We start from the raw sequence: 57,671 nt of genomic DNA, 5'->3' as shown, positions 1-57,671 counted from the left end.
TCTACGGCCCGCAGCCGGGCAACGGCGTCGGCGACCCGGTGCAGGTGGCCAAGGACTCGATCGAGTACGCCAAGCAGAAGCAGTACGACGTCGTCGTCGTCGACACCGCCGGACGCCTGGGCATCGACGCCGAGCTGATGCAGCAGGCCGCGGACATCCGCGCCGCGGTCAACCCGGACGAGGTCCTGTTCGTCGTCGACGCGATGATCGGCCAGGACGCGGTCACCACCGCGCAGGCCTTCCTCGACGGCGTCGACTTCACCGGTGTCGTGCTCTCCAAGCTCGACGGCGACGCCCGCGGCGGTGCCGCCCTGTCGGTCGCGCACGTCACCGGCCGGCAGATCATGTTCGCCTCCAACGGCGAGAAGGTCGACGACTTCGACGCCTTCCACCCCGACCGGATGGCCTCGCGCATCCTCGGCATGGGTGACGTCCTCTCGCTGATCGAGAAGGCCGAGCAGACCTTCTCGCAGGAGGAGGCCGAGAAGATCGCCGCCAAGCTGCGCGGCGGTCCGAAGGCGTTCACCCTGGACGACTTCCTGTCGCAGCTGGAGCAGGTCCAGAAGATGGGCTCGATCTCCAAGCTGCTGGGGATGCTGCCCGGGATGGGCCAGATCCGCGACCAGATCAACAACATCGACGACAAGGACGTCAACCGGGTCGGCGCGATCATCAAGTCGATGACCCCGGCCGAGCGCGCCGAGCCGGAGCTGATCAACGGCTCCCGCCGGGCCCGCATCGCCAAGGGCTCGGGTGTCCAGGTCGGCGAGGTGAAGAACCTGGTCGAGCGGTTCTTCGACGCCCGCAAGATGATGTCCGCGATGGCCTCCGGCAAGGGCGTGCCCGGCATGCCGGGGATCCCGGGCATGGGCGGCGGCGCCAAGAAGTCCGGCAAGAAGGCCCCGCAGGCCAAGGGCAAGCGCAAGAGCGGCAACCCGCTCAAGCGGGCGCAGGAGGAGGCCGCGGCCGCCCAGCGCCGCGCGCTCGGCCCGGGCGGCGACCAGGACCCGGCCGGCGGCGGCGCGTTCGGCCTCGGCGCGGGCAAGGGCCCGGCCGACTTCGAGCTGCCCAAGGAGTTCAAGGACCTGCTGTAGACCGGTCCGTCGTTCGAGCGGCCCGCCGTCCGGGATCTTCCGGGCGGCGGGCCGCTCGCATGCCCGATGATGGTGGTGTGCGAGTGACGATCAGGGCCCCGCGGGCCGAGGACAAGGACGTGTACGCCGAGGCGGTCCGACGGTCCGCCGACCACATCGGGCGGTGGAACCCGGTCGAGCCGGACGGCCTGGCCGAACTGCTGGACCGCCAGGGGCCGGGCCTGCGCACCTTCCTGATCGTCGACCGGGACACCGGCGGGCTGGTCGGCAAGGTGAACGTCGCCAACATCGTGATGGGCCGGTTCTGCAACGGCGCGCTGGGCTACGACGCGTACCTGCCGTTCGCCGGCACCGGGCGGATGACGGAGGGGCTGCGGCTGGTCCTGGACCGCTGCTTCGCCCCGCAGTCGGCCGGCGGGCTGGGCCTGCACCGGCTGGAGATCAACGTGCAGCCGGACAACGAGCGGTCGGTCGCGATGGCCAAGCGGCTGGGCTTCCGGCACGAGGGCTTCACCCCCCGGATGCTGTTCCTCCAGGGCGACTGGCGGGACCACGAGCGGTTCGCGCTGACCGCCGAGGAGTGGCCGGGCGCCGAGGCGTAGCCACGGGCGGGGCGCCGAGGCCCCTGAGTCACGGGTGGGGGTCCGGGCGCAGGCACTGACGGGGCGGCGGGGATCAGGCACTGGCGGGGCCCCGTCGCGGCTGGTCAGGGGCGTGCTCGGCGCGGCGTTTCGGGTGGCTCGCCCGAGCCCGCGTCCGTATCGTCCGATGGGTGACCGAACCCGTGCCGCCGCGCCAGACCCCCGACCAGCCCTGGCGGTCCGAGGGCGCCCCGCCCCCGCCGCCGCCCCGCCGCCGGATGCCCGGCGGCTGGATGGGACTCGCCCTCACCGCGCTCGTGGTGTTCCTGATCTCCGACCTGCTGCTGTCCTTCTTCGGCAACGCCGGTGCCACCACGATCTCCTACACCGAGTTCAACAACCAGCTGAACAAGGGCAACATCACCAAGATCTACTCCAAGGGCGACGCGATCGAGGGCACCCTCAAGAGCGCCCAGCCCAAGCCGGACGGCGGCAAGGGCGACTACACCGACTTCGCCACCCAGCGGCCGTCCTTCGCCAACGACAACCTGTGGACCACGCTGCAGCAGCAGGGCGTCGAGGTCACCGCCACCTCCCCGGTGGTCCAGCAGCGCAGCTTCCTCGCCAACCTGCTGATCTCGCTGGCCCCCATGGTGCTGCTGATCCTGATCTGGGTGCTGCTCGCCCGCCGGATGGCCGGCGGGCTGGGCGCCGGCGCGCTCGGCCGCAAGGCCCCGCCCAAGCCGGTCACCGCCGACCAGGGCAAGCGCACCACCTTCGCCGACGTGGCCGGCATCGACGAGGTCGAGGCCGAACTCACCGAGGTGGTCGACTTCCTGAAGAACCCGCAGCAGTACCGCAGGCTCGGCGCCAAGATGCCGCGCGGCGTGCTGCTGAGCGGCCCGCCCGGGACGGGCAAGACCCTGCTCGCCCGGGCCGTCGCCGGCGAGGCGGACGTGCCGTTCTTCTCCGCCTCCGCCTCCGAGTTCATCGAGATGATCGTCGGCGTCGGCGCCAGCCGGGTCCGTGAACTGTTCGCCGAGGCCCGCAAGGTCGCCCCGGCGATCATCTTCATCGACGAGATCGACACCATCGGCCGCCAGCGCGGCGCGGGCGGCGGCATGGGCGGGCACGACGAGCGCGAGCAGACGCTCAACCAGATCCTCACCGAGATGGACGGCTTCACCGGCTCCGAGGGCGTCATCGTGATCGCCGCGACCAACCGCGCGGACGTGCTCGACCCGGCGCTGCTGCGCCCCGGCCGGTTCGACCGGCGGATCACCGTCAGCCCGCCGGACCGGGACGGCCGCGCCGCCATCCTGCGCATCCACACCCGGACCGTCCCGCTGGCCGGCGACGCCGACCTCACCCGGCTGGCCAAGGTCACCCCCGGGATGACCGGCGCCGAACTCGCCAACCTGGTCAACGAGGCCGCCCTGCTGGCCGTCAAGCGCAAGCAGGACGCGGTGAACGAGCGGGACCTCTCGGACGCCCTGGAGAAGGTCCAGCTCGGCGCCGTCCGGCCGCTGGTGATGCCGCAGGAGGAGCGCGAGCGCACGGCCTACCACGAGAGCGGGCACGCGCTGCTGGGCATGCTGCAGCCCGGCGCCGACCCCGTCCGCAAGATCACCATCGTGCCGCGCGGCCGGGCGCTCGGCGTCACCCTGTCCACCCCGGAGAACGACCGCTACTCGTACACCGAGCCCTACCTGCGCGGCCGGATCATCGGCGCGCTCGGCGGGATGGCGGCCGAGCAGGTGGTCTACGGGGTGATCACCACCGGAGCGGAGAGCGACCTGGAGCAGGTCACCAACATCGCCCGCGGGATGGCCGGCCGGTGGGGGATGAGCGAGCGGGTCGGCCGGTTGACCGCGGTGCCCGCCGACCCGCAGGGCGCCTACGGGCTCTCCGCCGCGCCGACCACCCTCGACGCGGTGGACGAGGAGGCCCGGCGGATCGTCGCCGAGTGCTACGAGCACGCGGTACGGCTGCTGACCGAGGAGCGGGCCCGGCTGGACGCGCTGGCGGCGGCGCTGCTGGAGGCGGAGACGCTGGACGAGGAGCAGGCGTACCGGGCGGCCGGGGTGCCGCGGAAGGGCTCCGGCTCCGACGGGAAGTCGCTCGACCAGGCGTGAACCGGCGGGCTGGGGGCGCTTGCCGTGCGGGCGGGCGCCCCCGGTTTCGTCGCTGTCGGATCTGTTGTCGCCCGGGGCCGTCCGATTGCTGCCGGGGGGTCTCGTTCCCGGTGCCGCCGGGGGCTCGTCCGGGCGTCGCCGTGGGCCTCGTTCCCCGCGCCGTCGGGGCCGGTCGGCCGCCGCTACCGGGGCCGTTCGGCGACCAGGTAGCGGAAGACGTTCTCCATCCGGACCGAGCCGTCCGCGCGCAGGTACGGCTGCAGCGCCTCCTCCAGCTCCTTGGCGACCAGCGACGCGCCGGAGAACTCCTCGGCCGCCTCGAACAGGCCGGTGGAGAGCAGGCCGCGCACCGCGCTGTCCAGGTCCGCGTAGGCGAACGGGCAGCTCACCCGCCCGCTGCCGGCCGGGCGCAGGCCGGCCGGGGCGAGCAGGTCCTCCAGCGTGCCGGGCGTGCTCAGCTCGAACGGGTCGCGCGCGGTGGTCCGGCCCGCCCGCCGCCGCGCCACGTCCAGCACCGGGGCGCTCTGGCAGCGCTCCGGAGGGCCCCAGGCGGCCAGCACCACGTGCCCGCCCGGGAGGGTCAGCCGGGCGGCCTCGACGACCACCGGACCCGGCTCGGCGCAACCGGGCAACTGCTCGAAGACCGTCACCAGCGAATGGGCCGAGCGGGGGACGGCCGCGGTCGGCCGGGCCCCCGCGCACACCCGCAGCCGGCGGCCGCGGGCCAGCTCGCGCAGCTCGTCCCGCGGCTCCTGGCCGGTGACCTGGGCACCGCGCCCGGCGGCGAGCAGCAGCGCCAGCCCGGACCGGCAGCCCAGGCCCAGCACGCTGGTCGCCGGGCCGACCTCCAGCCGGTCGTGGACCGCCTCGTAGAGCGGCACCAGCATGCGCTCCTGGATCTCCGCCCAGTCGCGCGCCCGCGCGGGCCGCGCCGCCCCGGGCTGCGGGTGGTGCGGTCGTGCGCCTGTCGGTCGTGCGGTCGTGCCGGTCGTCCGAGCTGAAGCCATCGCGGCCTCCCATCCGGTCCTTCGGTGTGCTGCTACGGCTCCCCCAAAGTCCCGCCCCACTCCAGCGAACAGCGGGTCGGGCCCGGCGTCCAGAGGGGTGCAGGGTGGTGCGCGCGTGTCGCGGTCGTGCGCCCCCTGCGGTCGGCGGGTGCCGCCGTCTGCTGCCGGCGGGTGCGCGGTCGTCCGTCCGGCGGGTGCGGTGGTCGTCCGTCCGGCGGCCGCCGGCGTGTTATCGATTCGAAGTCAGGGGGCCGCGCCCCGTACCATTCGGGCCATGGCTAAGGCACCCGTTCTCACCCCTCAGGCGGAAGACTTCCCGCGCTGGTACCAGGACCTCATCAACAAGGCCGAGCTGGCCGACAACGGTCCGGTGCGCGGCACCATGGTCATCCGACCGTACGGCTACGGCCTGTGGGAGCGGATGCAGCAGGAGATGGACGCGCGGATCAAGAAGGCCGGCGCGCAGAACGCCTACTTCCCGATGTTCATCCCGCAGTCCTACCTGACCAGGGAGGCCGAGCACGTCGAGGGCTTCGCCCCCGAGCTCGCGGTGGTCACCCACGGCGGCGGCAAGCAGCTCGACGAGCCGGTCGTCGTCCGGCCCACCTCCGAGACGATCATCAACGAGTACTTCTCGAAGTGGGTGCAGAGCCACCGCGACCTGCCCCTGCTGATCAACCAGTGGGCCAACGTGGTCCGTTGGGAGCTGCGCCCGCGCGTCTTCCTGCGCACCACCGAGTTCCTCTGGCAGGAGGGCCACACCGCCCACGCCACCTACGAGGACGCCCGCGCGTACGCGTCGATGATCCACACCCAGGTCTACGGCGACTTCATGACGAACGTGCTCGGCATCGACGTCGTGCTCGGCCGCAAGACCGCCAAGGAGCGGTTCGCCGGCGCCATCAACACCCTCACCCTGGAGGGCATGATGGGCGACGGCAAGGCGCTGCAGATGGGCACCAGCCACGAGCTGGGCCAGAACTTCGCCAAGGCGTTCAACACGACCTACCAGCTCCAGGGCGCCGAGCGCGAGTACGTCTGGCAGACCTCCTGGGGCGTCTCGACCCGCATGGTCGGCGGCCTGATCATGTCCCACGGCGACGACAACGGCCTGCGGGTGCCCCCGCGACTGGCCGCCGTCCAGGCCGTCGTGCTCGCCATCAAGGGCGACGACGCGGTCATCGCCAAGGTGCGCGAGATCGGCGCCACGCTGGAGGCCGCCGGTGTCCGGGTGGTCGTCGACGACCGCACCGACACCCCGTTCGGCCGCCGCGCGGTGGACTGGGAGCTCAAGGGCGTGCCGCTGCGCATCGAGGTCGGCCCGCGCGACCTCGAGAACGGCACCGCGATGCTGGCCCGCCGGATCCCCGGCGGCAAGGAGCCCGTCTCCATCGACTCCCTGGCCGCGCTGGTCCCGGGCATCCTGGAGGAGGACCAGGCGCTGCTGCTGCGCCAGTCCCGCGAGCGCCGCGAGGCCCGTACCGTCGACGTCAGGACCATCGAGGAGGCCGCCGAGGCCGCCGCGACCGGCTGGGGCCGGATCTCCTGGGCCGACCTCGGTCCGGAGGGCGAGGCCAAGCTCGCCGAGCAGGGCGTTTCGGTGCGCTGCATTGTCGCGGCCGACGGCTCGGTGCCGCTGGCGGACGACCAGGACGGCAATATCGCGATCGTCGCCCGCGCGTACTGATGCCTGTTACCAGCAGGTAATGACCGTTGGCGGCGACATTTGCCCGGAATGCGGATGAGTAAGAATCCGGTAACTGTCCGAGAGGCGTCCCGACCGCGGACATCCCTACTGGCCGGTCAACTGCCGGTATTAACGCAATAGCGGTACGGTGTACGGCCCGTGGCCCTGTCAACTCGACGGGCCCACGGGCCGTACGTCCAGGGGGCGACAGCCCGCCCCCGGGCGGAATTCACGAGGCCCGCCGAGCTGCGGCGGGCCGAAACCGGCAGGGGGTCGGTCTTGCATCAGATCCGGAACGCGCAATTCGCGCGCGACCATGCATTCCTGGGAGTTCCCTGGGAATTCCCGAAGAACGAGAACATGCGGAACATCGGCTCGCACTCCATCGTTGGTCTAGCGTGAGCACGACACAGCCCCTCGTCCTCGCGGCCGAACTGGCCGCCGCCTGGAGTGACATCCAGGCCCACCACCAGGACCTCCCCGACCTGGCCTCGCCCGAGGCCCTGATCGGCGAATCCTCCTCGGCCTGTGGCACCCGGCTCGGTTTCGAGCGGCTCCTCCACGAGGCTGCCCACGGTCTGGCCGCGGCCCGGGACATCCGGGACACCTCGCGAGCCGGCCGCTACCACAACCGGCGCTTCCTGCTGCTCGCCTCCGAGCTCGGCCTGGCGCACCCGGTCGAACCGCACGCGAGCAGCGGCTTCTCCCAGGTGACCATGCTCAAGGAGACCCAGGAGCGCTACGCGGAGACCATCGAGCGACTGGACCGCGCCCTCGGCGCGCACCAGGAGGCGGTGGCCGGCGACGGTACGACGCGGGCCTTCCGCGGCCCGGCCGCCCGGCACGGTTCCTCCGGGGGTGGCGTCCGGGTCAAGGCGGTGTGCGGCTGCGGACGGAACGTCCGGGTCGTGCCGTCGGTGCTCGCCCAGGCGTCCATCGTCTGCGGCGCGTGCCAGCAGCCGTTCAAGATCTCGTGACCGATCGGTCCACCGGGACACCGGAGGGCCGGGCGGTCGTCGGATCGGACGACCGGCGCGTCGGATGACCGGGGTGGCGGAAGACCGTCCTGCCGGGCGACCGGTGCGGCGGAGGACTGCTGGACCGGGAGATCGCTGAACCGGAAGACCGTTGGACCGGGAGATCGGTTGGGCCCGGAGATCGGTCAGGCCGGGAGATCGGTTGGACCGGGAGATCGGTCAGGCCGGAACACCAGAAGACGGGGAAGGCCGGCGGACGGCTGTGCGGGCAGCGGATCCGGCCGGAACGAGCGGTACATCGGTGAGTTCGTGGGCGGACCGGGAGCGAGGGCTCCCGGTCGCGCCTTGTGAACGGGCCTGCGGAGGCAGTCGGGGGGCGGCCTCCGGAGGGTCTCGCGCGGCCCGCGGACAGCCGGGCGCGCGGCGCCGGGGTACGGCTGAGAAGCGGCCGGGATGCGTCCCGCGGATGGCCGAGCGAAGGCGGTTCGCGCCGGTATGGCAGAATGGACAGCTGAGTACTCGGCAGCCGAGCAGGACCCCTCTCTCCTACGGCTGGCGTGTCCCTTGAACGGCCCACGGCGCAACCCCACGCGACGGCGCGGCCGCTCACCCACGTCAACACCAGGAGAATCCACTCCCGTGGCAGTCAAGATCAAGCTCAAGCGTCTCGGCAAGATTCGCTCCCCGCACTACCGCATCGTCGTCGCCGACTCGCGCACCAAGCGTGACGGCCGCGCGATCGAGGAGATCGGCATCTACCAGCCGACCTACAACCCCTCGAAGATCGAGGTCGACACCGACCGCGCCCAGTACTGGCTGTCCGTCGGCGCCCAGCCGACCGAGCCGGTGCTCGCCATCCTCAAGCTGACCGGCGACTGGCAGAAGTTCAAGGGCCTCCCGGCCCCGGCGCCGCTGCTGGTCGCCGAGCCCAAGGTCGAGGACTTCTCGCACCTGTTCGCGAAGGCCGTCGCCGGCTTCGAGGACGCCACCACCGGTGTTGCCATCACCCCGAAGGCCAAGAAGTCGGACAAGGTCGAGGCTGAGGCCGACGCCGCCGCCGAGGCCTGAGCGTGATCGAGGACGCCCTCGACCACTTGGTGAAGGGCATCGTCGAGCACCCCGACGACGTGCAGGTGCGCTCGCGCAACCTGCGTCGGGGCAACACCATCGAGGTGCGAGTGCACCCCGATGACCTCGGCAAGGTGATCGGCCGGGGTGGCCGTACGGCGCGCGCACTGCGCACCGTCGTCGGCGCCCTCGGCGGTCACAACGTCCGGGTCGACCTGGTCGACGTGGACAACATTCGCTGACACAGCTGCTCGTTCAGCCGTCAGGGCTTGTGAGGCCGACCGGGACGCATGTCGTCCCGGTCGGCCTTTTCGCGTTTCTCGCGCTTTCCGCATTCCGTCCCGCTCTAGGAACTCCAGGAGAACGATCACCGTGCAGCTCGTCGTCGGCAAGATCGGCCGCGCCCACGGCATCAGGGGGGACGTCAGCGTCGAGGTCCGCACCGACGAGCCGGAGCTCCGGCTCGGCCCCGGTGCCGTCCTGTTCACCGACCCCGCGTCGGTGGGACCGCTGACCATCGAGTCCGGCAAGGTGCACAGCGGCCGGTTGCTGCTGCGCTTCGCCGGCGTCAAGGACCGCAACGCGGCGGAGGCGCTGCGGGGCACGCTGCTCATCTCCGAGGTCGACCCGGAGGAGAGCCCCGAGGACCCGGAGGAGTACTACGACCACCAGCTGATCGGCCTGGACGTGGTGCTGCTCGACGGCACCCTCGTCGGTGAGCTGACCGAGGTCGTCCACCTGCCGTACCAGGACCTGCTCACGGTGGAGAAGGCCGACGGGACGGAGGTGCTGGTGCCCTTCGTCCGCCAGATCGTGCCGACCATCGACCTGGAGAACCAGCGCGCCGTGATCACCCCGCCGGTCGGCCTGATCGAACCCGAACAGGCCGAGGTCGCCCGTGGCGCTTCCGCCGAGGGCGAGGAGGCTGAGGACACCGAGAGCGCTGAGGGTGTCGAGGTTGTCGACGGCGCCGAGGGCGCGGCCGGTGCCAAGGGCGCGGAGGGGTCGAAGTGACGGTGGAGGAGGGCGTCGCGCAGGTCCAGAACGGGATGCGGATCGACGTCGTCTCGATCTTCCCCGAGTACCTGGAACCGCTGAACATCTCGCTGGTCGGCAAGGCCCGCTCCCGCGGCCAGCTGGACGTGCACGTCCACGACCTGCGCGAGTGGACCCACGACGTTCACCGGACGGTGGACGACAGCCCGTACGGCGGCGGCCCCGGCATGGTGATGAAGCCCGAGCCGTGGGGCGAGGCGCTGGACGCGGTGGTCGCCGGCGGGCCCGAGGGCCAGCTGCCGACGCTCGTCGTGCCCACCCCCAGCGGGCGGCCGTTCACGCAGGAACTCGCCCAGGAGCTGGCGAGCCGCCCCTGGCTGGCGTTCACCCCCGCCCGGTACGAGGGCATCGACCGGCGGGTCATCGAGGAGGCGGCCACCCGGATGCCGGTGGTCGAGGCCTCGATCGGCGACTACGTGCTGGCCGGCGGCGAGGTTGCCGTGCTGGTGATGGTCGAGGCGATCGCCCGGCTGCTGCCCGGGGTGCTCGGCAACGCCGAGTCCCACCGGGACGACTCCTTCGCGCCCGGCGCGATGGCCGACCTGCTGGAGGGCCCGGTCTACACCAAGCCCGCCGAGTGGCGCGGCCGGACCGTGCCGGACGTGCTGCTCAGCGGAAACCACGGCCGGATCGCCCGCTGGCGGCGGGAACAGGCCTTCGCCCGGACCCTGGCGAACCGCACCGACCTGGTCGAGCGCTGGCGCTACGGCGCCTTCGACAAGAAGGATCGGGAGGCGCTCAGCATCCTCGGCCTGGCCTGGGACGAGGAGCTCGGCCGATTTCGGTCCGTGGCCGTTGGTGTGGAAGAATAGGCCGCTGTTGTCTGTCGCTGGGCCCCCTTCGTAGGGGCCACGTGGACCGGCGCCCTCGCCACGGGGGGATCGTCGTCAGCCGATGCGGCCCGCAGCAAACCCCATTGTGACGAACTTCCGTGGGCGGCCCGTGGCGCCTGCGATGGAGAGCAACATGAGCAACAAGCTCGCTGCTGTCGACGCGGCCTCGCTGCGTAGCGACATTCCGGCCTTCCGTGCCGGTGACACCCTGAAGGTCCACGTCCGGGTCATCGAGGGCAACCGCTCCCGTGTCCAGGTCTTCCAGGGCGTCGTCATCCGCCGCCACGGCGCCGGCGTCGGTGAGACCTTCACCGTTCGCAAGGTCAGCTTCAACGTCGGCGTGGAGCGCACCTTCCCGGTGCACACCCCGGTCGTCGAGAAGATCGAGGTCGTGACCCGCGGTGCGGTTCGCCGCGCCAAGCTGTACTACCTGCGTGACCTCCGCGGCAAGGCCGCGAAGATCAAGGAGAAGCGCGACCGCTGATCCACCGTCCCCCGGCCTCGCCGGGGGATCGGATCGCTCCGAGGGGCCGGGCCACCGCACGGTAAGCTCAGCCCCCGATGAGCACGCACGAACCACCCGCGGACCGCGACGGCAGTCCCGCACCCACCGGTGCGGACTCGCTGTCGCGGTCCGCGGTCGTTTCCGGGGTCGTCCCGGGGCCCGGCGGGGAGGGATCCGGCCCCGGTGGGGATCCGCGGGCGGACGCCGGGGGTGCGCCGGAGGGCGAGGTCGCGTCCGAGGACGAGAACGCGCCAGAGGACGAGAGCGCGCCAGAGAGTGAGAACGCACGGGGGGATGAGAGCGCACCGGGGGATGAGGAGCCGGGCCACTCGCGCTCGCGGGACCTGTTGCTGCTGGTGGGGATCTGCCTGCTGGCCCTGCTGCTGGTGAACGCCTTCGTCGCGCGCCCGTTCTCGGTGCCGTCCGGGTCGATGGAGGAGACCCTGCGTCCGGGCGACCGGCTGATCGCGAACCAGCTCGCCTACGCCTTCGGCGGCCACCCCCAGCGGGGCGACGTCGTGGTCTTCGACGGGACGGGCTCCTTCCTGCCGGAGTCGGGCGGGCCGACCGGCTTCCGGGACGGGCTGAGCTCGCTCGGCCGGGACCTCGGGCTGGCCCCGGCCGGGAACACGGTCTACGTCAAACGGGTGATCGGCGTCGGCGGGGACCGGGTGACCAGCACCGGCCCGGGCGGGCCGATCACCGTCAACGGGGTGCCGATCGACGAGTCCTCCTACCTGGCCCCGGGGGACCAGCCGTCGAGTGTGGCTTTCGACGTGGTGGTGCCGACCGGCAAGCTCTGGGTGATGGGGGACCACCGCAGCGCCTCCCGCGACTCGCGCGACCACCTCGGCGAGCCCGGCGGCGGCTTCGTGCCCGAGAGCAGGGTGATCGGCCGGGCGGACTGGGTGGTCTACCCGTTCTCGCGCTTGACCGGCCTGGACCGGCCCGCGGCCTTCGCCGCGACTGCGGGAACGGGCGGTCATGGGGAGCAGGGGTAGCAGAGGCAGGGACCGGCTGGCGGACCGCCCGGGCCCGGAGCCGGACGCCGGCGGACCGGTCGGCGCCGGATCGGCAGGTGCCGGATCCGCGGATGCCGGATCGGCGAGTGCCGGATCCGTGAGTGCCGGATCTGACGGTGCCGGGCCAGGAGGCGCCTCCCCCGGGGGTGCGGGCCCGGCCGCGGTGCTGCCCGTCCGGGGCCGGGCCGATCGCCGCCGCAGCGCCCGACGCGCGGCCCGGCGGCGCAAGCGGTCGCTGCTGCGGGAGTTCCCGCTGATCATCGTGGTGGCGCTGCTGGTCGCGCTGGTGATGAAGACCTTCCTGCTCCAGGTGTTCGTGATCCCCTCCGGCTCGATGGAGCAGACCATCCAGGTGGGGGACCGGGTGCTGGTGGACAAGCTGACCCCCTGGTTCGGCAGCGAGCCGCAGCGCGGCGACGTGGTGGTGTTCAAGGATCCGGGCGGCTGGCTGGAGAACGACCACAAGCCGTCCGACGACGGTCCGGTGCTGGGGGCGGCCAAGCAGGTCCTCACCTTCGTCGGGCTGCTGCCGTCGGACAGCGAGCAGGACTTGATCAAACGGGTCATCGGCGTCGGCGGGGACACCGTGGAGTGCTGCGACGCGCAGGGTCGGTTGAGCGTCAACGGCACGCCGGTGGACGAGCCGTACCTCGCGCCCGCCAACCCGCCGTCCCGGCAGCCCTTCAAGGTGCAGGTGCCGCAGGGTCGGCTCTGGGTCATGGGCGACCACCGGGACGTGTCCGCCGACTCCCGCTTCCACATGGGGAACCCGGGGCAGGGGACCATCCCGCTGAGCGGTGTGGTCGGCCGGGCCTTCATGAACGCCTGGCCGCTGGACCGCCTCCATCAACTTGACGTGCCGAGTTCACTCTCCTCGTTGGCGCGGGCTCCGCAGGCGCGCGGAACTGCGCCGGAATCCGTGGGCGTTGGGCCGGTTCCGATGGAACCTCCGCTCGTTATGGGTGTGTTGGGCATCTTTCCGGCCGTCGTTCGCCGGTCAGGGCGGCCGCCCGAGTGAGCCGGGCCGGGCGTCTCGCGGCCGGTCCGCGCGCGTGGGACCGCGAGCCGGATGCCTTGGAGTGATAGAGAAGTGCAGGTGCGGCCGGGAGGTCCCGGTCGTGCGTCGAGGCTGTGCTGGTGTCAGGGGAGCCCGTGATGGGCAGTCCCGAAGCGTCCATGGTCGTGGTGAGCGTGGTGCCCGCTGTGCGGCACTGTGAGCGCGGGCGCTCGGGCGTCCGCACAGCAGGGAGGAGACGTTGTGGGGGATGTGGTGATCGGCGCCCGCTCAGGTGCCGGCGAGCCCGAAGGCTCTGGCGGTCGAGCGGCCCGGTCCGCTGAGTCCGGTGCGTCCTCGGCCTCGGTCGAGGACGCGGCGGCCCAGACCGCCGACGAGCATGGCGACGGGACGGAGGGCCCCACCGGGGGCTCTTCGGAGTCCCACCGGCCCGACGCCGAGTCGGCGGACCAGTCGGAGTCGCAGGCCCCCGGCAAGCAGCGCAAGCAGCGTTCCTTCTGGAAGGAACTGCCGATCCTGGTCGGCATCGCGCTGGTCCTGGCGCTAGTGATCAAGACCTTCTTCGTCCAGGCCTTCTCCATTCCGTCGGAGTCGATGCAGAACACGTTGCAGGTCGGTGACCGTGTCCTGGTGGACAAGCTGACCCCCTGGTTCGGCGCGGAGCCCGAGCGTGGTGAGGTCGTGGTGTTCCATGACCCGGGCGGCTGGCTGAACGACGAGCCGACCCCGCAGAGCAGCAACTCCTTCGTCCGGGGCGTCCAGGACGTGCTCAGCTTCGTCGGTCTGATGCCGTCGGCCAACGAGAAGGACCTGATCAAGCGGGTCATCGCGGTCGGCGGGGACACCGTCGAGTGCCAGGGCACCGGGCCGGTGAAGGTCAACGGCGTCGCGCTCAACGAGCCGTACGTCTACCAGGGCAACACCCCCTGCGGTGACCACCCGTTCGACCCGGTGAAGGTGCCTAACGGCCGGATCTGGGTGATGGGCGACCACCGTGCCGACTCGCTGGACTCCCGCTTCCACATGGACCAGCCGGGTGGCGGCACCGTTCCGGTGGGCAACGTGATCGGGCGGGCCTTCGTCGTGGCCTGGCCGGTCGGTCACTGGTCGACGCTCTCGGTGCCGAACACCTTCGACCAGAAGGGCCTGGCGGCGGCCGCGCCTCTGGCGCCTCCCGTGGCCGGCGCGGTGGGCGCGGTCGCGCTGCTCCCGCTGGTGCGTCGGGTGCGGGAGCGGAGGGACGGCCGGAAGGACTCCTGAGCTCCACCGGGTTCTCCTCAGCCCTTGCGCGGGCCGTGGTACCGACGAGTAATCTGCTCGGACGTGCCACGGCCCGTCGGCTTTTCTGCCGGTGCCCCCGGCGTGCCAGTGGTGTTCTCCGGTCGGCCAGAGGTGGACGGTTTCGATGAGCGGTGTCGTTGAGCAGACGGCCGACCACCCGGCTTCGCCCGCCCGTCCGGGCCGCCGGCCCGCGGCGGTGCTGCAGGGCGTCGCGCTCGCGCTCGGGCTGGTGCTGATGATCGGCGGCTTCGCCTTGATCGCGATCGACTACCGGCCGTACAGCATCCCGACCGCCTCGATGTCCCCCACGCTTCGGATCGGGGACACCGTGCTCGCCCGGAAGATCGGCGGCGGGGCCGTCGGCCGGGGGGACGTGGTGGTCTTCCGGGACCAGGACTGGGGTGGCGAGCTCATGGTCAAGCGCGTGGTCGCGGTCGGCGGGGACACCGTCGCGGCCACCGGCAACGACCACCGGCTGACGGTCGACGGACAAGTGGTGGAGGAGCCGTACCTCGCGGCGCAGGGCCCGCAAGGCTCTTCGTTCAGCGTCACGGTGCCGCCGGGGCGGCTGTTCCTGCTCGGCGACAACCGGCTGGGCTCGCTCGACTCCCGCGCCCACCTGGAGGTCGACGGCGGGACCGTCCCGGCCGGTGCGGTGGAGGCCAGGGTCGAGGCCACCCTGATGCCGTTCGGCAGGACGGGCGACCTCGGCCGGACCGCGGCCTTCGACGGGCTTCCCGGACCGAAGGCCGGTGCGCCCGGGCCGCTGCAACCGGCGGCCTTCGCGACCGTTGCGGGCGCGGCGCTGATCCTCGTGACTTCGGCGGTGGGCGGGGTGGCGGGCCTGGCCCGCCGGCTCAGCCGGGGGCGCAGCTCCTGATCGCGGTCGTCGCGGCCCGGGCCGCTCTGCCGAACATCGCCCCGGACGGCGGCGCCGGGTGGCAGGATCGGTAGCGCCACCGACGCGAACGGAAGGAGCGTGGAGCGCTGCCATGACGGCACAACGGCGCAGGGCGGCGCGGATCCTGCTGCTGGACGGGCAGGACCGCATCCTTCTCTTCCTGGGCTCCGACCCGGCGACGCCGGGGGAGGCTTGGTGGTTCACGCCCGGCGGCGGCTTGGAGCCCGGGGAGGACGTGCGGGGGGCCGCCGCGCGGGAACTCGCGGAGGAGACCGGCCTGCGGGGTGTGGACCTGGGGCCCTTGGTGGCGTACGGCACGGTGTCGTTTTCCTTTCAGGGACGGCGTTACGAGCAGGATCAGTGGTTCCATCTGGCCCGGACCACGGAGACGGGTCTCGACCACTCGGGGATGGGCGAGGAGGAACACGCCCAACTGCTCGCGGCGCGCTGGTGGACGGTCGAGGAGCTGAGGGGGACCGCCGAGACGGTCTACCCGGTCGGATTGGCGGACTTCTTGGAGCGACTGCTGGCCGAGGGCCCGCCGGTCGCCCCGGTACGGCTCTGAGCGTGGGTGCGGTGGTCCACAATGGGTGGACGTGACAAGTTGAGGGGACGCCTGGATGAGTGCCGAAGATCTCGAGAAGTACGAGACCGAGATGGAGCTCAAGCTCTACCGGGAGTACCGGGACGTCGTCGGCCTGTTCAAGTACGTGATCGAGACCGAGCGACGGTTCTACCTCACCAATGACTACGAGTTGCAGGTGCACTCGGTGCAGGGCGAGGTCTTCTTCGAGGTGTCGATGGCGGATGCGTGGGTCTGGGACATGTACCGGCCGGCCCGGTTCGTCCGTAAGGTCCGGGTGCTGACCTTCAAGGACGTGAACATCGAGGAACTCGCGAAGAGCGATCTGGAGCTGCCCTCGGACGAGTCCGGCTTCGGGAACTGACGTTGGACCGCTCGGACCCGCGTTGTCCAGCGGAATTTCGCGCGATCGGGGCGTCTCACTCCTGCGGGTGACAAAAGTTATCCACAGGCCCGAGTTATCCACAGGGAAACGGAAATTCCCGGCCTCGCCGTGCGCGACGGTGCAACCTCCACGGCGGAGGTGGTCACCGTGCAGAACACGATCACGCAGGACCAGGCCGTACCGGGTGCGGCCGTACTGGACCAGGCCTCAGCGGCCACAGCGGCCGGAGCCGTGCGGGACGGCACGAAGGACGGCACCGGGCCGGGCCCGGGTCGCAGTACCGGCGGTCGCAGTACCAACAACGGGCTCGGCCGCTACGGCGAGCGGGTCGCCGCCCGCCGTCTCACGGAGGCCGGGCTCCGCATCCTGGACCGGAACTGGCGCTGTGTCGAGGGTGAGCTGGACATCGTCGCCCTCGACGGCGACACCGTGGCGGTCTGCGAGGTGAAGACCCGCTCCGAGCGGGGCTTCCAACAACCCAGCGAGGCCATCGGCCAGGCCAAGGCCGCCCGGTTGCAACGCCTGGCGGAGCGCTGGATGGCCGAGCGCTGGCCCGGCCACTTCGCACGGCTGGCCGGTCCCGGGTACGACCCCGGGCCCACGGACCCGCACTGGCCGCCCGCTCCGCCCGGGGGCGTGCGGATCGACCTGGTGGCCGTGGTCAACCGGGCCCGGGGTGCGGCCCTGGTCGACCACCTGCGGGGGGTGGTCTGAGATGGCCTTCGCCCGTACCTGTTCCGTCGCGCTGGTCGGCGTCGACGGAGTGATCGTCGAGGTCCAGGCCGATCTGGAGCCCGGGGTGGCCGCGTTCGCCCTGGTCGGCCTGCCCGACAAGGCGCTGTCCGAGGCCCGCGACCGGGTGCGCGCGGCCGTGGTCAACAGCGGTGAGGCCTGGCCGCAGCGCAAGCTGACCGTCGGGCTCAGCCCGGCCTCGGTGCCCAAGAGCGGCAGTGGCTTCGACCTCGCGGTGGCCTGCGCCGTCCTGGCCGCGGCCGAACGGCTCGACCCCTCCTCCATCGCCGAGCTGCTGATCATCGGCGAACTGGGGCTGGACGGCCGGGTGCGGCCGGTCCGCGGGGTGCTGCCGTCGGTGCTGGCCGCGGCCGACGCGGGATACCAGCGGGTCGTGGTCGCGGAGCAGACCGCGCCCGAGGCCTCGCTCGTCCCGGGCGTGACCGTGATCGGCGTCCGTAGCCTGCGGCAGCTGGTCGCCGTCCTGACCGGCGCGCCCGCGCCGGAGGAGCCGCCCGACCCGATCGGCGGCCGGCCGGATCCGCTGATGGCCGGCCTGATGCTGCCCAGCGCCGGCGTCCGAGGGCTGGTCGACGACAAGGCGGCGCGCCTCGATCTGGCTGATGTGGCCGGACAGTACGAGGCCCGGCGCGCCCTGGAGATCGCCGCTGCCGGCGGTCACCACCTGTACCTCAAGGGCCCACCGGGCGCGGGCAAGACGATGCTGGCGGAGCGGCTGCCCTCGCTGCTCCCGCCACTGACCCAGAAGGAGGCTCTGGAGGTCACCGCCGTGCACTCGGTGGCCGGGCTGCTCCCGGTCGGGCGCCCGCTCATCGACACGGCGCCGTACTGCGCCCCGCACCACTCCACGACTTCTGCGCATGGTTCAGGACTGTCTCAGGGTGGGCGGCTGGCGAGAGGGGCTGTGTCGAACTGGGGTGCTATTCCTTATGGGATGAACTGTCTCAGGGGGACTGAATGGAACTGCACTACATCAAGCCGGGTCTGCTCGACCGATGGCACCCCGGTGTCGGCCCCAGTGCAGTCGAGGTCCGCGCCATGCTCGACGAAGGCGTGGTCAAGGACGGTACGCCGTTGTTCCTCGATGCCCAGATGGTTCCGATCGAGTACCTGTCGGGCTGGTTCCGGCAGCTGTCGATGAGAAACCGCGACGCCAAGACCATGCGGCAGTACGCCTACCTGGTTCGCAGTCTCGTCCACTTTCTCGAAGATCGCGGGACCGACGTCCGACGGGCAACCGAGGCCGACCTGACTGCGTTCCGGCGCTCGCGCAGTGAGCTGCAGGAGGTACCGGTCGAGGACAGGACCTGGGATCGGGACGCCGGTGTGATCGACCGGTTGTACGGGTGGCTGCGCGACAACGGCCACATCGAGCGTCGGCCCATTCGTCTGGACGGCAACGGCCGCAACCCGCTGGCCTCGGGGATCACCCGAGGGATGGACATCCGGCACTTCGGCCCTGACCAGTACCTGTACTTCCGGGACGTGGGGCTGGGCGGCCAGCTGCCGGACGCGAGCATGGACCCGCTGTTCCGGGGGTGGTACCCGCACCGCAGCAAGGCGGGTCTCGAATCGGCCTTGCTGACCGGTATGCGCAAGCAGGAGTGGTCCACCACCATGCTGCCCGAGCTCGGGTTCTTCGACGGTTACCGTCCGGTGGGGTCCGTCGAATTCGATCTGCAGGCGTGCGCGAAGTACGGGATGCACCGGGTGGTCTACGTCCCGGTCGCGGCTGGGGCGATGGTGGAGATCTTCTTCATGCTGGAGCGCGAGGAGATCGCGGACGCGTCGGCCCGGTCCCTGGCCCGCAGGGCCCGGGACCTGTTCGTGGTCACCGATTTCGACCGTTCGACCAGCAAGCTGACCGGCACCTACCAGGGGCGGCGGCGCGTGTTCACGATGTCGGCGATGGGGCCGGAGATGCGCCGTGTCGCGGTCTTCGAGCGTGACGGCGGCGGCTTGGAGGCGATGGCGATCTTCATCGGGCACGGCGGGCTGATGATCGGCCCCTCGTCCTGGGACGCGATCCGCAAGGACGCGTGGACCCGCATGATCGCGCACGCCGGCCACCCGTCCGCGCCGCAGCTGCCGCGCAAGATGTGGCGCTTCCACGACGCTCGCCACACTTTCGCCCTCCAACTGCTGCGGCACTTGAAGTTCCGCCAGTTCGAGCAACGGCGCGCTCTCGGGGAGGGTGCTGCGGTCTCACCGATCGACATCCTCGACCTCGCCGCGATCACCCTGGTCCAGGCACGGCTCGGGCATAAGCAACTTTCCAGTACCTATCACTACGTGCGCTACATGGATGATCCGATGAAGTACGTAGACGACGCCTTCCGGCAGTGGACCCAGCACGACGGGGCCACCTACGCCGATATCGCCGCCAGGGCCATGGCCCTGGGGCCGGAGGTCTCCGATGCCTCTGCGCGGTGACTACACCCCTGCTGTGGCCGTTCCGGCCCCGGCTCCGCGACTGGACCGCATCGGGCCCAGGGCCATCACGGCCCGGGTCCAGGGCGCGACCCGGATGGCCGTGAAGAGGTTCAACCCTGGTGACTTCCAGTGCTCCAAGATGGTGGCCGAGCTGACCGACGAGCTGGTGCTTCAGGCCGAACTGCACCGCTGGACCATCGGCAACGTGAACAACTACACCAGGGCCGTGTCGCTGTTCGCGGAGTTCGTGGCCGAGAACACCGTGCGACCGCAGGACGCGTCGCTGGGTGCGGCGGAGCCGGACCTCGCCGCTCTCCTGCGCGACTTCGGCAGGCGCTTGCCGTCTCAGTACGCGGTCGGGTCCCAGCAGCCGGCCCACACCATGTACTTGCTGTACCGGTTGATTCGTGGCCGCAGCGGGCGCGAAGGCGCCTCGGTTCAGCCGACCCTGCTGGTGCAGGTCAGCTCCGGCCACACCGTCCCGTTGGGGAAGTCGTCCGAACTGGACGAGTTCAAGCGGGCGGAGACGCGGGTGCTGGCGCGGGCGGCGTGGGGACATCTGCACGCCCTGGAGAAGCGTTTGGCGCACGCGCAGGCCCTGATCGACCAGGCTCGGGGACATCCCGACGTGCACGGCTGGCTCGACCTGGGCAATGTCCTGTGGGCCCTGGACCGCGGTGAGATCACTCTGCCGCAGTTCCGGGACCAGTTCCCCAGCGCCCACTACCGCTGGTCCGAGGAACAGCGTGCCCTGTACGCCGAGGTGCTCGCGGTGACCGGATTTCCGCACCACGCCCGCAGCCCTGCCCGGCTGACCATGGCCAAGGCCCTGGCCACGCTGCTGTACCCCTCCACGTTCGACTTGCAGGCATTCCGGGTGCTGCTGGCCTGCGCCACCGGTCATGCCCCCGAGGAGATCAGCATGCTGTGCCTTTCCGGGATCGAGTTCACGCCCCACGGGGTGCGGCTGCGGCTGTCCAAGCCGCGTGGCAAGGCAGTGCGGTTCCGCGAGTTCTCGGCGGCTGCGGACGAGATCCATCCAGAGGGGCGCTCTCTCAACGTGGCCTACATCATCCGGAGGCTGATCGCGGCCACGCAGAAGGCGCGGGTGGTGGCCGCGGGGGACGACAGTGACCGGCTGTTCCTGCGCGCCGCGGTGTTCACCGATTTCGGCATCCGCGTGGTCAGCTACGACTCCGACTCCGCGAAGGTGAACTTCGCGGACTGGACCGTGCGGCACGGGCTGGACATCTCCCAGCCTCGCGACATCCGACGCATCCGTAAGAGCACCAAGGTGCAGAAGGTCATCGCGCGCCGGGGCTCGGTCGCCGAAGCCGCCGACGACCACAGCGTGAGCACGTTCCTGGGCCACTACGCCCACGGGACGACCCTGCGGACCATGTCGGGGCAGGTGATCAGCCGCGCGCAGAGCAAATGGCTGGACCGCGCCCTGAAAGGGCCCGTCGTGCTCGACGCGCAGTCCCTGGACGCGCTCGCCACCCCGCAGAGCCGGGAGGCGTTGGACCTGACCGAGGAACAGGCCGTCCAGTTGCGCGACGGCTACCTGGACATGGGTCTGACCGGGTGCCGCGACCCACGCCGGTCCCCGTACGCGAAGAAGGAGGGCGACCTGTGCCCGGTCGCCCCGCTCAGTTGCCTGGAGTGCGGAAACGCCTTCATCCTGCCCTCCAACCTCCCTCAGCTGCTGCTGTTCAGCGACTTCCTGGACGGAGTGCGCAACCGGCTCACCCCGGAGCACTTCGCCCTGAACTGGGGCCAGCGCCACACCAACCTGGCTGCGGTCCTGGCCGAGCGCACGCCCGCCGAGGTCGAGGCAGCCCGCCGGCAGATCGCCGAGGACGGCACGACCCTGCAGATCCCGCTGGCCGCCTTTACGGAGTTCGACCGATGAGCACACCCCTTCCGCAGTTTCCGGCGCCCCTGGCCAGCTCGGCCTTCGCCGCCGACGAGCCGGTCCTGCAGTCCCATCCGCTGATCGCCGGAGTGCCGGTGCCCGTGTTCGGTGACGTTGCGCGCTGGACGATGGTCGCCACCCCCAGGCCCAAGAACGTCGGGGCGTACGCCTGGGGCATCACGATGCCCGACGTGGACGGGGTCTGGAATCTGAGGGGGCGGGAGGTGGCGATGGCCATGCTCAACCCGCAGCATCCCGCGCTGCAGGAACGCGGCATCGGCCTGGCCCGCAGGCCCTACGACCCCCGGGGCGTCGACACCAGTACCGGCACGATGCGGGGGCTGGCGACGTGGGCGCACGAGCAGGGGATATCCAGCGACCTCGCCGACTGGGAGCCCGGCAACCTGCGCGCCTTCCTCTCGTTCCGCAAGGCGACGGTCGGCGCGAGCAGTCTGGTGCACGACGTCTACCGGATCCGACGGCTGGTTATCCTCCACGGCCTGTTGACCGGAGGGGGGCTTGCCCGCGACCCGTGGCCCGGGCAGACCGCGGCCGAGGTCGCCGCGTTTACCCCAGGCGGCATCAAGACGAAGAACGTCCACCCGACGGTCTGGTTCACGCTGGTCCGTGCCGCCTGGAGCTACATCCACGACTTCGCGCCCGACATCCTGGCCGCCCGTGAGAACTACCGGCGCCTGACCGAGGCGGCCAGCAGCGACAGCCGCAGCATGGCAGGGCGAGTGCGGCGCTACCTGGCCGACCCGGACAACCGCATACCCCTGCACGTGACCGCCGGCCCCCGGCACAGCGGCCGGGCCAACAGGTCCCAGCTCGCCCTGGTCCTCGGTACGACGGCACCCTCCGCACTCATCCCGTACCAGAAGGAGATCGACCGGGCCGTGGCCGAGGGGCGGGGCCTGGTCGGCGGGCTCCAGGACACCTTGTGCGAGGTCACCCGGGCCGACGGCAGCCGAGGACCGTGGGTGGAGGGCTTCGACGCCACGTCCCTGGGCCTGGAGGTGAGGGCGCTACGGTCTGCGTGCTTCATCTTCATCGCCGCGCTCAGCATGATGCGGGACTCGGAGATCAGGGCCATCACGCGCAATTCGCTGGTCGAGTACTACGGGACGCCGGCGGTCGTCTCCCGTCTGCACAAGCTCAACCCGGACGTCACCAAGGAGCGCTGGTGGATCATCGAACCGGTGGCCGAGGCGATTCGCGTGGCCGAGCTGCTGTCCCTGCACCCTGAGCTGATCTTCACCACCCGGGTGGGCCGCGGGGTGCTGTCCACAGAGGAAGGCGACTCCTTCCGCAGCGGCGCGGGGATCTACGACTTCAGGACGCACGTCAACAAGGGCACGGCCCTCAGCGGGCTGCACATCCCGGCCGGTGCCGTCGCCCCGCACAAGCTCCGCAAGACCATGTCGATGCTCACCCGCACCGAACCGGGCTGGGAGATCGCGCTGGGCACCCAACTGCACCACGCGGCCAAGCGGACGCTCTCCAACCGCGTCACCTTGGGATACGCCGCCCCGGACGCCGACTGGGCCAAGCTCTTGGACACGACCCTGGAGGACATCCACTTCGAGCGCCTGAGTGCCTTCTACGACGAGTACAAGCAGGGGCGGCCCATCGGCTTCGGCCCCGGTGCAGAGCGAGTCACAGCGGCCTTCCGCGCCGTCGAGGAGGCCGCCGAGCAGATGCGGTCCACCGGCCGGGCCCGCCAGGGCGACATCCGCGTCGAGCACGACCTCCTGCGCAAGACCCGGATCCCGCTCCGCTTCGGCAAGCTCAACCACTGCACCGTCGACGACCGCGACCCGGTCGGCGCGGTCTGCCGGGAGAACGCCGAGATCCCCATCGGCCACACGGGGCCGCTGCACGACATGTGCCGGCCCGGCCGGTGCGGCAACGCGGTCGTCACCGTCCACCACATCGGCATCTGGTCGACGGAAAAGGGCAGTGTGGAACGGCAGATGGCCTCACCCAAGATCCACCCCGACCGGAGGGCGTCCCTGCAACTGCAGCTGGATGACATCAACGAGGTCATCGCGAAGGCGGACCGGTGACCGCCCCGGTGACGGCGGCCACCGAGAAGGCCCTGCGCGAGGCCATGGCCCGCCTGGTCGAGGGACGCCCCCGGGTGACCGACGGGAAGATGACCAAGGAGAACCTCTACCGCGAGGCCGGGGTGAGCCGCGCGACCATGAACCGGGCGACCGCGGTCATGGACGAGTGGAACGCCTACACCGCCCAGCAGGGCCGCCGCACCGTCGGCGAGGCCCGGCGCGACACCGAGATCGGCCAACTGCAGGACGACCTGCGCAAGAAGACCCAGAAGATCACCGAGCTGCAGCGCCGACTGGACGCCGCAGCCACCGTCATCGGGGCCCTGCACCACGAGAACAAGGCCCTGCGCGACCACATCGCGTCCCGGGCCGGGACGGTCACGCCGATCGACCGCAACCGCGGATAAGGTCGAGGTGGATGCGGTGCCAGCGGTGGGTAGGGAGGAGCTGCCGCACTCCCCTCGATAAGCGCATGCCTCCTCCAGGCGGCCGGCCTTCAGCTGTTTCTCCGCGAGCATCGCGTTGTAGCGCACCCGTGTGCGCCGGAAGCCCGGCTCGCGGAGCCGGTCGGATTCCTCGAACGAGTCGATGGCCCCGGTCAGGTCGCCCAGCTCGTAGCGGACCTGGCCGAGGTGGTAGTGCATGGAGGAAGGGTCGTAGGCTCTATATGGGTCGACGCAGCGCCGCCACTCCCTCCGGGAGAACGGCACCCTGAGCGAGGTCAGAGTCAATGCAGTGACGTGATCTACGTCACTCGCTCGTGGTGCGCCGGATGTCTCACCTGCATGCTCACTAGGCTCCGGCCGCGTCCACCTCAGAGTGATCATCTGCCTGGTCTCGATGTCTCGTGAGACATAGGGGCTGTGGAGAACAGCGGGATGCCGGCGATCGTCGGCGGCGGCAGCGGCCTGCCGAGACCGGGGGCGGTCTCGTTGGCCCACCGGGGCGTGCTGTTCCTGGACGAGGCGCCGGAGTTTCCGGTCCGGGTGCTCGACTCGCTGCGCCAGCCGCTGGAGTCGGGCGAGGTGGTGATCGCCCGCTCGGCCGGCTCACTCCGACTCCCGGCCAGGTTCCTGCTCTGCCTGGCCGCCAACCCCTGCCCGTGCGGCCGCCATTCACGGCGGGGTGAGGGGTGCGAGTGCACCCCTGCGATGGTCAGCCGCTACCAGGGGCGGCTCTCCGGGCCGCTGCTGGACCGGGTCGACCTCCAGGTCCAGGTCGCCCCGGTGACGAGGATCGAACTCATGGAGCGGGACATCACGGCGGAGAACACCGAGACCGTCGCGGCCCGGGTACTGGCCGCGCGGGAACGGGCAGCGGCCCGGCTGGCGACCACCCCGTGGCGGACCAACGCGGAAGTCCCGGGCCACGAGCTGCGGACCCGCTGGCAGCTCGCCCCCGGCGCACTGAACGATGTCGCCCGCCAGTTGGAGCGCGGGCTGCTGACCGCCCGGGGCCTGGACCGGGTGCTCCGGGTCGCCTGGACGGTTGCCGACCTCGCCGGTCGTGACCGGCCGGACCAGCGGGACGTCCGCACCGCACTGGTCCTGCGCACCGGCGTCGAGCAGGGGCTGCCGCTGGCCGAGCGGGTCTACGGCCGACTCGGTGGCATCCCGGCCCAGCGCGTCGGCCCGGTCGACGAGCCGCCCGAAGGGCAGAGCCGGTCGGGCCGGTGCGAGAAGCCCGATCGTCCCGATCGTCCCGATCGTCCCGACCCGGAGAGCCCTGACCCGGAGAGTCCTGGTCCGGAGAGTCCTGGTCCGCCGGACCGCCCCGATGCCCTTGGCCGATCCACCCGGTCCGGCTCCGCCAAGCGGTTCGGGAAGCGCGACCAGCATCCGGCGGACGAGGGCGGTGAGGTATGAACCCGATGATGACGTACCTTCGGCCGCCCGGCCGGGCAGAGTCCGAGTCCGGTCCCGATCCGGAGCGCCTCGCCCGCGCGGTGCTCAGCCGGCTGAGCGAGCCCGGGGACGCGGTGGTCGGCCGGTGGCTCGGTCAGCTCTCCGCAGTCGACGCCGTCCGGGCGATCCGTGACGGGACGGTGCCCGCACACCCCGGGCTGGACGGGCCCCGGCTGGCCGGCTACCAGGCGAGACTCCCCGGTCTGGACCCGGCCGAGGACCTTGAACGGGTACGAGCCGTCGGTGGACGCTTCATCATTCCGGGGGACACGGAATGGCCCAGCCAACTGGACGATCTGGGCGACGGGCGCCCGATCGGGCTCTGGACGACCGGCACGGGTTCGCTGCGGCTGCTCGCGCTCCGCTCGGTGGCGATGGTCGGCTCCCGAGCCTGCACGGCCTACGGCGCCCACGTCGCGGGGGAGCTGTCGGCCCAACTGGCCGAGCGAGGTTGGGTCGTGGTGTCCGGAGCCGCCTACGGGATCGACGCGGCCGCCCACCGAGGGGCGCTCTCCGTCGGCGGGATGACGATCGCGGTGCTCGCCTGTGGGGTCGACGTGGCCTACCCGAAAGGGAACGCCGAACTGATCCGGCGGATCGGCGCCCAGGGGCTGCTGGTCAGTGAACTCCCGCCCGGGGAACACCCGAACCGCTTCCGCTTCGTGCTCCGCAACCGGGTCATCGCGGCGCTCACCCGGGGCACGGTGGTGGTCGAGGCGGCGATGCGCAGCGGCGCGCTGAGCACGGCCAGACGGGCGCGGGACCTCAACCGCCACACCATGGGCGTCGCCGGCCCGGTGACCTCGGAACTCTCGGCCGGGGTGCACGCCCTGATCCGCAGCGGCGGCGCCACGCTGGTCACCGACTCCGCCGAGATCGCCGAACTGATCGGGGCGATCGGGGACGACCTGGCGCCGCAGCGCAGCGGCCCGGTCCTGCCCCGGGATCTGCTGGAGCCGGCGGTGGCCCGGGTGCTGGAGGCCGTCCCGGCGACGGCGGAGGGCGCGCCGATCGAGCGGTTGGCCCGGCAGTCCGGACTCCCGCCGGACGAAGTGCTGCAGCGGCTCTACGAGTTGGGCTCGCTCGGTTACGTCGAGCGGCACGGCGCGCACTGGCGCCTGGTGCGGAGGAGGTGACGGTCGGGACGAAGCGCACATCCGTGTCGTGGGGAGGGGTCGTGGGGAGGGAGTGTCGGAATCGCCCGGTTGACCTGCTGATCCGGTTCGTCCGTCCGCGTGCCCGGATCCGGTGACGTGAACGCCACCGGATCGGGGGACGACCGAGTGGCGGTAGCGCATTGCAGCGAGTCGGTCACGCTACGCTCCACATGCCTTCCCTATCAGCACATGACTCGGCAGAACGGCGCAGACCAACGCATGCCCACACACATTCCCGGACACAGAGTGACCGGTGGCGCCCGGTCCTCGGGAGGGCCGCGGACCGAGCGGCGCCCCGTGACTGAGTTCCCGCCCAAGGCGACGGGGACAATGGGGGGCCTGTCGCGCCAGGGCGGCCGGCCGACGGCGGTGCCGGGCCAGCCCGCCGACGCGGTCGGCGCCGCCACCGGCGACGGCGCAGCCCGCCCGATCGCTGCCGGTGCCCTGCCGCCGGACGGCACCCCCCCGCCCGGCCCGGAGCAGGGACCGGGGCCGGGCGGTCCAGGCCCCGGAGCCCAGGGGCGCACCGCGCTCGAAGAGCTCTGGCGCTCCTACAAGGAGACCGGTGACCAGCGGCTGCGCGAGCAGCTGATCCTGCACTACTCGCCGCTCGTCAAATACGTGGCGGGGCGGGTCGGGGTCGGCCTGCCCTCCAACGTCGAGCAGGCCGACTTCGTCTCCTCGGGGGTCTTCGGGCTGATCGATGCGATCGAGAAGTTCGACATCGACCGCGCCATCAAGTTCGAGACCTACGCGATCAGCCGGATCCGCGGCGCGATCATCGACGAACTGCGTGCCCTGGACTGGATCCCGCGCTCGGTGCGGCAGAAGGCGAAGGCCGTCGAGCGGACGTACGCGACGCTGGAGGCCCGGCTGCGCCGTACGCCGCACGAGCCCGAGGTCGCGGCCGAGATGGGCATCGCGATCGAGGATCTGCACGCGATCTTCAGCCAGCTGTCCCTGGCCAACGTGGTGGCCCTGGACGAACTGCTGCACCCGGTGGGGGAGGGCGGCGACCGGCTGAGCCTGATGGACACCCTGGTGGACCACGGTGCCGACAACCCGGTCGAGGTGGCCGAGGACCGCGAGCTGCGCAGGCTGCTGGCCCAGGCGGTCAACACCCTCCCCGAGCGGGAGAAGACCGTGGTGACGCTCTATTACTACGAGGGCCTCACCCTCGCCGAGATCGGCCAGGTGCTGGGGGTGACGGAGAGCCGGGTGAGCCAGATCCACACCAAGTCCGTCCTCCAGCTGCGCGCCAAGCTGTCGGACATCCGGTAGCGCGGGCCGGGACCGTCCCGGCCCGGCCGACCTCCGGGTCGCGACCCCGGCCACGTTGCCGGTCCGCGCCTGCCCGGCCGCATCCTCGGGCCGCGCCTGCCCGGCCGTAACCCTGGGCCGTTACTCCGGGCCGGATCCCCGGGTTGCGCGCCCGCTCGCACGCCTCGCCGCGCGCCTGCGCGCTCTCGCTCCCCGCTCAAATGCGCGGCGCCGTACCGGCCGCAGGTAGGGCTCCGTACAGTGGGAGCGTGCCGAAGATCCGAGCGGCCACGGTGGCCGAGCATCGCCAGCTGCAGCGTGCAGCCCTCCTTGACGCTGCCCGCACCCTGCTCACGGAGGGCGGCATGGAGGCGCTGACCTTCCCCGCGCTCGCTGCGCGCACCTCCCTGGCGCGCTCCTCGGTCTACGAGTACTTCCGCTCCCGGGCCGCCGTGGTCGAGGCGCTCTGCGAGGTGGACTTCCCGCTCTGGGCGGCCGAGATCGAGGCCGGGATGGAGAGCTGCGACAGCGCGGCCGACCGGATCGAGGCGTATGTCCGTGGCCAGCTGGCGTTGGCCACAGACCCGCGCCACCGGGCGGTGGTGGCGATCTCCGCGCTCGAACTCGACGAGGCCGCGCGCGAGCGCATCCGGGCGGCGCACGGCAAGCTGGTCGGCCTGGTCGTCCGGGCCCTGGAGGATCTCGGTCACGCGCAGCCCCGGCTCGCTGCGGCGTTGCTCCAAGGGGTCGTGGAGGCGGCCGTGCGCCGGGCCGAGCAAGTGGCCGCGGGGGAGCGTGCCGGGTGTGCGGCCGAGCGCCCCGAACTGATCGCGGACGCCGCCGTGGCCATGGCCCTGCACGGCCTCGACCGGGCCTGAGCCGCCGTCCGGCCCGGTTCGTTTGGTTCGTTCGGTTCATCTGAATTCATCAGGTGCGCCCGGCGCCGCCCAGCGGCAGCAGCCGCGCCGCTCCCGCGCCGAACAGGGCCAGCGGGTCGAGGTAGCGCCCGCCGCGCAGCAGCCCCCAGTGCAGGCAGTCCCGTGCTGGGCAGTGCCGTCCGTCGGGGGCGAGCCGCCCGATCACCTGTCCGGCGGGTACCTCGGTGCCGACCGGGGCGGTGCCTGCGACGGGCAGGTAGGTGGTCCGCAAGGGGGGTGACCCCGAGCCGGGGTGGGTGACGGTCACCACCGGGCGCCCCGCCACCAGCCCGGAGAACGTGACCACCCCGGCGGCAGCCGCCCGCACCTCCGCCCCGGGCGCGGCGGCGAGGTCCACTCCCCGGTGTCCGGCGGCCCACGGCGTGGCCGGTGGCTCGAACCGCCCGAGCACCCCGCCGGGCCCGCCCACCGGCCAGGCCCGCGCACCGCCCGAACCGGTCCGGCCGGTCTCGCCGCCCCCGCCAGTACCTCCGCCGCCCCCGCTGAGAGTGGCGCCCCGCACCGCACCGCCCGAGACCAGCAGCACCAGTGCCGCCAGTACGGCGACCAGCCCCCGCAGCACACCAAACGAGCCCAGCCTCAACCGACCCAGCCCCAATCGGTCAAGCTTCAACCGGTCCGGCCCCGAGCAGGCCGGACCGACGGCGGGCGGAGCCGGGCATTCGGCGCGAGCGGTCATGCCCCGAGGCTTGCTGCGCGGCCGCCCCGGCGCCACCCACTTCCGGACTCCTGTGGACAAACCGCCCTCGTGGCCTGATCCCGTCCCTCCAGCGGGTGTACGGATGCCGCCATCTGGTGTACAAGCACCGCAGCAGCAGCACTCCCAAGGCCCGGCCGCCCCGCCCCCGCCCCGCCTCGGCCCCGCCTCCGCCCAGCTCCCGCCAGCGCGGACCCGCCCGTCCAGGGCCTCCGTCAGTCGCGGAGTCGCCCGCCCCGCGGCGCTTCCCGTACACTTCACACGCGACCCGGTCCGCCGGGTCGACTTCGCACGCCCCGCCACCGGTGGACGGACGCGGCCCGGCCGCTGCCCCCGCCAGGTGCGAGTGCCGCTCGGTCCGCCGAGCCCGCCTGGTCCCCGGACCGTGCGGGTTCAAGCGGCTCGGCACGTTCGGGGCGTCAGGCGTGGCTGTCACCTGGCTGCCACGGACAAACCGAGCCTGACCCGGCCGGACGCACCGCGCGAGCGGGGAGCGCCACCGCGCGAACCCGCCGTCCGTTGCGCGACCGCCGGGCCGTAACACCTGAGGAGCACGGCTATGGCCGTCGTCACGATGCGGGAGCTGCTGGAGAGCGGCGTCCACTTCGGTCACCAGACCCGCCGTTGGAACCCGAAGATGAAGCGCTTCATCATCACGGAGCGCAACGGCATCTACATCATCGACCTCCTGCAGTCGCTGAACTACATCGACCGCGCCTTCGAGTTCATCAAGGAGACGGTTGCCCACGGCGGCAGCGTCCTCTTCGTCGGCACGAAGAAGCAGGCCCAGGAGGCCATCGCCGAGCAGGCCACCCGCGTGGGCATGCCCTACGTGAACCAGCGCTGGCTCGGCGGCATGCTGACCAACTTCTCGACCGTCTACAAGCGCCTGCAGCGCCTGAAGGAGCTCGGCGAGCTGGACTTCTCGGACGTGGCCGGTTCCGGCCTCACCAAGAAGGAGCTCCTGGTCCTCCAGCGCGAGCACGACAAGCTGGAGAAGACCCTCGGCGGTATCCGCGACATGCAGCGCGTTCCCAGCGCCGTGTGGATCGTGGACACCAAGAAGGAGCACATCGCGGTCGGCGAGGCCCGGAAGCTCAACATCCCGGTCGTCGCCATCCTCGACACCAACTGTGACCCCGACGAGGTCGACTACAAGATCCCGGGCAACGACGACGCGATCCGCTCCGTCACCCTGCTGACCCGCGTGATCGCCGACGCCGTGGCCGAGGGTCTGAAGTCCCGCGCCGGTGTCGCCAAGGGCGACGTCAAGGCCGAGCCGGGCGCCGACCAGCCGCTGGCCGACTGGGAGAAGGACCTCATCGAGGGCGAGAAGAAGGCCGAGGAGGCCCCCGCCGCCGCCGAGGCTCCGGCCGCTGAGGCCCCCGCCGTCGAGGCTGAGGCCGTCGAGGCCCCCGCCGCTGAGGCTGAGGCCACCGAGGCTGAGGCCACCGAGGCGCCGGCCGAGCAGGCCTGACGTACCAAGGGTGAGGGGCACCCGCCGGTACGACACCGGTAGGTGCCCCTCTCTCCCGCGCCGGGACCGAATCATCGGTCCCGGCGTCTCCCCACGCAGACACGCGAGACGCGAGAAGAGATTCACACCATGGCGAACTTCACCGCCGCGGACGTCAAGAAGCTCCGTGAGCTCACCGGCGCCGGCATGATGGACTGCAAGAAGGCCCTGGACGAGGCCGAGGGCAACGTCGAGAAGGCCGTCGAGCTCCTGCGCATCAAGGGCCAGAAGGGCGTTGCCAAGCGCGAGGGCCGTGACGCCTCCAACGGCGCCGTCGCCGCGCTGATCGCCGAGGACAAGAAGTCCGGCGTTCTGGTCGAGCTGAACTGCGAGACCGACTTCGTCGCCAAGGGTGACAACTTCGTCAAGGTCGCCGACGCGATCGCGGCTCACGTGGCCAAGACCGCCCCGGCCGACCTGGATGCCGCCCTGGCGTCCGAGATCGAGGCCGGCAAGACCGTCCAGCAGTTCGTCGACGAGGCCAACGCGACCCTGGGCGAGAAGATCGTCTTCCGTCGCTTCGCCCAGTTCGACGGTGACGGCTTCGTCGCGGTCTACCTGCACAAGACCAGCCCCGACCTGCCGCCGGCCGTCGGCGTCCTGGTCGAGCTGGACAAGGAGAACGCCGAGGTCGCGAAGGACGTCGCGCAGCACATCGCCGCGTTCGCGCCGAAGTTCCTGTCCCGCGAGGAGATCCCGGCCGAGGACCTCGAGAACGAGCGCCGCGTCGCCGAGGCCACCGCGCGTGAGGAGGGCAAGCCCGAGGCTGCCCTGCCGAAGATCGTCGAGGGTCGCGTCACCGGCTTCGTCAAGGAGAACTCCGTCCTGGAGCAGGCCTTCGCGAAGGACAACAAGAAGACCGTCGCCAAGGTCCTCGAGGAGAACGGCGTCGCCCTCAAGCGCTTCGCCCGCTTCCGCGTCGGCGCCTGAGCCACGTTCCACCTGGTCCCCGGCACCCTTACGCTGGGAACCGCCCCCGCCCGTTGACCAGGGCGGGCGGAACGCCGAACGGGCTCACCCAGTGCCAACCGTCCACGGGCGGGCCGCGTCGGCACCATGAACGACGAGGAGGCCATTGCCGTGCAGGACACCGAACCGGTTCCCGCGGCAGTGGCCTCCTCTCGCGTACGCGCAGGCCGGGCATCCGCACACCCGCGCCTGTGAGCCAGTAGGTGCAAAAAGGAGAAGTCCATGCAGGAGACGCAGGAGACCGCGCAGGACCCCAAGGCCGGCTCGCGCCGCCGGGTGCTGCTCAAGCTGTCCGGTGAAGCCTTTGCCGGTGGTGGCGGACTCGGCGTCGACCCGGACGTCGTGCACGCGATCGCCCGGGAGATCGCCACCGTCGTCCGTGCCGGTACCGAGGTCGCGGTGGTCATCGGCGGCGGCAACTTCTTCCGGGGCGCCGAGCTGCAGGTCCGCGGCATGGACCGGGCGCGCTCCGACTACATGGGCATGCTCGGCACCGTGATGAACTGCCTGGCGCTGCAGGACTTCCTGGTCAAGGAAGGCATCGAGACCCGGGTCCAGACCGCGATCACCATGGGCCAGGTCGCCGAACCGTACCTGCCGCTGCGGGCCGTCCGGCACCTGGAGAAGGGCCGTGTGGTGATCTTCGGCGCCGGTATGGGCATGCCGTACTTCTCGACCGACACCACCGCCGTCCAGCGGGCCCTGGAGATCCACGCCGACGTCCTGCTGATGGGCAAGAACGGCGTGGACGGCGTCTACGACTCGGACCCCCGGACCAACCCGGACGCGGTGAAGTTCGACGCGCTGGAGTACTCCGAGGTCATCGCGCGCGACCTCAAGGTCGCCGACCTCACCGCGATCACGCTGTGCAAGGACAACAACCTCCCGATGCTGGTCTTCGAGCTGCTGGCGGAGGGCAATATCGCGCGCGCGGTGAAGAGTGAGAAGATCGGCACACTCATCAGCCAGGATTCTGTCCGGGCCTGAGCAGCAATCAGCCGTACGGGACGGCGCCGTCGCCGTGACCGGCCTCGACGCCGACACCGGTCGGGACAATCGCAGATGAACCGGACAGGGAGATCACAGTGATCGAAGAGACCCTCCTCGAAGCCGAGGAGAAGATGGAGAAGGCCGTCGCCGTCGCCAAGGACGACTTCGCCGCCATCCGCACCGGCCGTGCCCACCCGGCGATGTTCGCCAAGATCGTCGCCGAGTACTACGGCACCGTGACGCCGATCAACCAGCTGGCCTCGTTCTCGGTGCCGGAGCCCCGGATGGCGGTCGTCTCGCCGTTCGACAAGACCGCGCTGAAGGCGATCGAGCAGGCGATCCGCGACTCCGACCTGGGCGTCAACCCGTCCAACGACGGCTCCCTCATCCGGGTGGTGCTGCCCGAGCTGACCGAGGAGCGCCGCCGGGAGTTCATCAAGGTGGCCCGGGGCAAGGGCGAGGACGCGAAGGTCTCGATCCGCGCGGTGCGCCGCAAGGCCAAGGACGCCATCGACAAGCTGGTCAAGGACGGCGAGGTCGGCGAGGACGACGGCCGCCGCGCCGAGAAGGAGCTCGACGACACCACGGCCAAGTACGTGGCCGCCGTCGACGAGCTGCTGAAGCACAAGGAAGCCGAGCTGCTCGAAGTCTGATGAACGACGCCCCTGACGCCCCTGGCTACTGGGGCCCGTCCGACCAGCAGTTCCAGCCCTACCGCCCGGTGCCGCAGCCCCGGCCGCAGGCTCCTCTGCAGCAGGCGCACCCGGCGCCGGGGTACGGCGAGTACCCGGCGCCGCCGCAGGCCCAGGGCTACCCCGGTCACCCGGGCGGCCGGGCGGCCTACCCGGGTGCGCCGGGCGGCGCGCCGGGTGGCCCCGGCCACCGTTCGGATCACTCGCAGCAGCCTCCGGTGTACTGGGGCGGCGACGCGGAGGAGACTCAGGTCATGCCTCCCGTACCGGCGGGCCCCGGCCCGTTCCCCGGCGTGCCGGACCAGGGCCCGCCGGCGGGCTCCGGTCGGCCGGGTGACCCCGCCGCCGGTCAGTCCCGGGAGGCCGGTCGGCTGAGCGGCCCGCTGTTCCGGGACGACCGGTCCGAGGCGGCGGTGCCGGGCGTGACGGAGACGGTCGTGCTGCGCGCGATAACCGATGACGCCACCCCCGGCCGCGGCGCCCCGCCGCGCCCCGGGGCCCCGGTGCCTCCCGCGCCGCCGTCGACCTACCCGGCGGCCGGGCAGCCCCACTTCGTGCCGTCGTCCCATCCAGGGCAGGAGACACCCGTGGCCGCCCAGTCCGCCCCGCAGCCGCAGCCGCGCAAGCAGCGCGGTGGCCGTAACCTCCAGGCCGCGATAGGCGTGGGGGTCGGTCTCGGTGTGGTGATCATCGCCTCGCTGTTCGTGGTGAAGGCGCTGTTCCTGTTCGTCGTGATGGCCGCGGTGTCGGTCGGTATCTGGGAGCTGACCAGCCGGCTCGCCGAGCGCAAGCAGATCAAGGCGCCGCTGGTGCCGCTGGTCGCAGGCGGCATCGCCATGATCGCCACCGGCTACTGGGCCGGGGTGCAGTGGGCCGCGGCCTCGCTCGCGCTGACCGGGCTGGCGGTGATGGTCTGGCGGATGGCCGAGCCGCCGGAGGACTACCTGCGGGACATAACGGCCGGGGTGTTCACCGCCTTCTACGTGCCGTTCCTGGCCACCTTCGTGGCGTTGATGCTGGCGGCCGACGACGGCCCCCAGCGGATCGTGCTGTTCCTGATCGTCACGATCTGCAGCGACACGGGCGCCTACGCCGTGGGCTACAAGTTCGGCAAGACCAAGCTCGCCCCGACGATCAGCCCCGGCAAGACCCGTGAGGGCCTGGCCGGCGGCATCGGCCTGTCGATGCTGGCGGGCGCCGTGCTGATGGAGCTGATCATCGACGGCGGCAGCTGGTGGCAGGGCCTGATCCTCGGCGGCTGCGCGGCGGTCACCGCGACCCTGGGCGACCTGGGCGAGTCGATGATCAAGCGAGACCTCGGCATCAAGGACATGGGCACGCTGCTGCCCGGCCACGGCGGCATCATGGACCGGCTGGACTCGCTCCTGCCGACCGCCCCGGTGGTCTGGCTGCTGCTGGCGGCCTTCGTCGGCAGCTAGGGCCTCGTCCGGCCGTAGGACGCCTCAGAACCTGTCCTCCGGCCGCGAGTGGTGGAAGGGCCCCGGACGCCTGCGCGTCCGGGGCCCTCGCACGTCCTGGCCTGCTCCCGGCGTCTGCGACACTGGATGAACCATGCCTAAGCCCGGAGAACTCACCTTTGTCGCGCCGCGCGGCGCCAAGCCCCCGCGACACCTCGCCGACCTGAGCCCCGCCGAGCGCAAGGAGGCCGTCGCCGAGCTGGGCGAGCAGCCGTTCCGCGCCAAGCAGCTCTCCAACCACTACTTCGGCCGGATGTCGAACGACCCGGAGGGCTGGACGGACATCCCCGCCGCCAGCCGGGAGAAGCTCACCGGGAGCCTGCTGCCGGAGCTGATGTCGGTCGTGCGGCACGTGTCCTGCGACGACGACACCACCCGCAAGACGCTCTGGAAGCTCTTCGACGGCACGCTCGTCGAGTCGGTGCTGATGCGCTACCCGGATCGGGTCACCATGTGCATCAGCTCGCAGGCGGGCTGCGGCATGAACTGCCCCTTCTGCGCGACCGGCCAGGCCGGGCTGACCCGCAACCTGTCCACCGCCGAGATCGTCGAGCAGATCGCCGCCGGGATGCGCGCGCTCAAGGCCGGCGAGATCCCCGGCGGCGAGGCGCGGCTGTCGAACGTGGTCTTCATGGGCATGGGCGAGCCGCTGGCCAACTACAACCGGGTGCTGGCCGCGATCCGCCGGCTGACCGACCCGGCACCGGACGGTTTCGGCCTGTCCCAGCGCGGTGTCACGGTGTCGACCGTCGGCCTGGTCCCGGCGATGAACCGGCTGGCCGACGAGGGCCTCAGCTGCCGCCTGGCGCTGTCGCTGCACGCCCCGGACGACGAGCTGCGCGACGAGCTGGTGCCGGTGAACACCCGCTGGAAGGTCGCCGAGGTGCTGGACGCCGCGTGGAACTACGCGGAGAAGTCCGGCCGGCGGATCTCCATCGAGTACGCGCTGATCAAGGACATCAACGACCAGGCGTGGCGGGCGGACCTGCTCGGCCGGCTGATCAAGAACCACCGGGTGCACGTCAACCTGATCCCGCTGAACCCGACGCCGGGCTCCAAGTGGACCGCCTCCCGGCCCGAGGACGAGCGCGAGTTCGTCCGTCGGCTCCAGTCGCACGGGGTGCCGACGACCGTCCGCGACACTCGGGGCCAGGAGATCGACGGCGCCTGCGGTCAGCTCGCCGCGGCGGGCTGAGCCGGCGGGTCAAGGCAAACCGGGAGGTCGGCGCCAGCCGCAGGTCAGCGCAGGCCGGCGGCCGCCAGTGCGGCGGTCGCCCCGCCGGTCACCAGCAGCGTGGTGCCCACCGCCAGGGTGCGCAGCGCGACCGCGCCGAACAGCAGCCGGGGCGAGGTGCCGAGGCGCAGCAGCACGTCGGTGACGTCCCGGCGGTCGGTGCGGACCTCGGCCAGCCGGGTGACCACGGCGGCGGCCGCGCAGCCGAGCACCAGGCAGGCCTCGACGGCGGGCAGCGCGTCGGCGCTGTCGGGCGTGCCGATCCAGTAGCGGATGGTGGTGAGCACCAGCGCGAGGGCGAGGGTGAGCACGGCCAGCGGCGGGCCGAGGCGGCGGGCCTGGGCGGTGAGTCCGCGGCCGGCCAGCAGCCGCAGCGGGGTGGGCCGGCCGAGCGCGAGCAGCCGCCCGGTCCAGGACAGCAACGGGCCGGTGAGCAGGGCGAGTCCGACCGCGCTGGCGGCCCAGCCGCCGAGTGCGGCGGTGCTGGTGCTGCCGAGCCCGGCGGGCAGGTGGATCGGCCGGCCGTCGGCGGCGGCGCCGGGCCGCAGGGCGATGAGTTCGAGGGCGAGGCCGATCACGGCGAGCCCGACGGGCAGGGCGACCCGCAGGGCGCCGAAGCCGGTGCCGCCGCGGGTGCGGGTGCGGCCGCCGGGCAGGTACTCGGTGGGCGGGACGGCGCAGGCGGCGGCGATCCCGGCGGTGAGCGGGACCAGGGCGAGCAGGGCGACCGGCGCGACGGCCGGCAGCGGTACGCCCATGCCGAGGTCGGGGGCGAGCGCGGGCCCGGCGATGTCGTTGCGCAGGACCAGGAAGACCAGCAGGGTGAGCACGCTGCCGAGGGTGCAGGCGAGCACGACCTCACCGGCGATCAGGGTGCGGATCCGGCCGGAGCCGGCTCCGGCGGCGCGCAGGCCGGTGATCCGTTCGGGCCGCTGGGCGGGTACGGCGCGGGCGGTGACGGCCGCGAACCAGGCGACGGCGGCGAGCGGGGGCAGGCACCAGAGCAGTCGCACCAGCGCGTCCTCGCCGCCGAGCGGGTCGCTCATCGCCCGGCCGAGGGAGCGCAGCAGGAAGGCGGAGACCACGGCGGCGGCCAGCACGGTGAGCAGCCAGCGGCCGAGGTCGGGCACCCGGTAGCCCCGGGCCAGACGGAGATAGAACACGTCGACTCTTTCAGCGGCTCGGCGTCGTCAGCGGCGGGTGCCCGAGACGGCGGACGCGCCGGCCGCGCCCGGGACGGCGTGCCCGCGCGGGACGGGGGCGGCGGGGGCGGTGAGCCGTCCGTCGACGAGGGCGACGGCGCGGTCCGCGAACCGGACGAGCTCGGGGTCGTGAGTGGCCAGGACGAGGGTGAGCTGGTGCGACCGGGCCGCGCTGGTCAGTATCCGCAGGACCTGGTCGGCGGCCTCGCGGTGGAGCGGGGCGGTGGGGTCGTCGGCGAAGACGACGGGCGGCAGCGGGGCGAGGGCGCGGGCGACGGCGATCCGCTGGCGCTGGCTCTGGAGCAGCCGGTCGGGGCGCTGCCGGGCGACCTCGCCGACGTCGAGGCGTTCCAGCCATTCGTCGGCGGCGGTGTAGGCGGCCTTGTTGCCGGCGCCGGCGAGCAGCAGCGGCAGGGCGACGTTCTCCCGGGCGGTCAGTTCGGGCACCAGGTGGGGTTCGGAGCCGACGAAGCCGAAGCGGTCGCGGCGCAGCCGTTCGCGCCCGGCCCGGCCGAGGGTGTGGACGGGCGCGCTGTTGAACCAGACCTCGCCCTCGTCGACGGTGAGGAGGGCGGAGAGGCAGCCGAGGAGGGTGCTCTTGCCGGAGCCGCGCGGGCCGGTGACGGCGAGCACTTCGCCCTCGCGGACGCCGATCGAGATGCCCCGCAGGGCGGGGGTGCCGTGATGGGACTTGACGATCCCCCGGGCCCACAGCACGTCGTTGTCAGGCGGTGCCGCTGACATGAGGTTCCATCCTGGGTGGCCGCAGGGATATGACAGTCGTCAGATTAGAACGACTGGGGCCTGGTGCGGTTGCGGCGCTCTGGTCCATCGCGGGCAAATCACCCGCAATCAGGCATGTTTGATCGGCCGGCAGCGCCGGAAAAACGCCGAAGGGCGGTCCCGGGGGGAGTGGGACCGCCCTTCGGCGGAGGGTGGGGAAGGAGGATCAGGGGGTCAGATCTTCGCCCACGCGTCGGTGAGGCTGGTCCGCAGGATCTGCTCGATCTCGTCGAAGGTCGACTGGTTGGAGATCAGCGGCGGGGCCAGCTGGATGACCGGGTCGCCACGGTCGTCGGCGCGGCAGTACAGGCCGTTGTCGAAGAGGGCCTTCGACAGGAAGCCGTAGAGGACGCGCTCGACCTCGTCGTCGTTGAACGACTCCTTGGTGACCTTGTCCTTCACGAGCTCGATGCCGTAGAAGTACCCGTTGCCGCGGACGTCGCCGACGATCGGCAGGTCGCGCAGCTTGTTCAGGGTGCCCAGGAACGCGGCCTCGTTGTCGAGGACGTGCTGGTTCAGGCCCTCGCGCTCGAAGATGTCGAGGTTGGCCAGCGCCACCGCGGAGGAGACCGGGTGGCCGCCGAAGGTGTAGCCGTGCAGGAAGGTGTTGTCGCCCTTGTAGAACGGCTCGGCGAGGCGGTCCGAGATGATCGTGGCGCCGATCGGGGAGTAGCCCGAGGTCATGCCCTTGGCGCAGGTGATCATGTCGGGCTGGTAGCCGAACTTGTCGGCGCCGAACATGGTGCCCAGGCGGCCGAATGCGCAGATGACCTCGTCCGAGACCAGCAGCACGTCGTGGCGGTCGCAGATCTCGCGCAGGCGCTGGAAGTACCCGGGCGGCGGCGGGAAGCAGCCACCGGCGTTCTGCACCGGCTCGACGAAGACGGCGGCGACGGTCTCGGCGCCCTCGTTGAGGATGGCCACCTCGATCTCGTCGGCGCACCAGCGGCCGTAGGCCTCGGGGTCGACCGTGCCGTCCGGGCCTTCGAGGAAGGCGGGGGCGCGGTAGATGTTGGTGTTCGGGGCCTTGTGGGTGCCCGGCACCAGCGGCTCGAACGGGGCCTTCAGGCCCGGCAGGCCGGTGATCGACAGGGCGCCCTGCGGGGTGCCGTGGTAGGCGACGGCGCGCGAGATGACCTTGTACTTGGTCGGCTTGCCGGTCAGCTTGAAGTACTGCTTGGCGAGCTTCCAGGCGGTCTCGACGGCCTCGCCGCCACCGGTGGAGAAGAAGACCTTGTTCAGGTCGCCCGGGGCGTAGTTGGCCAGGCGCTCGGCCAGCTCGACGGCCTTCGGGTGGGCGTAGCTCCACACCGGGAAGAAGGCGAGCTCCTTGGCCTGCTTGGCGGCGGCCTCGGCCAGCTCCTCGCGGCCGTGGCCGGCCTGGACGACGAACAGGCCGGCGAGGCCGTCGAGGTACTTGCGTCCCTTGTCGTCCCAGACGTAGGTGCCTTCGCCCTTGACGATCGTCGGCACGGGGGAGTTCTCGTACGACGACATGCGGGTGAAGTGCATCCACAGGTGGTCGTAGGCGGTCTTGGAAAGGTCCTTCTGCGCCGGGTCGGCTGTCATCGGGTGCCCCAGGTGTAGGTCTGTTTCCGGAGCTTCAGGTAGACGAAGCTCTCGGTGCTCCGCACGCCGGGAAGCGCGCGGATGCGCTTGTTGATCAGTTCGAGCAGGTGCTCGTCGTCCTCGCAGACCAGTTCGGCCAGGAGGTCGAACGAGCCTGCGGTGCAGACGACGTAGTCGACCTCGTCGAGGGCGGCCAGCGCGTCGGCGACGGGCTCGATGTCGCCCTCGACCCGGATGCCGACCATCGCCTGGCGGGTGAAGCCGACGGTGAGCGGGTCCGTGACGGCGACGATCTGCATCACGCCCTGGTCGAGCAGCTTCTGGACGCGCTGGCGCACGGCCGCCTCGGACAGGCCGACGGCCTTGCCGATGGCGGCGTACGGGCGGCGTCCGTCCTCCTGGAGCTGCTCGATGATCGCCTTGGAGGCGGCATCGAGGGGAACGCTCGCGTTCCGGTCGCGGTTGGCCACGCCGCCACTGTGCCTGATCGTTCCCCTGTTCGCAAGCGAGGAATCTGCTGATTTCGTCGCGATCTTGGAATCCGCGTACGGATTTCATCGCCTACGCGCACCGCACCTGTCGATACCGGCAGTCATGCGGCTACCCTGGCACGGTACGCGCGCAGCCCCGCAGCGCAGCGCGCGTTCCCCCAAACCAGTGGACCGCGCCGTCCAGGGCCCGGCCACCCGACACCCTTCGTGCGCCGGACCCGCCGACGTACCATGGCGCCGGAAACTGCAACGCCGCAGGCCCAGACCGAGGAGAGACCCCGTGAGCGACCTTCGCACGCTGCGCAACTACATCAACGGTGAGTTCGTCGACGCGGCGGACGGCCGCACGCTCGACATCGTCGACCCCACCACCGGTGAGGCCTACGCGACGTCCCCGCTGTCCGGCGCCTCCGATGTGGACGCCGCGATGGCCTCGGCCGCCGCCGCCTTCCCGGTCTGGCGCGACGCGACCCCGAGCGCCCGCCAGAAGCTGCTGCTCAAGATCGCCGACGCGGTCGAGGCCCGGGCCGACGAGCTCGTCGACGCGGAGGTCCGCAACACGGGCAAGCCGCGCGGGCTGACCCTCTCGGAGGAGATCGGTCCGATGGTGGACCAGATCCGCTTCTTCGCCGGCGCCGCCCGCATGCTGGAGGGCAAGGCCGCCGGGGAGTACATGGACGGGATGACCTCGATCGTCCGCCGCGAGCCGGTCGGCGTCTGTGCCCAGGTCGCGCCGTGGAACTACCCGATGATGATGGCCGTCTGGAAGTTCGCCCCGGCCATCGCCGCGGGCAACACCGTCGTCCTGAAGCCCTCGGACACCACCCCGGCCTCCACCGTCCTGCTCGCCGAGATCATCGGCGGCGTGCTGAAGGACCTGGAGCTGCCGGCCGGCGTCTTCAACGTGATCTGCGGCGACCGCGAGTCCGGCCGGCTGATGGTCGAGCACAAGACCCCGGCGATGGCCTCCATCACCGGTTCGGTCCGGGCCGGCATCCAGGTCGCCGAGTCCGCCTCCAAGGACGTCAAGCGCGTCCACCTGGAGCTGGGCGGCAAGGCCCCGGTCGTGGTCTTCGAGGACGCCGACATCGCCGAGGCCGTCGAGGGCATCTCGGTCGCGGGCTACTTCAACGCCGGCCAGGACTGCACCGCCGCCACCCGCGTGCTGGTGCACGAGTCGATCCACGACGCCTTCGTCGAGGCGCTGGCCAAGGCCGCGGCCGAGACCAAGACCGGCGGCGTGGACGACGAGGACGTGCTGTACGGCCCGCTGAACAACGCCAACCAGCTGAAGCAGGTGGCCGGCTTCATCGAGCGGCTGCCCACCCACGCCAAGATCGAGGCCGGTGGCCACCAGGTCGGCGAGAAGGGCTACTTCTACGCCCCGACCGTCGTCTCCGGCCTGCGGCAGGACGACGAGATCATCCAGAACGAGGTCTTCGGCCCGGTCATCACCGTGCAGAAGTTCACCGACGAGGACCAGGCCGTCGACTACGCCAACGGCGTCGACTTCGCGCTGGCCTCCTCGGTGTGGACCAAGGACCACGCCCGCGCCATGCGGATGTCGCGCCGGCTGGACTTCGGCTGCGTCTGGATCAACACCCACATCCCGCTGGTCGCCGAGATGCCGCACGGCGGCTTCAAGAAGTCCGGCTACGGCAAGGACCTCTCCGCGTACGGCTTCGAGGACTACACCCGGGTGAAGCACGTCATGACCGCGATCTAGCGGGTCGTGACGGTCGGGCGCTGTATGACCGCGATCTAGCGGGTCGTGGCGGTCGGGCGCTGTATGGCCGCGATCTGATCGCACGTCCATCGTGTGAACGGACAATGGGCCCGGGTCCTTTCGACCCGGGCCCGGTGTCTTTGCATCCTGTCGGCCGTTCGCGTGACCGGCTGACAAGATGAAACTGCACTTCGGGGCCGCGACTCCCTAGCCTTACCGGCATGAGCATCCCCACCGCTGACTCAGCCGCCGGCCAGGCGGTCAAGGCCGCCGACCGCGCGCACGTCTTCCACTCGTGGTCCGCCCAGGCGCTGATCGACCCCCTCGCGGTGGCCGGCGCCGAGGGCTCGTACTTCTGGGACTACGACGGCAACCGCTACCTCGACTTCTCCTCGCAGCTGGTCAACACCAACATCGGTCACCAGCACCCGAAGGTGGTCGCCGCGATCCAGGAGCAGGCGGCGAAGCTCTGCACCATCGCCCCCGGCTTCGCGGTCGAGGCGCGTAGCGAGGCCGCCCGGCTGATCGCCGAGCGCACCCCCGGTGACCTCGACAAGATCTTCTTCACCAACGGCGGCGCCGAGGCGGTCGAGAACGCCGTCCGGCTGGCCCGGCTGCACACCGGCCGGCAGAAGGTCATGTCCGCCTACCGCTCGTACCACGGCGCCACCGCCAACGCGATCGCCCTCACCGGCGACCCGCGGCGCTGGGCCAACGAGACCGGCGTCTCCGGCGTGGTGCACTTCTGGGGCCCGTACGCCTACCGCTCCAACTTCCACGCCGAGAACGAGGCGCAGGAGTGCGAGCGCGCGCTGGAGCACCTGGAGCAGGTGATCGCCTTCGAGGGCCCCGGGACGATCGCGGCGATCATCCTGGAGACCGTGGTCGGCACCGCGGGCATCCTGATCCCGCCGGCGGGCTACCTGGCCGGGGTGCGGGAGATCTGCGACCGCTTCGGCATCGTGTTCATCCTCGACGAGGTGATGGCCGGCTTCGGCCGCACCGGCGAGTGGTTCGCCGCCGACCACTGGGGCGTCACCCCGGACCTGCTGACCTTCGCCAAGGGCGTCAACTCGGGCTACGTCCCGCTGGGCGGCGTGGCGATCAGCGCCGAGATCGCCGCCACCTTCGCCGAGCGGGCGTTCCCGGGCGGGCTCACCTACTCCGGCCACCCGCTGGCCTGCGCCTCGGCCGTCGCCACCATCACCGCCATGGCGGAGGAGGGCATCGTCGAGAACGCCAAGCACATCGGCGAGACCGTGCTCGGCCCCGGCCTGCGGGAGCTGGCCGAGCGGCACCCCTCGATCGGCGAGGTCCGCGGCCTCGGCGTGTTCTGGGCGCTCGACCTGGTGAAGGACCGCGGGACCCGCGAGCCGCTGGTCCCGTACAACGCGGCCGGCCCCGCCAACGCGCCGATGGCCGAGCTGGCCGCTGCCTGCAAGCAGCGCGGGCTCTGGCCGTTCGTCAACATGAACCGCCTCCACGTCGTCCCGCCGTGCACCGTCACCGAGGAGGAGGCCAAGACCGGTCTCGCGGTGCTCGACGAGGTGCTGTCGCTCGCCGACGCGCACACCGTCTGACGTACCGACCGGACGGCCCCGGGTGTCGCGCACGCCCGGGGCCGTCCCACGCTCCGGAGGCCTTCCCCATGCCCAGCAGCACCACCCCGACCCGCCCCCACAACTCCCGTACGATCCGCCGGCGTTCGGTGCTCGGCGGGGCCGCGCTGCTCGGCGCCGGCACGCTGACCGGCTGCGGCATCCCGTCCGCGTACGTCGCCGAGGACCGCCGCTCGGTCCAGGACCGCTCGGACCGCGAGCAGCGGCTCGCCTTCTCCAACTGGACCCAGTACATCGACACCGACGACCAGGGCCACCGGCCGACCCTGGACGCCTTCACCGAGCGGACCGGCATCGCGGTCACCTACACCGAGGACATCAACGACAACGACGAGTTCTTCGGCAAGATCAGCCCGGTGCTCACCCAGGGCGCCGACCCCGGCCGGGACCTCATGGTGGTCAGCGACTGGATGGCCGGTCGGTACGTCTCGCTCGGCTGGGTGCAGGCCATGGACCGGGCCAGCCTGCCCAACGTCACCGCCAACCTGGACCCGCAGCTCGCCGACCCGGCCTTCGACCCCGGGCGCCGGCGCAGCGTGCCCTGGCAGTCCGGGATCACCGGCATCGCGTACAACCGCAAGGCGCTCGGTCGGGAACTGAAGTCGACCGCGGACCTCTGGGCGCCCGATCTCAAGGGCCGGGTCACCCTGTTCGCCGGGCTGGACGAGGCGCTCGGGCTGCTGATGCTCGCCCAGGGTGCGGACGTCTCCCGGTTCGGCGAGGACGACGCGCACCGGGCGATGGACACCGTGCAGAAGATGGTCGACACCGGCCACATCCGCCGCTTCACCGGCAACGACTACACCAGCGACCTCGCCTCCGGTGCCGCCGTCGCCTGCCAGGCCTACTCCGGCGACGCCGTCCAACTGACCGCCCAGAACCCGGACATCGAGTTCGTGGTGCCGCAGGAGGGCGGCGAGCTGTGGGCGGAGAGCCTGATGATCCCCAACCGGGCCCGGCACAAGCGCAACGCCGAGCTGCTGATCGACCACTACTACCAGCCCGAGGTCGCCGCCGAACTCGCCGCGTTCGTCCAGTACATCTGCCCGGTGCCGGCCGCCCGCGAGGTGCTGGCGGCCAGCGGCGACAAGGACAAGGCCGAACTGGCGGAGAACCCGCTGCTCTTCCCGACCGACGAGATGCGCGCCCGGCTGCACACCATGCGCGACGTCACCTCGGCGGAGCGGCCCGAACTGCACAAGGTCTGGGGGCGCATCACCGGCGTGTAGGCCACCGGCGGTCAGCGGTCAGCGGTCAGCGGTCAGCGGTCAGCGGCGGACGGCGTCCAGGGCGAGCAGCGCCACGTGCAGGGAGAGGCAGGACTCCACCTGGTCGAGGTCGACGCCGAGGATCCGCTCGACCTTGTGCAGGCGGTCGTAGAAGGACGGCCGGGACAGGTGCGCGGCGTCGGCCGCCGCCGACTTGTTCCGGCCCTGCTCCAGGTAGATCCGCAGCATCTGCACCAACTGGCCGTTGTGCTCGGCGTCGTGGGCCAGCAGCGGGCCCAGCTCCCGCTCCACGTAGGTCTGCAGCCGGGCGTCGTCGCGCAGCAGGTGGAGCAGGCCGCGCAGCCGGACGTCCGGCAGCCGGTAGTACGAGGCGGCCCGGCCGCCGGGCGCGTCGTGCAGGGCCGCGTCGGCGACCTGGGTGGCCTCCAGCAGGGTGCGCCGGGCGTCCCGGACGGAGCCGACCGAGGAGCCGACCGCGACCACCGGGGCGGGTGCGGCGGCGGCGTCGTCCCGGCCGGCCTCGGCCGACATCCGGCGCAGCGTGGCCGAGAAGGCGTCCAGGGCGGCGTGCTCGTCCTGCTGGGTGCCGAGCGTGATCAGCACGCCGACGCCCTCGTCGTCCAGCGCGCCGACCAGGGCGGAGAGTCGGCAGGCCCGGACGGCTCCCGCGGCGAGCTCGGTGAAGTCGCGCAGCCGGGCCTGCGCCTCCAGGGCGGCCGGGATCGGGCCGCGCCGCTGCCGCAGCACCACTCCGACCAGCCGGCGGCCCTCCAGCGGGACGCCGAGCGCCTGGGCGCGCAGGGCCACCTCGGAGACGGTCAGCGCGTGGGTGAGGATGCCGGACAGCAGGGTGCGGTGGGTCTGCCGCTCCAGGCTCTCCCGGTCGCGCACCACCAGCCGGTTGAGCGCCAGGGCGGAGGCGCCGCGTTCCAGCAGCATGGTGTGCGGGTGGGCCTCGTTCTCGGGCAGCGGGCCCGGATCCTGCACCAGCACGAGTCGGCCCCAGTCCTGGCCGCGGGCGCCGACCGTGGTCACCAGCCAGCCGCTGCGCGGGTCGTGCCCGGTGCGGCCGGGCGGGCGGACCCCGCGGGAGCGGCGCTCCCAGTCCTCCAGCAGTTCGACCTCCGGGCGGCCGGCGGTGTCGTGGGCGAGCACCTGGTGCGCGAGGTTCTCCAGGACGACCGGCGCGCCCGCCATCCGGGCCACCTGGCGGATCACCTCGGGCGGCTCGGCGCCCTCCACCACCAGCTCGTTGAACACCTGGTGGACGGCCTCGGAGACGCGCAGCTGCTCCAGCTGGGCGTTGACCACCAGCGCGTGCACGGCCTCGGTGACGGCGACGAAGCGCAGCTCGCGGCGGAGCGTGATCAGCGGCAGGCCGCGTTGTTCGGCGGCGTGCACCAGGGCGCGGGGCAGCGAGTCGAAGTAGCGCCGGCCGTACTCGACGACCAGTCCGGCGACCCCCACCTCGTCCAGCTCGCGGACGTAGCGGGCCAGGCCCTCGCGGTCGTCGGGCAGCGCGATGCCGGTGGTGAGCACCAGTTCGCCGCCCTGGAGCATCCCGGCGACGTCGGGCAGTTCGCTCACGTGGACCCAGCGGACCGGCCGCTCCAGGTGGTCGGCGCCGGCGACGACCTGGGGCAGGCCGCGCCGCATCACCTCCAGGTCGAGCACGCGGGCGACGGTGGGGAGCATCGCGGGCCTCCAGGGCCTTGAGGGACCAGAGTGTCAGGTAAATCATCCATCGCGGCGACGACCTGTCGCCCTCGGTGAACCCTTGCACCCTGTAAGGCCCTACCCGCCGAGGTTGTCGGAGTGACCCTTGTCACGCCGGGGCGGCAACGGGCATGGTCAGCGGGTCGGCTGTGGCGAAAAACAGACCTCACGCCGGAATCCATCGCGTTGCCGGAATGCAACAGCGGAATCCCTTGTCCGGAGTCCGCCGGACTGCCAGGATCGCGCAACCCCGGTGATCAGCCGGTCGGATTCCCCCACCGCACAACCGTGAGAATCGCCGTGGCAGTCGACCCACCGGCACTTGGAGGAACCAGATGGACCTGACCGACTTCGGCGCGGGCGCGCAGTACATCGCGGGCCGTCGGACCCGGGGGAGCGGCGAGCCCTTCCAGGTCGTCAACCCCGCGGACGGCAGCGTGGTCGAGCAGGTCGCCCTGGCCACCACCGGCGAGGTCGACGCGGCCGTGGCCGCCGCGAAGGCGGCCCTGCCCGGCTGGTCCCGCGCCACCCCCGGCGCCCGCTCCGAGGCGCTGACCGCACTGGCCGCCGTCCTGACCTCGGCGAGCGCAGACCTCGCCCGGGTGGAGACCGCGCAGACCGGCAAGCCGGTCAAGCTGGCCACCGAGTTCGACGTCCCCGGCACCATCGACAACGTGGCGTTCTTCGCCGGCGCCGCCCGCAACCTGGAGGGCAAGGCGGCCGGCGAGTACTCCGGCGACCACACCTCCTACGTGCGCCGCGAGGCGATCGGCGTGGTCGGCTCGATCTCGCCGTGGAACTACCCGCTGCAGATGGCCGCCTGGAAGGTCCTGCCGGCGATCGCGGCGGGCAACACCATCGTGCTCAAGCCGTCCGAGCTGACCCCGCTCACCTCGCTGATGTTCGCCCGGGCCTGCACCGAGGCGGGCATCCCCGACGGCGTGGTCAACGTGGTCACCGGCGCCGGACGCACCGCCGGCGAGCACCTGGTCGCGCACCCGGACGTCGCCATGGTGTCCTTCACCGGCTCCACCCCGGTCGGCCGCAGGGTCGCCGAACTCGCCACCGCGAGCGTCAAGCGCACCCACCTGGAGCTCGGCGGCAAGGCCCCGTTCGTGGTCTTCGACGACGCCGACCTCGACGCCGCCGTGCACGGCGCGGTCGCCGCCTCGCTGATCAACGGCGGCCAGGACTGCACCGCCGCCACCCGCGCGTACGTCCAGCGCCCGCTGTACGACGCGTTCGTGGCCGGCGTGGCCGAGCTGTACGCCGCGATCCGGATCGGCGACCCGCTCAACCCGCACACCGACCTCGGCCCGCTGGTCTCGTACACCCACCGGGACCGGGTGGCCGGCTTCGTCGAACGCGCCCGCTCCTACGCCACCGTGGTCACCGGCGGCCGCGCGCCGGAGCAGGGCCACGACGGCACCGACCTCACCCGCGGCGCGTACTACGCGCCCACCCTGATCACCGGCGCCGCCCAGGACAGCGAGGTGGTCCAGGGCGAGATCTTCGGCCCGGTGCTCGTCGTGCTGCCCTTCGACACCGACGACGAGGGCCTGCGGCTGGCCAACGACACCCCCTACGGCCTGGCCGCCTCCGCCTGGACGGGCAACGTGCACCGCTCGCTGCGCGCCACCCGGGAGATCGCGGCCGGGTGCGTCTGGGTCAACGACCACATCCCGATCATCAGCGAGATGCCGCACGGCGGCTACAAGGCGTCCGGCTACGGCAAGGACATGTCCCAGTACTCGCTGGACGAGTACACCCAGGTCAAGCACGTCATGTTCGACACCACCGCGGTGGCCCGCAAGGACTGGCACCGCACCGTCTTCGGAGACAGATAACCCCTGCCCAGGGGCGCCGCCCCCAGGGCGCCCCGATTCGACCTCTTACCCCCAGGAGGCCCGTTCCATGGCGTTCAACGAGTTCACCGACGGTCTGCCCGAACCGGTCCGCAAGGCCTGGGAACGCAGCCAGACCAGCGGCCGGGCCGCGATCGGCCGCCGCACCCTGCTGCGGGCCGCCGCGCTGACCGCCGGTGCGGGCACGCTGGCCGCCTGCGGGATCCCGGCGGCCAGGACCGTCGGCGGCGACTCGACCGCCAACGCCGCCAAGGACCTCTCGGACACCGAGAAGGTGGTCAACTTCTCCAACTGGCCGCTGTACATCGACACCGACGAGAAGGACAAGGAGAAGCACGGCACCCTGGACGCCTTCACCGCGGCCACCGGCGTCAAGGTCAGGTACAACGAGGACGTCAACGACAACGTCGAGTTCTTCGGCAAGGTCAAGCCGCAGCTCGCGGCCGGCCAGGACACCGGCCGCGACCTGATGGTCCTCACCGACTGGATGGCCGCCCGGATGATCCGGCTCGGCTGGGCGCAGAAGCTCAACCCGGCGAACGTCACCACCGCGATCACCACCATCGACTCCCGCTTCCGCGCCCCCGACTGGGACCCGGGCCGGCTGTACTCCTACCCGTGGGCCGGCATCCAGGTCGTCATCGCCTACAACAAGAAGGCGACCAAGGGGAAGGAGGTCACCAGCGTCTCCCAACTGCTGGACGACCCCGACCTCAAGGGCCGGGTCACCTTCCTCTCCGAGATGCGCGACAGCATCGGGATCACCCTGCTGGACCTGGGCAAGGACCCGGCGAAGTTCACCGCCGACGACTACGACGCCGCCGTCGCCCGGCTGCAGAAGGGCGTCGACAGCAAGCAGATCCGCCGCTTCACCGGCAACGACTACGGCCAGGAGCTGTCCTCCGGTGACATCGCGGCCTGCGTCGCCTGGGGCGGTGACCTGATCCAACTGCGCGCCGACAACCCGGACATCGAGTTCGTCATCCCGGAGAAGGGCTACGTCTCCTCGACGGACAACATGCTGATCCCGGCCCGGGCGCAGCACAAGGCGAACGCGGAAAAGCTGATCGACTTCTACTATCAGCCGAAGATCGCGGCGCAGCTGGTCGCGGGCATCGGCTTCGTCTCCGCCGTCACCGGGATGAAGGACGAACTCGCCGCCCTCGCCCCGGACAGCGCGGCCAACCCGCTGGTCGTACCCACCCCCGAGATGGCGGCCAAGTCGCACGTGTTCCGCACCCTCACCGAGACCGAGGAGAGCGACTTCGAGCAGAAGTTCTCCAAGCTCATCGGCGCCTGACCCCCCCACGCGCGGCCCACTCCCGGCAGAGAACCCAGGAAGACACCCATGACAGACCAGCAGCGCGACGCGGCCGCCGGCGGCGACGTCCGCCTCACCGGCATCGGCAAGACCTACGGCGCCTTCACCGCCGTCCACCCGCTCGACCTCACCGTCCCGCAGGGCTCCTTCTTCGCCCTGCTCGGCGCCTCCGGCTGCGGCAAGACCACCACCCTGCGCATGATCGCCGGCCTGGAGGAGCCCACCAGCGGCACCGTCCTGATCGGCGGCCAGGACGTCACCGCCCTGCCCCCGTACAAGCGGCCGGTGAACACCGTCTTCCAGAGCTACGCGCTCTTCCCGCACCTCGACATCTTCGAGAACGTCGCCTTCGGCCTGCGCCGCCGCGGCCGCAAGGACGTCAAGAAGCAGGTCGAGGAGATGCTGGAGCTGGTCGAACTCGGCCAGTACGCCCGGCGCAAGCCGCACCAGCTCTCCGGCGGCCAGCAGCAGCGCGTCGCCGTCGCCCGCGCCCTGATCAACCACCCGCAGGTGCTGCTCCTCGACGAGCCGCTCGGCGCACTCGACCTCAAGCTCCGCCGCCAGATGCAGCTGGAGCTCAAGCGGATCCAGACCGAGGTCGGCATCACCTTCGTGCACGTCACCCACGACCAGGAGGAGGCCATGACGATGGCCGACACCATCGCGGTGATGAACGGCGGCCGGGTCGAGCAACTGGGCGCCCCCGCCGAGCTGTACGAGAACCCCGCCACCACCTTCGTGGCCAACTTCCTCGGCCAGTCCAACCTGCTGCCCGCCGAGGTCACCGGCACCGACGGCGGCGACCTGCTGCTCACCGCGGCCGGCGTCCGCCTCGCCGTGCCCAAGGCGCGCTGCGCCACCGAGGCCAGGCAGGTCCACCTGGGCGTGCGCCCGGAGAAGATCACCATCGCGCACGCCTCCGCCGAGGTCGCCGACGGCCGCAACCGGCTGGCCGGCACCGTCCTCGACTCCAGCTTCATCGGCGTCTCCACCCAGTACGTGGTGCGCACCGACGGCGGCCAGGAGGTCACCGTCTTCGAGCAGAACATGGAGCGCGACGCCCGGATCGTCCCCGGCGCGCCCGTCCTGCTGCACTGGAACCCGGCGCACTCCTTCGCCCTGGACGCCGCGCAGGCGATCGACGCGGGCACCGCGGAGGAGGCCGCATGACCACCACCACCCCGGCCGCTCCGTCACAGGTCATACCGCTCACGGAACCGGCGCGGAAGCCGAAGCGCAAGCTCACCGCGTACTGGTTGCTGCTGCCCGGCATCGCCTGGCTCGTCGTCTTCTTCGCCGTCCCGATGGTCTACCAGGCGTCCACCTCGCTGCAGACCGGCTCGCTCGAAGCGGGCTTCAAGGTCACCTGGCACCTCGCGACCTACTGGGACGCCCTGGTCGAGTACAAGTGGCACTTCGTCCGCTCGTTCTCCTACGCCGGCATCGCCACCGTGCTCTGCCTGGCCGTCGGCTACCCGCTCGCGTACACGATCGCCTTCAAGGCGAGCAAGCGCTGGCGCAACGTCATCCTGATCCTGGTCATCGCGCCGTTCTTCACCAGCTTCCTGATCCGCACGCTGGCCTGGAAGACCATCCTGTCCGACGGCGGGCCGGTGGTCGGGGTGCTCAACACCCTGCACGTCCTGGACGTCACCAACGCGCTCGGCCTCACCTCCGGCGACCGGGTGCTCGCCACGCCGCTCGCCGTGGTCTGCGGTCTCACCTACAACTTCCTGCCGTTCATGATCCTGCCGCTGTACACCTCGCTGGAGCGGATCGACCCCCGCCTGCACGAGGCGGCCGGCGACCTGTACGCCCGGCCGTTCACCACCTTCCGCAAGGTCACCTTCCCGATCTCGCTGCCCGGCGTGGTCGCCGGCACCCTGCTCACCTTCATCCCGGCCTCCGGCGACTACATCAACGCCCAGCTGCTGGGCTCGCCGAGCGAGCAGATGGTCGGCAACGGCATCCAGAAGCAGTTCCTGAACGTGCTCGACTACCCCACGGCTGCCGCACTGAGCTTCATCCTGATGGCCCTGATCCTGGGCATGGTGACGGTCTACATGCGCAAGGCCGGGACGGAGGAACTGGTCTGATGTCCCGGATTACCAAGTGGATACGCGCCCACCTGGTGGTGCTGGCCGGCGTGCTGGCCCTCGCCTACCTGGTGCTGCCCAACCTGGTCGTGCTCGCCTTCTCGTTCAACAAACCGGTCGGCAAGTTCAACTACGAGTGGAACGAGTTCTCCACCGACGCCTGGACCAACCCCTGCGGCGTGGCCGACATGTGCCAGTCGCTCTCGCTCAGCCTGCAGATCGCGGTGCTCGCCACCATCGGCGCCACCGTGCTCGGCACCATGGTCGCCTTCGCACTGGCCCGCTACCGCTTCCGCGGCCGCTCGGCCACCACCGCGATGATCTTCCTGCCGATGGCCATGCCCGAGGTGGTCATGGCCGCCTCGCTCGGGACGCTGTTCCTCAACATGCGCATCCCGTTCGGCTTCACCACCATCCTCATCGCGCACATCATGTTCTGCCTCAGCTTCGTGGTGACGGCCGTCAAGGCCCGCGTGATGAGCATGGACCCGAGGCTCGAACAGGCCGCCCAGGACCTCTACGCGACCCCCATCCAGACCTTCCTGCGGGTCACCCTGCCGTTGGCCGCCCCCGGCATCGCGGCGGGAGCGCTGCTCAGCTTCGCGCTCTCCTTCGACGACTTCATCATCACCCAGTTCAACTCGGGCCCGACCACGGTCACCTTCCCGATGTTCGTCTGGGGCGCGTCGCAGCGCGGCATCCCGGTACAGGTCAACGTCATCGGCACCGCGATGTTCATCGCCGCCGTCGCGCTGACCGTCGCCGGCCAGTGGCTGGGCAACCGCCGGAAGGCCACCGCCTGACGTACGGTCGGGTGTGGTGGCCGAACAAACCATCGCCTAAGTACAGAAAGTGGCTGATAATGCATGGACTCCGCCCGCGCACTCAGTGACGCCAGGCCCACCCCCTTCTGGCTGGAGGATCCGGGGCGGCCGGCGGCGCTGCCCGCCCTGGTCGGCGACACCACCTGCGACCTGCTGGTCGTCGGCGGCGGCTACTCCGGCCTCTGGACCGCCCTCATCGCCAAGGAACGCGACCCCTCGCTGGACGTCGTGCTGGTCGAGGGCAACGAGGTCGGGTGGGCCGCGTCCGGGCGCAACGGCGGATTCTGCGCTGCCAGCCTCACCCACGGCTTCGGCAACGGCCTGCAACGCTGGCCCGCAGAACTCGCCCAGCTGGAACGCCTCGGTGCCGCCAACCTGGACGGCATCGAGGCCACCCTCAAGCGCTACGGCATCGACGCCGAGTGGGAGCGCACCGGCGAGATCGACGTCGCCACCCAGCCGCACCAGGTCGAGGAACTCCACGAGATCGCCGAGGCCGTCGCCCGGTACGGCTTCGACATCACCGTCCTGGACGCCGACGAGCTGCGCGCCGAGGTCGACTCGCCGACCTTCCTCGGCGGCCTCTGGGACAAGGAGGGCGTGGCGATGGTCCACCCCGCCAAGCTCGCCTGGGGCCTGCGGGACGCCTGCCTCGGCCAGGGCGTGCGGATCTTCGAGCACACCCGGGCCACCGACCTGCGGGAGTACGGCAGCGGCATGGCCGTCCGCACCCCGTACGGACGGGTCTTCGCCCGGCGCGTCGCACTCGGCACCAACGTGTTCCCGTCGCTGGTCAAGAGGGTCCGGCCGTACATCGTGCCGGTGTACGACTACGCGCTGATGACCGAGCCGCTCAGCGACGAGCAGCTCGCCGCGATCGGCTGGCGCGGCCGGCAGGGACTCGGCGACAGCGCCAACAAGTTCCACTACTTCCGGCTCTCCGCCGACAACCGGATCCTGTGGGGCGGCTACGACGCCGTCTACCACTACGGCGGCCGCGTCCGGCACGAGTACGACCAGCGGCCGGAGACCTTCCGCACGCTGGCGAACCACTTCTTCCGCTGCTTCCCGCAGCTGGAGGGCCTGCGGTTCACCCACGCCTGGGGCGGCGCCATCGACACCTGCAGCCGGTTCTCGGCGTTCTTCGACACCGCCTACCGGGGCAAGGTCGCGTACGCGGCCGGGTACACCGGGCTCGGCGTCGGCGCGACGCGCTTCGGCGCCGAGGTGATGCTCGACCTGCTGTCCGGCGAGCGCACCGAGCGCACCTCGCTGGACATGGTGCGCAGCAAGCCGCTGCCGTTCCCGCCCGAGCCGGTGCGCTGGGCCGGGATCGAGATCACCACCCGCTCGCTGGAGCGCGCGGACCGCAACGGCGGCCACCGCAACCTCTGGCTGCGCACGCTCGACCGCATGGGGCTCGGCTTCGACAGTTGACCTCGCTGTCCGTGAGCTGACCTCGCCATCCCTGCTATCCGTGTTATCCGTGCTATCCGCGTTATCCGTGTAAGAGAGACCCGCCGTCCGCCTCTCCTTGGTGACGGCGGGTCTCGGTCTCCCCGCCGCGTCCCGACCAGGACGATCCGACCGGAACCAGCGGCAAGAAGCGGGGACAGACATGGAGAGCACCGGACTGCACTGGCTCGCCCAGGTGGCAGCGGACCCGGAGGCCTTCCGGGAGCAATGGGAGCGCACCGGGCTGGGGCTGATGCTGCTACCGGCCGGCCGCCGCTGGGACGTCCTCTCCGTCCCCGGACGGCTCGGGCGCCCGGCCCTGGAGATCCTGGACCCCGGCTCCTGCGGCCCCGTCCTCACCGACTTCGGGGACGAACACGTCAGCTTCCTGGTCCCCGTCGGCACCGCCGCCCGCTGGATCGGTACGGGCGTGCGCAGCGCGGGGGAGGGTACCTGGATCGTCGTCCCGCACCCCGAGCGCCGCAGCCGCGGGGTGCGCTGGCTCGTCCCGCCCGACGGCTCCGGACGGCTCAACGACCCGGTGCTGCTGGAGCTCGCCCTGCACGAGGCCGCGGCCGGGCTCAGCGGCTGGTGATCCCCCGGTCCGGACTCCGGCCCCAGGGCAGCGGTGGCGCGCGGGGCGGGCGGTCGCGTCAGACTGGAAACGTGACCACCGCCCCGGACGCCGTCGACGCGCCCCTTCGACCGGGCCACACCCAGCTGCGCCTCGCCGCACTGGCGGCCCCCGTCTGCGACCGGTACGGGCTCGCCCTGGCCGGTGGGCACGCTCTGCGCGCCCACGGCGTCGCGGCCTGCCCGCAGGACGGACTCACCCTGGTGACCGGCGGGGCCGACCTGCCGGAGGTGGCCGCCGCGCTGGGCGAGGCCTACCGCGCGGCCGGCGGCGGGGTCGCCGAACGCCCGGGCACGCCGCGGCTGGAGCAGCTCACCGTCCGGCTCGCGCTCGGCGGGCGGTCGCACTCGGTGGAGCTGCGGAAGGAGCCGCTGGCCCACCGGCCGGTGCGCTTCGACCTCGCCGCGCCCCCGCCCGGCGAGCCGGCGGTGGCGCTGCCGGCGGTCCTGCCGGTCGTCCTGCCAGTTGTGCTGCCGGTCGTCGCCCTGGAGGACGCCGCCGCGCTCACGACCGCGCTGCTGGTGGACCGTGGCATGCCGCGGGACCTGGTCGACGTGCACGCCCTCACCGACTGCTACCGGGAGGGCGAACTCATCGCGCTGGCAGGCGAATTGGACGCGGACTTCCAGCCCGCGGCGCTCGCCGACCGGCTGGAGACGCTGGCCGAGGCGGCGGACGGCCGGTTCCGGGCCCGGGGTGTCGCGGCACGCGCGGTCGGCGGGCTGAAGCGGTGGGCGCTCGCCTGGGCCCAGGACCTGCGGCTGGACCTGCTGGAGACCCAGGAGGCGGCCGACGGTCTGCACGACCCGTACCTGGAGGACGAGGAGTCCTGAACGCGGGGTGGCGGCGCTTCGTCCTCGCGCGTTCCTCCTGGCGCGTTCGTCCTGGCGCCTTCGTCTTGCGGGGTCGTCTTTGCGGGTCCGGCTTCACACGTTCGTTCGTGCCCCCTCACGCATTCGGCCGAGCAACCGGACGACCTGTAAGGCTGAATCCGCGATCCCCGTCAGCCTGTTCGTTGAGGCCTGGCGCGGCGGGCACCAGACTGGAGACGAACGCGGTAGCCCCGTGAATCCCGTCGCCCGGCCCACTCGCGGGCGGCGCCAGACAGGACCGGCGGCAGGACGCCGCCCGGGACTTCGGAGGCAGACGGACTTGAGCAAGCACATCACTCACTGGATCGGCGGCGAGCCCGTCGCCACCGCCGGCGCGGCGCCCCGCCGCGGTGACATCTTCGACCCGGCCACCGGCCAGGTCGCCGGCCAGGTCGACTTCGCCGGGATCGCCGAGGTCGACCAGGCCGTGGCCGCCGCCGCCTCGGCCTTCGCCGAGTGGCGCACCGCCTCGGTCGCCAAGCGCACCACCGTGCTGTTCGCCTTCCGCGAGCTGCTGAACGCCCGCCGCGACGAGCTGGCCGCGATCATCGTGTCCGAGCACGGCAAGGTCCACTCCGATGCGCTCGGCGAGATCGCCCGCGGCCTGGAGGTCGTCGAGTACGCCTGCGGCATCCCGCAGCTCGTCAAGGGCGGCTTCACCGAGCAGGCCTCCACCGGCGTCGACGTCTACTCGATCCGCCAGCCGCTCGGCCCGGTCGCGATCATCTCGCCGTTCAACTTCCCGGCCATGGTGCCGATGTGGTTCTTCCCGCTCGCCATCGCGGCCGGCAACACCGTCGTCCTGAAGCCCTCGGAGAAGGACCCGTCCGCCGCCAACTTCCTCGCCGGATTGTGGAAGGAGGCAGGCCTGCCGGACGGCGTCTTCAACGTCGTGCACGGCGACAAGGCCGCCGTGGACCGCCTGCTGGAGCACCCGGACGTCAAGTCCGTCAGCTTCGTCGGCTCCACCCCGATCGCCCGCTACGTCTACGAGACCGGTACGCGCTACGGCAAGCGCGTGCAGGCCCTGGGCGGCGCCAAGAACCACATGCTGGTCCTGCCCGACGCCGACCTCGACCTGGCCGCCGACGCCGCCGTCAACGCGGGCTTCGGCGCGGCCGGCGAGCGCTGCATGGCCGTGTCCGTCCTGGTCGCGGTCGACCCGATCGGCGACGAGCTGGTCGACAAGATCAAGCAGCGGATCGCCACCCTGAAGGTCGGCCCCGGCTGCAACGGCGACTCCGAGATGGGCCCGCTGGTCACCGGCCAGCACCGCGACAAGGTCACCTCCTACGTCGAGTCCGGTGTCGCCGACGGCGCCGAGCTCGCCGTGGACGGCCGCAAGCACCCGGTCACCGCCGAGGACGAGAACGGCGCCCCGACCTCGGACGGCTTCTGGCTCGGCCCCACCCTGTTCGACCACGTGAAGCCGGGCATGTCCGTCTACAACGACGAGATCTTCGGCCCGATCCTCTCCGTCGTGCGCGTCGCCTCCTACGACGAGGGCCTGGCGCTGATCAACGCCAACCCGTACGGCAACGGCACCGCCCTCTTCACCAACGACGGCGGCGCGGCCCGGCGCTTCCAGTTCGAGGTGGAGGTCGGCATGGTCGGCATCAACGTGCCGATCCCGGTCCCGGTCGCCTACTACTCCTTCGGGGGCTGGAAGGCCTCCCTGTTCGGCGACGCCCACGCGTACGGTCCGGACGGCGTGCAGTTCTTCACCCGCGGCAAGGCCGTGACCCAGCGCTGGCTGGACCCCTCGCACGGCGGCATCAACCTCGGTTTCCCCACCAACAGCTGATCCCCCGCCCCGCGGTCGTGCCGGCCGGACCCCTCTCCCCGGGGTCCGGCCGGCCCTTTGCACCCCGTTTGCATCCGGTCGCGATCACGCGTAGAGTTCTTCGAGCTGCCTGGCTGGGAGCACCGGACACGCATCTCCGCGCGGACGGTCCCGGGGTAGCCAATCCTTTTGAAACACCATTTCCTGGTTCGGGCTGGGTCGCGTCTTGTCGCGGCTTGGTTCTTATTCGGCGTGTTCGTTTTATTGGATTGCGGCCGATTCGCTTTTCGGAGCAGGGATCGGCTAGAGTTTGAAACGTCGGACGGGGCGTCAAGCCGCAGAAGACACCAG

General features: G+C 71.5%; 49 protein-coding genes and 2 pseudogenes (1 of these 51 running past the window's edge). 44 read left to right on the top strand and 7 right to left on the bottom strand.

Features of this window, described 5'->3' with window-relative positions; all coding sequences use genetic code 11:
- From ffh to ftsH, 3 genes are all read left to right on the top strand, one after another.
- On the top strand, positions 1–1,094 hold the 3' portion of the coding sequence (ffh, locus tag ACFWPT_RS16075) for a signal recognition particle protein (RefSeq protein WP_380376652.1). 472 nt of this gene lie to the left of the window's left edge; only the last 1,094 of its 1,566 coding nucleotides appear in the window; its start codon lies beyond the left edge, outside the window; its stop codon occupies positions 1,092–1,094.
- A gap of 59 nt (positions 1,095–1,153) precedes the next feature.
- Entirely contained in the window at positions 1,154–1,696 is a 543-nt protein-coding gene (locus ACFWPT_RS16070; protein WP_363375916.1) for a GNAT family protein, read from the top strand.
- Positions 1,697–1,866: 170 nt separating this feature from the next.
- On the top strand, positions 1,867–3,810 hold the full coding sequence (ftsH, locus tag ACFWPT_RS16065; RefSeq protein ID WP_380376643.1) for an ATP-dependent zinc metalloprotease FtsH: 1,944 nt from the start codon (positions 1,867–1,869) through the stop codon (positions 3,808–3,810).
- Between the two features lie 182 nt (positions 3,811–3,992).
- On the opposite strand, the gene ACFWPT_RS16060 is transcribed toward ftsH, so the two are convergent.
- Complete coding sequence (locus ACFWPT_RS16060; RefSeq protein ID WP_380482286.1) at positions 3,993–4,817, bottom strand: class I SAM-dependent methyltransferase; 825 nt, start codon at positions 4,815–4,817, stop codon at positions 3,993–3,995.
- Between the two features lie 274 nt (positions 4,818–5,091).
- On the opposite strand from ACFWPT_RS16060, the gene proS reads away from it, so the two are divergent.
- From proS to ACFWPT_RS15945, 23 genes and pseudogenes are all read left to right on the top strand, one after another.
- Positions 5,092–6,504 (top strand): proline--tRNA ligase, encoded by a 1,413-nt coding sequence (gene proS / locus ACFWPT_RS16055; protein WP_380482284.1) that lies wholly within the window; start codon positions 5,092–5,094, stop codon positions 6,502–6,504.
- Positions 6,505–6,902: 398 nt separating this feature from the next.
- Entirely contained in the window at positions 6,903–7,481 is a 579-nt protein-coding gene (locus tag ACFWPT_RS16050; protein ID WP_063347677.1) for a hypothetical protein, read from the top strand.
- Between the two features lie 639 nt (positions 7,482–8,120).
- Entirely contained in the window at positions 8,121–8,549 is a 429-nt protein-coding gene (gene rpsP, locus ACFWPT_RS16045; RefSeq protein ID WP_063347676.1) for a 30S ribosomal protein S16, read from the top strand.
- A gap of 2 nt (positions 8,550–8,551) precedes the next feature.
- On the top strand, positions 8,552–8,791 hold the full coding sequence (locus tag ACFWPT_RS16040; RefSeq protein ID WP_063347675.1) for an RNA-binding protein: 240 nt from the start codon (positions 8,552–8,554) through the stop codon (positions 8,789–8,791).
- Positions 8,792–8,921: 130 nt separating this feature from the next.
- Positions 8,922–9,563 (top strand): ribosome maturation factor RimM, encoded by a 642-nt coding sequence (rimM, locus tag ACFWPT_RS16035; RefSeq protein WP_380482282.1) that lies wholly within the window; start codon positions 8,922–8,924, stop codon positions 9,561–9,563.
- A gap of 35 nt (positions 9,564–9,598) precedes the next feature.
- Positions 9,599–10,417, top strand: coding sequence for a tRNA (guanosine(37)-N1)-methyltransferase TrmD (gene trmD / locus ACFWPT_RS16030; RefSeq protein ID WP_063351119.1), 819 nt, complete (start codon positions 9,599–9,601; stop codon positions 10,415–10,417).
- 154 nt (positions 10,418–10,571) lie between these two features.
- A complete protein-coding gene (gene rplS, locus ACFWPT_RS16025; RefSeq protein ID WP_063347674.1) occupies positions 10,572–10,922 on the top strand; it encodes a 50S ribosomal protein L19 in 351 nt (116 codons plus the stop codon).
- A gap of 368 nt (positions 10,923–11,290) precedes the next feature.
- On the top strand, positions 11,291–11,944 hold the full coding sequence (lepB, locus tag ACFWPT_RS16020; protein ID WP_380377527.1) for a signal peptidase I: 654 nt from the start codon (positions 11,291–11,293) through the stop codon (positions 11,942–11,944).
- A 118-nt stretch (positions 11,945–12,062) separates the two neighbouring features.
- Positions 12,063–12,983 carry a signal peptidase I gene (gene lepB, locus ACFWPT_RS16015; RefSeq protein WP_380482280.1) on the top strand — a complete coding sequence of 307 codons (921 nt, stop codon included), beginning with the start codon at positions 12,063–12,065 and terminating at the stop codon, positions 12,981–12,983.
- A gap of 240 nt (positions 12,984–13,223) precedes the next feature.
- Positions 13,224–14,240 carry a signal peptidase I gene (gene lepB / locus ACFWPT_RS16010; protein ID WP_208869071.1) on the top strand — a complete coding sequence of 339 codons (1,017 nt, stop codon included), beginning with the start codon at positions 13,224–13,226 and terminating at the stop codon, positions 14,238–14,240.
- 145 nt (positions 14,241–14,385) lie between these two features.
- Positions 14,386–15,141, top strand: coding sequence for a signal peptidase I (gene lepB / locus ACFWPT_RS16005; protein ID WP_380482277.1), 756 nt, complete (start codon positions 14,386–14,388; stop codon positions 15,139–15,141).
- Between the two features lie 112 nt (positions 15,142–15,253).
- Entirely contained in the window at positions 15,254–15,727 is a 474-nt protein-coding gene (locus tag ACFWPT_RS16000) for an NUDIX hydrolase (protein ID WP_380482275.1), read from the top strand.
- Between the two features lie 55 nt (positions 15,728–15,782).
- A complete protein-coding gene (locus tag ACFWPT_RS15995) occupies positions 15,783–16,109 on the top strand; it encodes a DUF2469 domain-containing protein (RefSeq protein ID WP_030056781.1) in 327 nt (108 codons plus the stop codon).
- Between the two features lie 252 nt (positions 16,110–16,361).
- Positions 16,362–16,844 (top strand): YraN family protein, encoded by a 483-nt coding sequence (locus ACFWPT_RS15990; RefSeq protein WP_363375975.1) that lies wholly within the window; start codon positions 16,362–16,364, stop codon positions 16,842–16,844.
- Between the two features lies 1 nt (position 16,845).
- Positions 16,846–17,778: pseudogene (locus tag ACFWPT_RS15985) on the top strand (magnesium chelatase domain-containing protein); the annotation flags it as partial.
- Positions 17,779–17,840: 62 nt separating this feature from the next.
- Positions 17,841–19,316 carry a site-specific integrase gene (locus tag ACFWPT_RS15980; RefSeq protein ID WP_380482273.1) on the top strand — a complete coding sequence of 492 codons (1,476 nt, stop codon included), beginning with the start codon at positions 17,841–17,843 and terminating at the stop codon, positions 19,314–19,316.
- The gene (locus tag ACFWPT_RS15975) at positions 19,300–21,228 is read left to right on the top strand and encodes a hypothetical protein (protein WP_380482271.1); all 1,929 of its coding nucleotides are present in this window, start codon (positions 19,300–19,302) and stop codon (positions 21,226–21,228) included. Before ACFWPT_RS15980 ends, ACFWPT_RS15975 begins: the two co-directional genes overlap by 17 nt.
- Positions 21,225–23,300, top strand: coding sequence for an integrase (locus ACFWPT_RS15970; protein ID WP_380482269.1), 2,076 nt, complete (start codon positions 21,225–21,227; stop codon positions 23,298–23,300). Before ACFWPT_RS15975 ends, ACFWPT_RS15970 begins: the two co-directional genes overlap by 4 nt.
- Complete coding sequence (locus tag ACFWPT_RS15965; protein ID WP_380482267.1) at positions 23,297–23,707, top strand: hypothetical protein; 411 nt, start codon at positions 23,297–23,299, stop codon at positions 23,705–23,707. The genes ACFWPT_RS15970 and ACFWPT_RS15965 overlap by 4 nt, the downstream gene beginning before the upstream one ends.
- A 471-nt stretch (positions 23,708–24,178) precedes the next feature.
- A pseudogene (locus tag ACFWPT_RS15960) lies at positions 24,179–24,877 on the top strand (ATP-binding protein); the annotation flags it as partial.
- 296 nt (positions 24,878–25,173) lie between these two features.
- On the top strand, positions 25,174–26,340 hold the full coding sequence (gene dprA, locus ACFWPT_RS15955) for a DNA-processing protein DprA (protein WP_380482265.1): 1,167 nt from the start codon (positions 25,174–25,176) through the stop codon (positions 26,338–26,340).
- Between the two features lie 351 nt (positions 26,341–26,691).
- On the top strand, positions 26,692–27,642 hold the full coding sequence (gene whiG, locus ACFWPT_RS15950; protein ID WP_244293358.1) for an RNA polymerase sigma factor WhiG: 951 nt from the start codon (positions 26,692–26,694) through the stop codon (positions 27,640–27,642).
- A gap of 272 nt (positions 27,643–27,914) precedes the next feature.
- Positions 27,915–28,499 carry a TetR/AcrR family transcriptional regulator gene (locus ACFWPT_RS15945; protein WP_380482310.1) on the top strand — a complete coding sequence of 195 codons (585 nt, stop codon included), beginning with the start codon at positions 27,915–27,917 and terminating at the stop codon, positions 28,497–28,499.
- Between the two features lie 49 nt (positions 28,500–28,548).
- Here the strand turns inward: ACFWPT_RS15945 and ACFWPT_RS15940 are convergent, their stop codons facing one another.
- Complete coding sequence (locus tag ACFWPT_RS15940) at positions 28,549–29,121, bottom strand: M23 family metallopeptidase (protein WP_380482262.1); 573 nt, start codon at positions 29,119–29,121, stop codon at positions 28,549–28,551.
- 694 nt (positions 29,122–29,815) lie between these two features.
- On the opposite strand from ACFWPT_RS15940, the gene rpsB reads away from it, so the two are divergent.
- From rpsB to rlmN, 6 genes are all read left to right on the top strand, one after another.
- On the top strand, positions 29,816–30,733 hold the full coding sequence (gene rpsB, locus ACFWPT_RS15935; RefSeq protein ID WP_380482260.1) for a 30S ribosomal protein S2: 918 nt from the start codon (positions 29,816–29,818) through the stop codon (positions 30,731–30,733).
- Between the two features lie 129 nt (positions 30,734–30,862).
- Complete coding sequence (gene tsf, locus ACFWPT_RS15930; RefSeq protein ID WP_063347667.1) at positions 30,863–31,702, top strand: translation elongation factor Ts; 840 nt, start codon at positions 30,863–30,865, stop codon at positions 31,700–31,702.
- A gap of 261 nt (positions 31,703–31,963) precedes the next feature.
- A complete protein-coding gene (gene pyrH, locus ACFWPT_RS15925; protein ID WP_030056790.1) occupies positions 31,964–32,728 on the top strand; it encodes a UMP kinase in 765 nt (254 codons plus the stop codon).
- Positions 32,729–32,826: 98 nt separating this feature from the next.
- Positions 32,827–33,384, top strand: coding sequence for a ribosome recycling factor (gene frr / locus ACFWPT_RS15920; RefSeq protein WP_063347665.1), 558 nt, complete (start codon positions 32,827–32,829; stop codon positions 33,382–33,384).
- Positions 33,384–34,862, top strand: a complete 1,479-nt coding sequence (locus ACFWPT_RS15915) for a phosphatidate cytidylyltransferase (protein ID WP_380482258.1) — start codon at positions 33,384–33,386, stop codon at positions 34,860–34,862. The genes frr and ACFWPT_RS15915 overlap by 1 nt, the downstream gene beginning before the upstream one ends.
- A 133-nt stretch (positions 34,863–34,995) precedes the next feature.
- A complete protein-coding gene (rlmN, locus tag ACFWPT_RS15910; protein ID WP_063347664.1) occupies positions 34,996–36,096 on the top strand; it encodes a 23S rRNA (adenine(2503)-C(2))-methyltransferase RlmN in 1,101 nt (366 codons plus the stop codon).
- Between the two features lie 44 nt (positions 36,097–36,140).
- Here the strand turns inward: rlmN and ACFWPT_RS15905 are convergent, their stop codons facing one another.
- The 4 genes from ACFWPT_RS15905 to ACFWPT_RS15890 all read right to left on the bottom strand — a co-directional run bounded on the left by ACFWPT_RS15905 (position 36,141) and on the right by ACFWPT_RS15890 (position 40,159).
- Entirely contained in the window at positions 36,141–37,298 is a 1,158-nt protein-coding gene (locus ACFWPT_RS15905; protein WP_380377511.1) for a hypothetical protein, read from the bottom strand.
- 27 nt (positions 37,299–37,325) lie between these two features.
- Positions 37,326–38,081: an ABC transporter ATP-binding protein gene (locus tag ACFWPT_RS15900; protein ID WP_380377509.1), complete on the bottom strand. Its 756-nt coding sequence runs from the start codon at positions 38,079–38,081 to the stop codon at positions 37,326–37,328.
- Between the two features lie 213 nt (positions 38,082–38,294).
- Complete coding sequence (locus tag ACFWPT_RS15895) at positions 38,295–39,689, bottom strand: aspartate aminotransferase family protein (protein WP_063347661.1); 1,395 nt, start codon at positions 39,687–39,689, stop codon at positions 38,295–38,297.
- Positions 39,686–40,159, bottom strand: a complete 474-nt coding sequence (locus ACFWPT_RS15890; protein WP_030243538.1) for an Lrp/AsnC family transcriptional regulator — start codon at positions 40,157–40,159, stop codon at positions 39,686–39,688. Before ACFWPT_RS15890 ends, ACFWPT_RS15895 begins: the two co-directional genes overlap by 4 nt.
- Before the next feature lie 301 nt (positions 40,160–40,460).
- Here ACFWPT_RS15890 and ACFWPT_RS15885 point away from each other — a divergent pair, with 301 nt between their 5' ends.
- From ACFWPT_RS15885 to ACFWPT_RS15875, 3 genes are all read left to right on the top strand, one after another.
- Positions 40,461–41,906 (top strand): gamma-aminobutyraldehyde dehydrogenase, encoded by a 1,446-nt coding sequence (locus ACFWPT_RS15885; RefSeq protein ID WP_380482256.1) that lies wholly within the window; start codon positions 40,461–40,463, stop codon positions 41,904–41,906.
- 221 nt (positions 41,907–42,127) lie between these two features.
- Positions 42,128–43,486, top strand: coding sequence for an aspartate aminotransferase family protein (locus ACFWPT_RS15880; RefSeq protein WP_063347659.1), 1,359 nt, complete (start codon positions 42,128–42,130; stop codon positions 43,484–43,486).
- A 68-nt stretch (positions 43,487–43,554) separates the two neighbouring features.
- A complete protein-coding gene (locus ACFWPT_RS15875) occupies positions 43,555–44,754 on the top strand; it encodes a spermidine/putrescine ABC transporter substrate-binding protein (RefSeq protein ID WP_380482253.1) in 1,200 nt (399 codons plus the stop codon).
- Between the two features lie 39 nt (positions 44,755–44,793).
- Here ACFWPT_RS15875 and ACFWPT_RS15870 read toward each other — a convergent pair whose 3' ends face one another.
- On the bottom strand, positions 44,794–46,449 hold the full coding sequence (locus tag ACFWPT_RS15870) for a PucR family transcriptional regulator (protein ID WP_063347657.1): 1,656 nt from the start codon (positions 46,447–46,449) through the stop codon (positions 44,794–44,796).
- Positions 46,450–46,805: 356 nt separating this feature from the next.
- Here ACFWPT_RS15870 and ACFWPT_RS15865 point away from each other — a divergent pair, with 356 nt between their 5' ends.
- The 9 genes from ACFWPT_RS15865 (at position 46,806) to ACFWPT_RS15825 (ending at position 57,341) form a co-directional block, all read left to right on the top strand.
- Complete coding sequence (locus ACFWPT_RS15865; RefSeq protein WP_380482251.1) at positions 46,806–48,317, top strand: gamma-aminobutyraldehyde dehydrogenase; 1,512 nt, start codon at positions 46,806–46,808, stop codon at positions 48,315–48,317.
- 67 nt (positions 48,318–48,384) lie between these two features.
- Positions 48,385–49,635, top strand: a complete 1,251-nt coding sequence (locus tag ACFWPT_RS15860; protein ID WP_380377498.1) for a spermidine/putrescine ABC transporter substrate-binding protein — start codon at positions 48,385–48,387, stop codon at positions 49,633–49,635.
- A 48-nt stretch (positions 49,636–49,683) separates the two neighbouring features.
- On the top strand, positions 49,684–50,826 hold the full coding sequence (locus tag ACFWPT_RS15855; protein WP_380340579.1) for an ABC transporter ATP-binding protein: 1,143 nt from the start codon (positions 49,684–49,686) through the stop codon (positions 50,824–50,826).
- Positions 50,823–51,752, top strand: coding sequence for an ABC transporter permease (locus ACFWPT_RS15850; protein WP_380423402.1), 930 nt, complete (start codon positions 50,823–50,825; stop codon positions 51,750–51,752). Before ACFWPT_RS15855 ends, ACFWPT_RS15850 begins: the two co-directional genes overlap by 4 nt.
- Positions 51,752–52,555 (top strand): ABC transporter permease, encoded by an 804-nt coding sequence (locus tag ACFWPT_RS15845; RefSeq protein WP_380377495.1) that lies wholly within the window; start codon positions 51,752–51,754, stop codon positions 52,553–52,555. Before ACFWPT_RS15850 ends, ACFWPT_RS15845 begins: the two co-directional genes overlap by 1 nt.
- 63 nt (positions 52,556–52,618) lie before the next feature.
- Positions 52,619–54,013, top strand: a complete 1,395-nt coding sequence (locus ACFWPT_RS15840) for an NAD(P)/FAD-dependent oxidoreductase (RefSeq protein WP_380377494.1) — start codon at positions 52,619–52,621, stop codon at positions 54,011–54,013.
- A gap of 181 nt (positions 54,014–54,194) precedes the next feature.
- Entirely contained in the window at positions 54,195–54,626 is a 432-nt protein-coding gene (locus ACFWPT_RS15835; RefSeq protein ID WP_063347650.1) for a hypothetical protein, read from the top strand.
- Positions 54,627–54,697: 71 nt separating this feature from the next.
- Positions 54,698–55,498 carry a hypothetical protein gene (locus tag ACFWPT_RS15830; protein WP_380482248.1) on the top strand — a complete coding sequence of 267 codons (801 nt, stop codon included), beginning with the start codon at positions 54,698–54,700 and terminating at the stop codon, positions 55,496–55,498.
- 319 nt (positions 55,499–55,817) lie between these two features.
- On the top strand, positions 55,818–57,341 hold the full coding sequence (locus tag ACFWPT_RS15825; protein ID WP_350882849.1) for a CoA-acylating methylmalonate-semialdehyde dehydrogenase: 1,524 nt from the start codon (positions 55,818–55,820) through the stop codon (positions 57,339–57,341).
- Positions 57,342–57,671 lie beyond the last annotated feature (330 nt).

This window comes from Kitasatospora sp. NPDC058478 (assembly GCF_042720345.1).
Lineage (GTDB): Bacteria > Actinomycetota > Actinomycetes > Streptomycetales > Streptomycetaceae > Kitasatospora.
This window is presented reverse-complemented; position numbering and strand designations above follow the sequence as displayed.

Coding starts and splice junctions, on each gene's coding strand:
- ACFWPT_RS16070 (WP_363375916.1), top strand. CDS start 1,154: ATGCCCGATGATGGTGGTGTGCGAGTGACGATCAGGGCCCCGCGGGCC.
- ACFWPT_RS16060 (WP_380482286.1), bottom strand. CDS start 4,817: ATGGCTTCAGCTCGGACGACCGGCACGACCGCACGACCGACAGGCGCA.
- proS (WP_380482284.1), top strand. CDS start 5,092: ATGGCTAAGGCACCCGTTCTCACCCCTCAGGCGGAAGACTTCCCGCGC.
- trmD (WP_063351119.1), top strand. CDS start 9,599: ATGCGGATCGACGTCGTCTCGATCTTCCCCGAGTACCTGGAACCGCTG.
- rplS (WP_063347674.1), top strand. CDS start 10,572: ATGAGCAACAAGCTCGCTGCTGTCGACGCGGCCTCGCTGCGTAGCGAC.
- lepB (WP_380482277.1), top strand. CDS start 14,386: ATGAGCGGTGTCGTTGAGCAGACGGCCGACCACCCGGCTTCGCCCGCC.
- ACFWPT_RS16000 (WP_380482275.1), top strand. CDS start 15,254: ATGACGGCACAACGGCGCAGGGCGGCGCGGATCCTGCTGCTGGACGGG.
- ACFWPT_RS15995 (WP_030056781.1), top strand. CDS start 15,783: ATGAGTGCCGAAGATCTCGAGAAGTACGAGACCGAGATGGAGCTCAAG.
- ACFWPT_RS15980 (WP_380482273.1), top strand. CDS start 17,841: ATGGAACTGCACTACATCAAGCCGGGTCTGCTCGACCGATGGCACCCC.
- ACFWPT_RS15975 (WP_380482271.1), top strand. CDS start 19,300: ATGCCTCTGCGCGGTGACTACACCCCTGCTGTGGCCGTTCCGGCCCCG.
- ACFWPT_RS15970 (WP_380482269.1), top strand. CDS start 21,225: ATGAGCACACCCCTTCCGCAGTTTCCGGCGCCCCTGGCCAGCTCGGCC.
- dprA (WP_380482265.1), top strand. CDS start 25,174: ATGACGTACCTTCGGCCGCCCGGCCGGGCAGAGTCCGAGTCCGGTCCC.
- whiG (WP_244293358.1), top strand. CDS start 26,692: ATGGGGGGCCTGTCGCGCCAGGGCGGCCGGCCGACGGCGGTGCCGGGC.
- rpsB (WP_380482260.1), top strand. CDS start 29,816: ATGGCCGTCGTCACGATGCGGGAGCTGCTGGAGAGCGGCGTCCACTTC.
- tsf (WP_063347667.1), top strand. CDS start 30,863: ATGGCGAACTTCACCGCCGCGGACGTCAAGAAGCTCCGTGAGCTCACC.
- pyrH (WP_030056790.1), top strand. CDS start 31,964: ATGCAGGAGACGCAGGAGACCGCGCAGGACCCCAAGGCCGGCTCGCGC.
- ACFWPT_RS15915 (WP_380482258.1), top strand. CDS start 33,384: ATGAACGACGCCCCTGACGCCCCTGGCTACTGGGGCCCGTCCGACCAG.
- rlmN (WP_063347664.1), top strand. CDS start 34,996: ATGCCTAAGCCCGGAGAACTCACCTTTGTCGCGCCGCGCGGCGCCAAG.
- ACFWPT_RS15900 (WP_380377509.1), bottom strand. CDS start 38,081: ATGTCAGCGGCACCGCCTGACAACGACGTGCTGTGGGCCCGGGGGATC.
- ACFWPT_RS15895 (WP_063347661.1), bottom strand. CDS start 39,689: ATGACAGCCGACCCGGCGCAGAAGGACCTTTCCAAGACCGCCTACGAC.
- ACFWPT_RS15880 (WP_063347659.1), top strand. CDS start 42,128: ATGAGCATCCCCACCGCTGACTCAGCCGCCGGCCAGGCGGTCAAGGCC.
- ACFWPT_RS15875 (WP_380482253.1), top strand. CDS start 43,555: ATGCCCAGCAGCACCACCCCGACCCGCCCCCACAACTCCCGTACGATC.
- ACFWPT_RS15870 (WP_063347657.1), bottom strand. CDS start 46,449: ATGCTCCCCACCGTCGCCCGCGTGCTCGACCTGGAGGTGATGCGGCGC.
- ACFWPT_RS15865 (WP_380482251.1), top strand. CDS start 46,806: ATGGACCTGACCGACTTCGGCGCGGGCGCGCAGTACATCGCGGGCCGT.
- ACFWPT_RS15860 (WP_380377498.1), top strand. CDS start 48,385: ATGGCGTTCAACGAGTTCACCGACGGTCTGCCCGAACCGGTCCGCAAG.
- ACFWPT_RS15855 (WP_380340579.1), top strand. CDS start 49,684: ATGACAGACCAGCAGCGCGACGCGGCCGCCGGCGGCGACGTCCGCCTC.
- ACFWPT_RS15850 (WP_380423402.1), top strand. CDS start 50,823: ATGACCACCACCACCCCGGCCGCTCCGTCACAGGTCATACCGCTCACG.
- ACFWPT_RS15845 (WP_380377495.1), top strand. CDS start 51,752: ATGTCCCGGATTACCAAGTGGATACGCGCCCACCTGGTGGTGCTGGCC.
- ACFWPT_RS15840 (WP_380377494.1), top strand. CDS start 52,619: ATGGACTCCGCCCGCGCACTCAGTGACGCCAGGCCCACCCCCTTCTGG.
- ACFWPT_RS15835 (WP_063347650.1), top strand. CDS start 54,195: ATGGAGAGCACCGGACTGCACTGGCTCGCCCAGGTGGCAGCGGACCCG.